47 protein-coding genes and 1 pseudogene (2 of these 48 cut by a window edge) are annotated in these 57,671 nt (G+C 52.7%); 26 read left to right on the plus strand and 22 right to left on the minus strand.

Annotated elements, in window-relative coordinates:
• From NG346_RS01270 to NG346_RS01295, 6 genes are all read right to left on the minus strand, one after another.
• On the minus strand, positions 1-784 hold the 5' portion of the coding sequence (locus NG346_RS01270; RefSeq protein WP_262288163.1) for an efflux RND transporter periplasmic adaptor subunit. 341 nt of this gene lie to the left of the window's left edge; 784 of the gene's 1,125 nt are visible here — the first part of the coding sequence; it begins with the start codon at positions 782-784; its stop codon lies off the left edge, out of view.
• Positions 785-851: 67 nt separating this feature from the next.
• Positions 852-2,096 (minus strand): ABC transporter permease, encoded by a 1,245-nt coding sequence (locus NG346_RS01275; RefSeq protein ID WP_262288164.1) that lies wholly within the window; start codon positions 2,094-2,096, stop codon positions 852-854.
• A gap of 235 nt (positions 2,097-2,331) precedes the next feature.
• The gene (locus tag NG346_RS01280; RefSeq protein WP_262288165.1) at positions 2,332-3,594 is read right to left on the minus strand and encodes an ABC transporter permease; all 1,263 of its coding nucleotides are present in this window, start codon (positions 3,592-3,594) and stop codon (positions 2,332-2,334) included.
• Between the two features lie 99 nt (positions 3,595-3,693).
• Positions 3,694-4,413, minus strand: a complete 720-nt coding sequence (locus NG346_RS01285) for an ABC transporter ATP-binding protein (RefSeq protein ID WP_262288166.1) — start codon at positions 4,411-4,413, stop codon at positions 3,694-3,696.
• 48 nt (positions 4,414-4,461) lie between these two features.
• Entirely contained in the window at positions 4,462-6,153 is a 1,692-nt protein-coding gene (locus NG346_RS01290; protein ID WP_262278997.1) for an ABC transporter ATP-binding protein, read from the minus strand.
• Between the two features lie 102 nt (positions 6,154-6,255).
• Positions 6,256-7,146 (minus strand): NAD kinase, encoded by an 891-nt coding sequence (locus NG346_RS01295; RefSeq protein WP_262278998.1) that lies wholly within the window; start codon positions 7,144-7,146, stop codon positions 6,256-6,258.
• 119 nt (positions 7,147-7,265) lie between these two features.
• On the opposite strand from NG346_RS01295, the gene NG346_RS01300 reads away from it, so the two are divergent.
• From NG346_RS01300 to recG, 3 genes are read left to right on the plus strand one after another with little or no spacing between them, the layout of a single operon-like run.
• Positions 7,266-7,835 carry a DJ-1 family glyoxalase III gene (locus tag NG346_RS01300; RefSeq protein WP_262288167.1) on the plus strand — a complete coding sequence of 190 codons (570 nt, stop codon included), beginning with the start codon at positions 7,266-7,268 and terminating at the stop codon, positions 7,833-7,835.
• Positions 7,835-8,524, plus strand: coding sequence for a 2-C-methyl-D-erythritol 4-phosphate cytidylyltransferase (locus tag NG346_RS01305; protein WP_262288168.1), 690 nt, complete (start codon positions 7,835-7,837; stop codon positions 8,522-8,524). Before NG346_RS01300 ends, NG346_RS01305 begins: the two co-directional genes overlap by 1 nt.
• Positions 8,525-8,547: 23 nt before the next feature.
• Complete coding sequence (gene recG / locus NG346_RS01310) at positions 8,548-10,683, plus strand: ATP-dependent DNA helicase RecG (protein WP_262288169.1); 2,136 nt, start codon at positions 8,548-8,550, stop codon at positions 10,681-10,683.
• A 214-nt stretch (positions 10,684-10,897) separates the two neighbouring features.
• Here recG and NG346_RS01315 read toward each other — a convergent pair whose 3' ends face one another.
• The 10 genes from NG346_RS01315 to NG346_RS01360 form a co-directional block, all read right to left on the minus strand.
• Positions 10,898-11,665, minus strand: coding sequence for a glycosyltransferase family 2 protein (locus NG346_RS01315; RefSeq protein WP_262288170.1), 768 nt, complete (start codon positions 11,663-11,665; stop codon positions 10,898-10,900).
• Positions 11,662-12,936 (minus strand): glycosyltransferase family 4 protein, encoded by a 1,275-nt coding sequence (locus tag NG346_RS01320; RefSeq protein WP_262279003.1) that lies wholly within the window; start codon positions 12,934-12,936, stop codon positions 11,662-11,664. The genes NG346_RS01315 and NG346_RS01320 overlap by 4 nt, the downstream gene beginning before the upstream one ends.
• A gap of 523 nt (positions 12,937-13,459) precedes the next feature.
• Positions 13,460-13,804: a HigA family addiction module antitoxin gene (locus NG346_RS01325; protein ID WP_154535564.1), complete on the minus strand. Its 345-nt coding sequence runs from the start codon at positions 13,802-13,804 to the stop codon at positions 13,460-13,462.
• A gap of 12 nt (positions 13,805-13,816) precedes the next feature.
• On the minus strand, positions 13,817-14,122 hold the full coding sequence (locus NG346_RS01330; RefSeq protein WP_262288171.1) for a type II toxin-antitoxin system RelE/ParE family toxin: 306 nt from the start codon (positions 14,120-14,122) through the stop codon (positions 13,817-13,819).
• A 332-nt stretch (positions 14,123-14,454) separates the two neighbouring features.
• Complete coding sequence (locus NG346_RS01335) at positions 14,455-15,414, minus strand: LuxR C-terminal-related transcriptional regulator (protein ID WP_262288172.1); 960 nt, start codon at positions 15,412-15,414, stop codon at positions 14,455-14,457.
• A 205-nt stretch (positions 15,415-15,619) separates the two neighbouring features.
• Positions 15,620-17,053 carry a calcineurin-like phosphoesterase family protein gene (locus NG346_RS01340; RefSeq protein ID WP_262279005.1) on the minus strand — a complete coding sequence of 478 codons (1,434 nt, stop codon included), beginning with the start codon at positions 17,051-17,053 and terminating at the stop codon, positions 15,620-15,622.
• A gap of 27 nt (positions 17,054-17,080) precedes the next feature.
• Positions 17,081-18,637 carry a calcineurin-like phosphoesterase family protein gene (locus tag NG346_RS01345; protein WP_262279006.1) on the minus strand — a complete coding sequence of 519 codons (1,557 nt, stop codon included), beginning with the start codon at positions 18,635-18,637 and terminating at the stop codon, positions 17,081-17,083.
• A 6-nt stretch (positions 18,638-18,643) separates the two neighbouring features.
• Positions 18,644-19,882, minus strand: coding sequence for a BACON domain-containing protein (locus NG346_RS01350; protein WP_262279007.1), 1,239 nt, complete (start codon positions 19,880-19,882; stop codon positions 18,644-18,646).
• Positions 19,879-21,663, minus strand: coding sequence for a RagB/SusD family nutrient uptake outer membrane protein (locus NG346_RS01355; RefSeq protein WP_262279008.1), 1,785 nt, complete (start codon positions 21,661-21,663; stop codon positions 19,879-19,881). Before NG346_RS01355 ends, NG346_RS01350 begins: the two co-directional genes overlap by 4 nt.
• A gap of 21 nt (positions 21,664-21,684) precedes the next feature.
• Complete coding sequence (locus NG346_RS01360; protein ID WP_262288173.1) at positions 21,685-24,993, minus strand: SusC/RagA family TonB-linked outer membrane protein; 3,309 nt, start codon at positions 24,991-24,993, stop codon at positions 21,685-21,687.
• A 264-nt stretch (positions 24,994-25,257) separates the two neighbouring features.
• On the opposite strand from NG346_RS01360, the pseudogene NG346_RS01365 reads away from it, so the two are divergent.
• The 15 genes and pseudogenes from NG346_RS01365 (at position 25,258) to NG346_RS01435 (ending at position 43,825) form a co-directional block, all read left to right on the plus strand.
• A pseudogene (locus NG346_RS01365) lies at positions 25,258-26,601 on the plus strand (hypothetical protein).
• 47 nt (positions 26,602-26,648) lie between these two features.
• Positions 26,649-27,896, plus strand: a complete 1,248-nt coding sequence (locus NG346_RS01370; RefSeq protein ID WP_262279010.1) for an imelysin family protein — start codon at positions 26,649-26,651, stop codon at positions 27,894-27,896.
• A 64-nt stretch (positions 27,897-27,960) separates the two neighbouring features.
• A complete protein-coding gene (locus NG346_RS01375; RefSeq protein ID WP_262279011.1) occupies positions 27,961-29,667 on the plus strand; it encodes a di-heme oxidoredictase family protein in 1,707 nt (568 codons plus the stop codon).
• A gap of 139 nt (positions 29,668-29,806) precedes the next feature.
• Positions 29,807-32,068, plus strand: coding sequence for a cytochrome c biogenesis protein (gene ccsA / locus NG346_RS01380; protein WP_262279012.1), 2,262 nt, complete (start codon positions 29,807-29,809; stop codon positions 32,066-32,068).
• Positions 32,069-32,204: 136 nt separating this feature from the next.
• Entirely contained in the window at positions 32,205-32,573 is a 369-nt protein-coding gene (locus tag NG346_RS01385) for a desulfoferrodoxin (protein WP_154534730.1), read from the plus strand.
• 284 nt (positions 32,574-32,857) lie between these two features.
• Positions 32,858-34,747 carry a phosphoethanolamine transferase gene (locus NG346_RS01390; RefSeq protein ID WP_262279013.1) on the plus strand — a complete coding sequence of 630 codons (1,890 nt, stop codon included), beginning with the start codon at positions 32,858-32,860 and terminating at the stop codon, positions 34,745-34,747.
• Positions 34,744-35,856, plus strand: coding sequence for an acyltransferase family protein (locus tag NG346_RS01395; RefSeq protein WP_262279014.1), 1,113 nt, complete (start codon positions 34,744-34,746; stop codon positions 35,854-35,856). The genes NG346_RS01390 and NG346_RS01395 overlap by 4 nt, the downstream gene beginning before the upstream one ends.
• 195 nt (positions 35,857-36,051) lie before the next feature.
• Complete coding sequence (locus tag NG346_RS01400) at positions 36,052-37,017, plus strand: acyltransferase family protein (protein ID WP_263010670.1); 966 nt, start codon at positions 36,052-36,054, stop codon at positions 37,015-37,017.
• 11 nt (positions 37,018-37,028) lie between these two features.
• Positions 37,029-37,928 carry a decaprenyl-phosphate phosphoribosyltransferase gene (locus tag NG346_RS01405; protein ID WP_262279015.1) on the plus strand — a complete coding sequence of 300 codons (900 nt, stop codon included), beginning with the start codon at positions 37,029-37,031 and terminating at the stop codon, positions 37,926-37,928.
• A gap of 19 nt (positions 37,929-37,947) precedes the next feature.
• A complete protein-coding gene (locus tag NG346_RS01410) occupies positions 37,948-38,547 on the plus strand; it encodes an HAD family hydrolase (RefSeq protein WP_262279016.1) in 600 nt (199 codons plus the stop codon).
• Positions 38,519-38,917 carry a GtrA family protein gene (locus tag NG346_RS01415; protein ID WP_262279017.1) on the plus strand — a complete coding sequence of 133 codons (399 nt, stop codon included), beginning with the start codon at positions 38,519-38,521 and terminating at the stop codon, positions 38,915-38,917. Before NG346_RS01410 ends, NG346_RS01415 begins: the two co-directional genes overlap by 29 nt.
• A 5-nt stretch (positions 38,918-38,922) precedes the next feature.
• A complete protein-coding gene (locus NG346_RS01420) occupies positions 38,923-40,347 on the plus strand; it encodes a DUF6080 domain-containing protein (protein ID WP_263010666.1) in 1,425 nt (474 codons plus the stop codon).
• A gap of 85 nt (positions 40,348-40,432) precedes the next feature.
• Positions 40,433-42,001 carry an ATP-binding protein gene (locus tag NG346_RS01425; protein ID WP_262279019.1) on the plus strand — a complete coding sequence of 523 codons (1,569 nt, stop codon included), beginning with the start codon at positions 40,433-40,435 and terminating at the stop codon, positions 41,999-42,001.
• A gap of 88 nt (positions 42,002-42,089) precedes the next feature.
• Positions 42,090-42,806: an IspD/TarI family cytidylyltransferase gene (locus NG346_RS01430; RefSeq protein WP_262279020.1), complete on the plus strand. Its 717-nt coding sequence runs from the start codon at positions 42,090-42,092 to the stop codon at positions 42,804-42,806.
• Entirely contained in the window at positions 42,794-43,825 is a 1,032-nt protein-coding gene (locus NG346_RS01435) for an NAD-dependent epimerase/dehydratase family protein (RefSeq protein ID WP_317620773.1), read from the plus strand. Before NG346_RS01430 ends, NG346_RS01435 begins: the two co-directional genes overlap by 13 nt.
• Before the next feature lie 476 nt (positions 43,826-44,301).
• Here NG346_RS01435 and NG346_RS01440 read toward each other — a convergent pair whose 3' ends face one another.
• Entirely contained in the window at positions 44,302-45,126 is an 825-nt protein-coding gene (locus NG346_RS01440; protein WP_262288174.1) for a LicD family protein, read from the minus strand.
• A gap of 149 nt (positions 45,127-45,275) precedes the next feature.
• Here NG346_RS01440 and NG346_RS01445 point away from each other — a divergent pair, with 149 nt between their 5' ends.
• From NG346_RS01445 to NG346_RS01460, 4 genes are all read left to right on the plus strand, one after another.
• Positions 45,276-45,878 carry a serine O-acetyltransferase gene (locus NG346_RS01445; protein WP_262288175.1) on the plus strand — a complete coding sequence of 201 codons (603 nt, stop codon included), beginning with the start codon at positions 45,276-45,278 and terminating at the stop codon, positions 45,876-45,878.
• Positions 45,879-45,910: 32 nt separating this feature from the next.
• Positions 45,911-46,915 carry a hemolysin activation protein gene (locus NG346_RS01450; protein WP_262288176.1) on the plus strand — a complete coding sequence of 335 codons (1,005 nt, stop codon included), beginning with the start codon at positions 45,911-45,913 and terminating at the stop codon, positions 46,913-46,915.
• Positions 46,916-47,013: 98 nt separating this feature from the next.
• Positions 47,014-48,174 (plus strand): ATP-binding protein, encoded by a 1,161-nt coding sequence (locus tag NG346_RS01455; protein ID WP_262288177.1) that lies wholly within the window; start codon positions 47,014-47,016, stop codon positions 48,172-48,174.
• An 18-nt stretch (positions 48,175-48,192) separates the two neighbouring features.
• A complete protein-coding gene (locus NG346_RS01460) occupies positions 48,193-49,113 on the plus strand; it encodes a beta-1,6-N-acetylglucosaminyltransferase (protein ID WP_262288178.1) in 921 nt (306 codons plus the stop codon).
• A gap of 14 nt (positions 49,114-49,127) precedes the next feature.
• Here NG346_RS01460 and NG346_RS01465 read toward each other — a convergent pair whose 3' ends face one another.
• A complete protein-coding gene (locus NG346_RS01465; protein ID WP_262288179.1) occupies positions 49,128-50,147 on the minus strand; it encodes a hypothetical protein in 1,020 nt (339 codons plus the stop codon).
• A 108-nt stretch (positions 50,148-50,255) separates the two neighbouring features.
• Between NG346_RS01465 and NG346_RS01470 the strand changes: the two genes are divergently transcribed.
• On the plus strand, positions 50,256-51,614 hold the full coding sequence (locus tag NG346_RS01470; RefSeq protein ID WP_262288180.1) for a DUF6080 domain-containing protein: 1,359 nt from the start codon (positions 50,256-50,258) through the stop codon (positions 51,612-51,614).
• Between the two features lie 53 nt (positions 51,615-51,667).
• Here NG346_RS01470 and NG346_RS01475 read toward each other — a convergent pair whose 3' ends face one another.
• From NG346_RS01475 to glf, 4 genes are all read right to left on the minus strand, one after another.
• Entirely contained in the window at positions 51,668-53,107 is a 1,440-nt protein-coding gene (locus NG346_RS01475) for a lipopolysaccharide biosynthesis protein (RefSeq protein ID WP_262288181.1), read from the minus strand.
• Positions 53,108-53,343: 236 nt separating this feature from the next.
• Entirely contained in the window at positions 53,344-53,844 is a 501-nt protein-coding gene (locus NG346_RS01485; RefSeq protein WP_262288182.1) for a DUF3990 domain-containing protein, read from the minus strand.
• Entirely contained in the window at positions 53,841-54,068 is a 228-nt protein-coding gene (locus tag NG346_RS01490) for a DUF3791 domain-containing protein (RefSeq protein WP_317620774.1), read from the minus strand. Before NG346_RS01490 ends, NG346_RS01485 begins: the two co-directional genes overlap by 4 nt.
• Positions 54,069-54,100: 32 nt before the next feature.
• On the minus strand, positions 54,101-55,228 hold the full coding sequence (gene glf / locus NG346_RS01495) for a UDP-galactopyranose mutase (RefSeq protein WP_262288183.1): 1,128 nt from the start codon (positions 55,226-55,228) through the stop codon (positions 54,101-54,103).
• 645 nt (positions 55,229-55,873) lie between these two features.
• Here glf and rplM point away from each other — a divergent pair.
• The 3 genes from rplM to rpsB form a co-directional block, all read left to right on the plus strand.
• Complete coding sequence (gene rplM, locus NG346_RS01500; RefSeq protein ID WP_154534710.1) at positions 55,874-56,335, plus strand: 50S ribosomal protein L13; 462 nt, start codon at positions 55,874-55,876, stop codon at positions 56,333-56,335.
• Between the two features lie 11 nt (positions 56,336-56,346).
• On the plus strand, positions 56,347-56,733 hold the full coding sequence (gene rpsI / locus NG346_RS01505; protein WP_154534709.1) for a 30S ribosomal protein S9: 387 nt from the start codon (positions 56,347-56,349) through the stop codon (positions 56,731-56,733).
• 132 nt (positions 56,734-56,865) lie between these two features.
• A protein-coding gene (gene rpsB, locus NG346_RS01510) for a 30S ribosomal protein S2 (protein WP_262279031.1) crosses the window boundary here: on the plus strand, positions 56,866-57,671 show its 5' portion. Its footprint extends 37 nt past the window's final position; the window shows 806 of its 843 coding nt (coding positions 1-806); its start codon is at positions 56,866-56,868; its stop codon lies off the right edge, out of view.

Below are 57,671 nucleotides of genomic sequence, written 5' to 3' on the forward strand. Positions count from 1 at the left end.
TGGCCTTGGGCGAGATATATTCCAGCGAGGCTTCGAGCTTCTCGTTCTGCAGGGCACCGATGGTGATGCGCATGGGCATGCCTGTGACGAGCTGTCCCACTTCTGTCTCGTCGACGTTGCCGCGGAAGATGAGATCGTTCATGTCGGCAACGGTGGCGATGGTCGTTCCGTCGTTGAACGTGTTGGAGAGGATGACCGTGTTGCCGACCTTCACAGGAACATCAAGGATGAGTCCGCTCACCGTGGAGCGTATCAGCGTGCTGCTCGTGCTGGCGTTCTCGGACGACACGCCGTCGCGCACCACCTCTAAGTTCTCGTTGGCGGCGCGTACCTCCTCGTCGGCCTGCTGCAAGGCTTTGCGCTTCTGATCGTATTCATCGCCGGAGACCAGTCCTTTGTTGTATAGAACTTTCATGCGGTCGTAGTCGATCTTGGCCTGCCGGGCGTTGATGGCTGCTAAGCGGATGCGTGCCTGTGCCGAGCTGAGCTGTGACTCGTCGGGGATGACTTTCACCTTGGCGATGACCTCACCGGCCTGGACGTGCTGTCCGGCTTCCTTATAGAGCTTGACGATGATGCCGGAGATCTGCGGTTTGATGTTGATCTCGTTGCGTGGCTCTATCTTGCCCGTGATGACAGTCGTCTTGCGGATGTCCTTCAGCGCGGGTGTGAACTCCTCGTAGGCCACGGGCTGCGGCTGACTCTTCATCCACAAGAATACAAAGGTGGCGATGAAGACGAGCAGGATGATGCCTGCCACGATAAACTTGCTATACTTCTTCATAATTCTATTGTAGTTATTTTCTTTTCAATTGTGCTGGAATCTTGTGTTGGCTCTTCCCCTTGGGGGGCTACTCATCTCTCATGGCATCCACCGGCTTGATGTTCATGGCGCGGGCGGCAGGTGCCAGTCCTGCCAGTACGCCGAGCACGCTGAGCAGGGCCATGGCACCGACGGCAGTCCAGAAGCTCACTTGGAAATGCGCTTGCACGATGCCGTCGGTGGTGTTGCCCATCTCCAAGAGCTGGAGAATAGCCACGGCAAAGAGGATGCCGCTCATGCCGGCCACGATGGTCAGCACGATGCTCTCGGTGATGATCTGTGAGAGCACCATGCGTGGCGTGGCACCAATGGCGCGACGGATGCCGATCTCGACGGTGCGCTCGCGAACGGTCACCATCATGATGTTTGACACTCCGATGGCTCCGGCCAGCAACGTGCCGATACCTACGAGCCATACCAGATAGTTCACACCTTTGAACAGACTGTCGACCATGCCGAAGAGCACTTCTGTGTTGAACACGGTGATGCCTTTCTCGTCTGTCGGGTCGACATGGTGTTCGCGGGCGATGATGCCGCGGATGCGGCTGCTGAGCTTGCTGAGCACCACACCGGGACGGCCTGTGAGACTGATGATGTCTACTTGGTCACCGAGGTTATAGGTTTGTTGCATGAGCGTGATGGGCAGGATGACGCTCTCCTCTGCCGAACCATTGATGTTCATATTGCCGGAACTGTAGTCCACGCCGACAACACTGTAGTAGAGCGAGTCGATGCGTACGAGCTGTCCGCAGGGATTGCCGCCGCCGGGGAAGAGCGTCTTATAGATCTTCTTGCCCAACACGCATACCTTACGGTGCTGTGCCATATCCATCGGGTTGATGTACCGGCCATAGTAGAGGCTGGGCTGCTCCACTTGGGCATAGTCGGGTTCCACACCCTTGACGCTGGCCGTACTCTTCTTGTCACCGAAGACAACCACACTGCCCCAGCGTGCCACCATCGGCGTGACCACGTCGAGTTCGGGAACCTGTGCTTTGAGTCGGTCTACGTCTTTGTAGACCATGTTCCACTGCCGTCCCTTGCGAAAACCGTCGTAGGGCTTTGTCGTCGGCTGGGCAAAGACGAGTGCCGAGTTCGTGGCAAAGCCTTCGAAGTTCTTGCTCAGCAGGTCCTTCAGCCCGTCGCCCCCGCCGATGAGGGCCACGAGCATGAACACGCCCCAGAACACGCCGAAGCCTGTCAAAAACGAACGGCTCTTGTTGCGCGTCAGCGTGTCGAGTATCTCGCGGTAGGTGTCGATGTCAAGACGCATAATAATGTATAGTGTATAATGTATAATGTATAATGTATAAATAAATGTTTGGCGGTTGGCAAGCTATCATGAGTAGTTATGAGACAACTCGTAACTCGTCATCCGTAATTCGTCATTGAATAGCTCATCATTCGTCATACGTAATTCGTCATTGAATAGCTCATCATTCGTCATACGTAATTCGTCATTGAATAGCTCATCATTCGTCATACGTAATTCGTCATTGAATAACTCATCATTCAACATTGTTCAGCGCTTCTATGGGTCGAATGCGCGCAGCTTTGCGGGCGGGAATGAGGCCGGCAAGCGTACCGGCGACAACCATGACCACCAAGGCCTCTATGCACACGTCAAAGCCTACGGTAGGGTTGAGGAACATGGTGGCTTTGAAGAGTCCGGCATCTACCTGCTCGTGTCCGATGGTAGCATCCATATATTCGTTGGCGGCAATGCCGCAGAGCATGCCGATGTAGCCGAAGAACGTGGTGATGATAATGCTCTCGATGATAATCAGGCGAAGGATAGAGGCCGGCGTGGCTCCGATCGCCTTGCGGATACCAAACTCGCGCGTGCGCTCCTTGACGGTGATGAGCATGATGTTGCTCACGCCGACAACACCCGACATCAGTGTGAACAGGCCGATGATCCACAGTGCCTTGCGGATGATGCCCATGCCCATGTTCATCTGCATGGCCTGTGTGAAGCGGTTCCAGATCCATACGGCATCCTCGTCGTCGGGGGCGGCATCGTGGTTGGCGTTGAGCGTGGCCTTGTAGCGTTTCTCAAAGGCTTCGTTATCCGCCTCGGTCTGTAAGCCATGGAACGAGAAGTTGATGTTGTCGACCTTGTCGCCCATCTGGTAGATGATGCGCAGCGTGGAGAACGGCAGGTAAGCACTGGCGTTCATGCCGGTCTGGTCGCTCTGCGTGATGCCGACCACGCGGAAGGCGAGGCTGTCCATCTTCACGTACTGACCTACAAGAGCTGCCGGGTCGTGCTCGTTGAGCTCTTTGGCCTGGTCCTCGTTGAGTACGATGACCTTGCGCTGCTGGCTGTTGTCGACGTCGTTGATAAAGCGTCCGTGGAGCATCTCTATCTTGTTGATGCGGGCATGCATGGGCGAGACACCGTCGATCTCGGTGCTGAGGTAGTTCTCGCCATAGGTGATGGTCACACCGGAGTGGCTTATCTGTGCGTCTATGCTGTCGACGTTGGCAGCAAACTTCTGTCGGGTGCTGTTGATGTCCTTGTCCTGCAACTGTATCGGCCGGCCCTCTTTCAGTCCTTTGTATTCCTTGGAGGTCGTGCCGCCTCCCACCGACATGGAGTTGTCGAGGAAGCGTCCCGAATTGCTCTCCGTGGCGTTGATAAGTCCGTTGCCGGCACCGAGCAGAAAGATGAGCATGAAGATGCCCCACGCCACGGCAAAGCCGGTCAAGGCTGTGCGCAGCTTGTTGCGTCTGACGGTTGCCCAGATTTCTTCTAAGAGGTCAATCATAAGCTGTTGAATAATGTTTTGAAGTGTCTTTTCACGTCTACTATTCTTCAGGTATTGCTTTCTTTCCTCCCCCTTGGGGGAAAAGATGGGGAAGGCTTTTTACTTCATCACTCCATTGATGCCGAACGGCGATGCGTGGTGGTCGAGGTTCTCCTCTATCTTTCCGATGAGTCCGTCTTTGATGTGTATGATCTTGTTGGTCTCGTTGGCCACGCCGCTCTCGTGTGTGACGACGACGATGGTCTTGTGCTCCTCCTCGTTGAGGCTTTTGAGCAGTTCCATCACTTCCACGCTCGTCTTGGAGTCGAGTGCGCCGGTAGGCTCGTCGGCGAGGATGACCTTCGGATTGGCGATGAGGGCGCGTGCGATGGCCACGCGCTGCTTCTGTCCGCCCGACATCTCGTTGGGATAGTGGTCAGCCCAGGGCAGCAGGTCAAGGCGCTCAAGATATTCCAATGCCATCTTATGGCGTTTGCGTCGCGACACACCTTGGTAGAAGAGTGGAAGCTCCACATTCTCTACGGCAGTCTTAAAGCCGATGAGATTAAAACTTTGGAAGATGAAGCCGATGAAGTGGTTGCGGTATTCAGCGGCGCGGCGCTCGCTGAGGTCTTTGATGAGCGTGCCATCGAGGATATATTCCCCACTGTCGTAGTTGTCGAGGATACCTAAGATGTTGAGCAACGTAGACTTTCCGGAGCCCGACGCTCCCATGATGGAGACGAACTCACCCTCCTCGATGTCGAGGCTGATGCCCTTAAGCACATGAAGCGGCTGGGCACCGAAGTAGGTCTTGTTGATATCGTGAAGATGAATCATAGTCTTTTCTAACTTTTTGTTATTCGTGAAGAAGAATCACAGTATTCTTTAATTTCTTACTATTTTCAGTGTCTGGTCGCAGTAGTCGATGACCGCCATACGGTGCGTGACGAAGATGACCGTAGTATTGCGGTCGGCGAGGATATTGTTGAGCAGTTTGCGTTCTGTCTCCGGGTCGAGGGCAGATGTAGCCTCGTCGAGCACGAGGATGCTGCTTTGGCGGAGCAGTGCGCGTGCGATGGCGATGCGCTGCGCCTGTCCTTCCGAGAGTCCTCCTCCCGCCTCGCTGCAAAGCGTGTCGAGGCTGTCGGGCAGGTCGAAGACAAAGTCCGCACAGCTTTTGTGAAGGGCTTCTTTCATCTCTTCCTCTGTTGCCGTCAGTCGTCCTAAGCGCAGGTTGTCGCGGATGGTACCGCTGAGCAGGGTGTTGCCCTGTGGCACATAGGCGAAGTTGCAGCGTGTCAGTGGAGTGAGCGCAGTCTCCTGATGGTGGTTGTTATAGATAATGGCCTTTCCCTGCTGTGGAGAGAGCAGTGCTAAGAGGATACGGATGAGTGTCGTCTTGCCGGCTCCCGTCTCGCCGAGAATGGCTGTACACGAGGCAGGTGGGAAGTCAAAGCTCAGATCATGAAGAATCTCACGGTCCTTGTCTTCGTATTGATAGTACACATGTTCGAGACGGATGCCGCAAGGTGCTTCCAGTCTTATGGGCTCTCCCGTCTCGTCGAGCGGGTCTTCCTCCAGTTCCATCAGTCGCTCGGCGGCGGTGAACACCGATACAGCCTGCGGTACGAGCTTGGTAAGGTTACGCGCCGGTCCTTGTATACGGCCGACGAGTTGCAGAAAAGCGGTCATGCCGCCAAAGGTCAGCGAGCCGCGCGACATGCGTAGGGCAGCCCAGAGAAAGGCGATGAGGTAGCCCAGGCGGAAGCCCAGCCATAGGACGATATTGCTGAAGACAGAGAATACTGTACGGCGCACGACCTTATGGCGCAGTATGCTTTGTGTCTGTTCCAAGCGCTCTGTCATGGGTGTCTCACTTTCAAGCGTCTTGATGAGCATACGGTGCTGGATGGTCTCCTGCATCAGGCTCTGCACCTTAGAGTCGGAAGAGCGTACCTCGCTGGTGAGGCGCCGCATCTGTCTGACGTAGATCTTACTCACAGCGACGAACACGGGGATGATGGCGATGGTGACGATAGCCAGCACAGCATCCATGGCGAAGAGATAGCAAAACGCGCCGATGAACATGGCAAGCACGGCGAGCGAGTCGGGAATGGTCTCGGTGAGGAAGGTCACTACATTGTTCACGTCGAACTCCAGTCGGTTGAGGACATCACCGGAGTGGAACTTCTCTTTGCCGTGCCATTGTGTGCGCAGGATGCGGTCGAGCATCCGTTGCTGCATGCGGTTCTGTGCCCTGATGCCAAGGATGTTGCTCACCCACGTGCTTGCTATGGTGAGAAGCAGTCCTGCCACCATGAGCAGTGCCATGACGATGACGGCGATGACGATGCGGTGGGGACTGCAGGCATGTCCTTGCAGGGCGGGCGTAGACACGTCGATGGCATGTTGCACGGCTCCTACTTGCGCCAGCGACACCACAACGCCGAGCAGGCCGATGACGGCATTGAGCATGGCTTGCAGCCTGTTGCCACGCCACGCCTGCCACAGCCACCGCACGATGGAGCGGGTGTCGTACTTGGACTTGGGGAGATTGAAGAGATTTCGTATTTTCATCTATGAATAACCAGAGAGGAGTGATCGTATGATATCTGTGAAGAATCAGAGAGAAACGATCGTATTTTTATAGAACAACCTTTGTGGTGAGTCGTCTGATCCTCATTGTTGCCGTTGGTCAGCCCCCCACATGAGTTTGTCGCGCAGGGTGGAGAAGTAGTGGGCATTGTGCTGCTTGACGATCTTCACCTGATAGGGTGCCTTGCGGATGACGACCTTGGTTTTGTCAGTGAGCTTTTCCGAACGTCCGTCAATGGCAATGAGGAAGTTGTGGCTGCGGCTCTCCACGTCGAGTTCTATCTCGTTGTTGTCATTGATGACGATGGGCCGGATGTTGAGACTGTGTGGTGCCACGGGCGTGATACAGAGGTTTTGCGCCGACGGCACGATGATGGGTCCGCCGTTGCTCAGGCTGTAGGCGGTGCTGCCCGTAGGCGTGGAGATGATCAGGCCGTCGGCCTGATAGGTGACGAGATACTCCCCGTCGATGCTGCATCGGACAGATATCATGGCGGCCATGTCGCGTTTGAGCAGTGCGATGTCATTAAGAGCGAAAGGACAGCCACTGAGTTGTTCGCCGACCGCCTCGGCCTGGATGACAGAGTGCTCCTCTATCTTGTAAGTGTCATTGTATATTTCTTCGAAGGCCATGCTCACCTCGCTGGGCAGCACGTCGGCGAGGAAGCCCAGCCTGCCCATGTTTACGCCAAGCATAGGAATGCCTTTCGCGCCGACACGGCTGGCCGCATTGAGGAAGGTGCCGTCGCCGCCGAGCGAGACAGCGAAGTCTGCCGTGAAGTCCTCACCGTCGAAGACGTCCGTATGCCAGATGTCAAGATGCTGGTCACGGACCAGAAATTCATAGTAGGGACGGTCGATGAGTACCTCCGCGTCATGGGCTTTGAGGATGTCGGTGATATGCTGTATGGCCACCGACTTCCGCGCTTGGAATGCATTGCCGAAGAGGGCAAAGCGTAAATGCTTCTGTGGCATATCTGTTTGTTTTTTGCTTTCTTTATCATGTATTGTTCGTCTGTATGACGAACTTTTTGTATATTTGCATTTGATTCAGTTACAAAAATACGATTATTTATTGAAAAAGGACAATAATCATGGCAAAAGTTTATGAATTTCTTGCCAATGGCTTTGAAGAGATAGAAGCCTTGGCACCTGTTGACATCCTTCGTCGGGGTGGTGTGGAGGTGCATACGGTGAGTGTGACGGGTTCTGAATTTGTGGAGTCGTCGCACGGCATCACCATCAAGGCTGATCTGTTGTTCACCCGTCCGGAGGACTATCGCGACGCTGACCTGCTGATGATTCCAGGCGGCATGCCTGGTTCCACCAACCTCAATGCCCATGAAGGCGTACGCCAGGCGATGCTGTGGCAATACAACAGTGGTAAGCGTGTGGCTGCTATCTGTGCGGCACCGATGGTGCTCGGCGGCATTGGCATCCTCAACGGGAAAAAGGCTACCTGCTCACCGGGTTTCCAGAAATATCTCACTGGCGCCACCTATACGGCAGAGCTCTATCAGGAGGATGGCAACATCATCACGGGTGAGGGACCGGCCGCAACGTTGCCTTACGCTTATCGCATCCTCAGCTATTTCATCGGTGGGGAGAAGACGCGCGAGTTGCAAAAGAAGATGCAGTATGCTCACCTGATGGAGGCTAAGTGATGGCAGAACAGGACTATGTGATCATCGTCGCCGGCGGCAAGGGTACACGCATGGGCAGTGACGTGCCCAAACAGTTTCTGCCCGTCGGCGGCCGTCCCGTGCTCATGCGCACGCTGGAGCGTTTTCATGACTATGACCCGTTGTTGCGTCTCATCCTTGTCTTGCCCAAGGAACAGCAAAGTTATTGGCGGTCGCTGTGTGAGCAATATGCCTTTGACATTCCTCATCAGGTGGCCGACGGTGGTGCTACGCGCTTCGAGAGTTCGCGCAACGGACTGGCTCTAGTGCCTGACGACGCGTGTGGCGTAGTGGCCATCCACGATGGCGTGCGTCCGTTTGTTGCCAAGGAAGTCATCGACCGTTGTTTCGAGGCTGCCCGTGAGGACTATGCGGCGATTCCTGTGTACGCTGTCACCGACACGCTGCGCTATGTCGACGAGCAGGGGGGTGGCCGCAATGTGCGCAGGTCGGACTATCGCGTGGTGCAGACGCCGCAGGTCTTCGACATCACGCTGGCCAAGCAGGCGTTTAAACAGCCTTATCAGGAGAACTTCACCGACGATGCTTCGGTCATCGAGGCCATGGGCTGTCAGGTGGCAATGGTAGAAGGCAATCGTGAGAACATCAAGCTCACCACGCCCTTTGACCTCGCTGTCGCTGAGGCGCTCATCCAGCAACAGCTCGGGTAACGTTATATATATAATAAGGTGGTATGACAGACATACTGAGTCAGGACATCATGTATTTGCCAGGGGTGGGGCCTCATCGCAAGGACCTGCTCGACAGTCAGCTCCATATCAAGACATGGGGCGACCTGCTGGGCTATTACCCTTACAAATACGTAGACCGCACGAAGTTCTATCGCATCGCGGAGTTCCAGTCGCCCTTGCTCTTCGACAACGTGGCGAGCGCAGGATCGTTGCCTTTCGTGCAGATCAAGGGGCGGATACTCAGCTATGACACTTACACCGATCCGGGACAGAAGCGTCGTGTGGTGGCACACTTCTCCGATGGCAGTGGCGTTGTCGATTTAGTATGGTTCCACGGCTTGCGCTATGTCACGCAGACCTATAAGATCGGACAGGAGTATATCGTCTTTGGGCGCCCCACGATCTTCCAACAGCGATGGCAGTTTGCCCATCCCGACATGGAAAAAGTCGGTGAGAGCAATGTCACGGAGATGGGCATGCAACCTTATTATATGACTACGGAGAAGATGAAGGACCGGGGTATGACATCACGCTCGTTGGAGAAGATGACCAAGGCACTTGTCACCCGTATCCCTCAAGGTGCGATTCCCGAGACGCTGCTGCCCGAGCAGATCAGCCGCCTTCACCTCATCGGACGCGAGGACGCGTTGCGCAAGATCCACTATCCGCAGTCGATGGACGACGTGCAGCGTGCGCAGATGCGGCTGAAGTTTGAAGAGCTCTTCTACGTGCAGCTCAACATTCTGCGCTATACCTCGGAGCGGCGCAAGAAATATCAGGGCTATGTTTTTAAGCGCATCGGCCCGCTCTTCAACGACTTCTATCGCGACAACCTGCCCTTTGAGCTTACCGGCGCACAGAAACGTGTCATGCACGAGATCCGTGCCGACCTCTGCTCAGGCCGTCAGATGAACCGGCTGTTGCAAGGTGACGTAGGCTCGGGCAAGACCCTTGTGGCGCTCATGGCTATGCTCATCGCACTGGACAATGGTTTTCAGGCGTGTATCATGGCACCCACGGAGATTCTGGCAGAACAGCATCTGGCTACGATCCGCGAGTTCTTGAAGGACATGCCCGTGCGCGTGGAACTACTCACCGGCATCGTCAAGGGCAAGAGACGCAAGGAAGTGCTTGGTGGACTGCTCGACGGGAGCGTCAACATCCTCGTGGGTACGCATGCGATCATCGAGGACACCGTGCAGTTCCATCGTCTTGGGCTTGCCGTCGTCGATGAGCAGCACCGCTTCGGCGTGGCGCAGCGTGCGAAGCTGTGGGGCAAGAGCGACAACCCGCCGCATATCCTTGTGATGACTGCCACGCCGATACCGCGTACGCTGGCCATGACGCTCTACGGTGATCTCGACGTGAGTGTGATCAATGAGTTGCCGCCGGGACGCAAGCCGATCGTCACCATTCATAAATATGACAACCAGATGACGAGCCTCTATCAGGGTATCCGTCAGCAGATCCACCAAGGCCGACAGGTGTATATCGTCTTCCCGCTGATAGAAGAGAGCGAGAAGATGGACTTGAAAAACTTGGAAGATGGGTTCAAGGCGCTGTGCGACGTGTTTCCGGAGTTCCGTCTGAGCAAGGTGCACGGACGCATGAAACCGGTGGAAAAGGAAGCGGAGATGCAGAAATTTCTCAAGGGCGAAACACAAATATTAGTAGCCACCACGGTGATAGAGGTAGGGGTCAACGTGCCCAATGCCTCGGTGATGGTGATCCTCGATGCCCAGCGTTTCGGTCTTTCTCAGCTCCATCAGCTGCGCGGACGTGTGGGACGTGGTGCCAAACAGAGCTATTGTATCCTTGTGACGAACTATAAACTGTCGGAAGAGACGCGCAAGCGCATCGACATCATGTGCGACACCAACGATGGCTTCCGCATTGCTGAGGCTGATCTAAAGTTGCGCGGGCCCGGCGACTTGGAGGGCACACAGCAGAGTGGCATCGCCTTTGACCTGAAGATTGCGGACATCGCGCGAGACGGACAACTCGTACAGCTGTCACGCGATGAGGCTCAGAAGGTCATCGATGCTGACCCGGAATGCAACCTTCCCGCCAATAGTCTTCTGTGGAATCATCTGCGGGAACTGAGGAAGACGAATATCAACTGGTCGGAGATATCATAAGAAAAGTGGCCTCGCCCCATGCCCCTCTCCAACAGCCTCCCCCCCTCTCCAAGAGGAGAGGGGAGTAAAATGATGGATAAACAATTCCAACACGCGACCGGACCAATATGATAGAGGCCAAATGGGGTGACATGTGGGACGGACTTTATGCCCGTCCTAACCCAGCACTTCATACTCAACCCCATATAGCTTATGAGTAGAGAAGAGTTGCCCTTTATCTCCTTCTCACCACAAACCACAGGTGCATGAACAGCGTGGTGATGAGACCATAGTGGCGGGCCATGACATGGAAGCGCTCGATGAGCGAGGCACGGTGGTTCTTGTTTGTCATGCCCCCGTCGAGGTAGTTTGCCACCACCTCGTTGACACGCACAAGCATGAGATGGCGGCGCTGAGTCTCACGCATCACACGGATGCACCAGTCCACATCGGCCGAGAAGCGATAGCGCAGGTCATAGGGATTGTTCTTCGCAATGTCGGCCCGGGCATAGAACGCCTGATGGCAGACAAGCATACCCCGGCAGAACGAGCGCCACGACAGACGAGCGGGCGGTTGCAGACGGCGGTGCGCAACGAAGCGGCGCTCGCTGTCCACGATGTCGGTAAAGCCGTAGAGCACGCCCGGCAACGGTTCGCCGGGCTTCACACAGTCCGCCACATGCTGCAGCGTGTCGGCCGACGGGAAAGCGTCGCCGGCATTGAGAAAGACGATATAGTCGCCCGTGGCCAACGCCAGCCCCTTGTTCATCGCGTCGTAGAGGCCACGGTCGGGCTCGCTCTGTATGCATACCACATGAGGGCTACCCTGCTGCTCGGTCTGTCGCCGGTAGTCCTCAGCCATCGCCACGGTGCTGTCGGTCGACTTGCCGTCGATGATCCAGTGCTCCACGTTGGCGTAGTTCTGTGCCAGCACGCTGTCGAGCGTGGACTGCAACACGGGAGCCGCATTATACGTAATGGTGACAACGGTAAACCTGATCATATTCTGAATGTTCTTTGCGCGATGGCGTTACTGTAAACCTCTATATATTTCACGGCGACACTCTGCTGGCTGTAGTTGCGCTCCACCTTGTTCACAGCCTCACGGCTGAGCTGCTGATGGTCAGCCTCGTGGAGCGTCCAGTAGACGCCTGCCGCGAGATCGTCGGCCGAACGGTACTTGGCCACATAGCCATTCTTCTGGTGATCGATCATCTCGGGGATGCCGCCCACGTTGAAGCCTACGCACGGCACACCGCAGGCCAGCGCTTCCATGATGGTGTTGGGCAGGTTATCGCTCAACGACGGAATAACGAAGACATCCGCAGCCTGATAAGCCTGCACGATAGCCCGCGTGTTGTTGACATAGCCCAGGGGGTAGACAGGCAACTGGAACTGCTCTGCGATCTCGTCGGCATGTCCTCCCATGACCACCACGCCCCACTGCTCTTTGAGTTCAGGGTGGTCAGCGGCGAGTTTGTTGCAAGCCTCAACCATATAGTCCATGCCTTTGATCGTCTGGGTGACGCGCTGTGAGACAAAGAGGATCAGCTTCTTGTCGAGTGGCAGATGCATGCCCAGCCGAGCCTGACGCTGGTCGCCGGGACGGAACACCCGCGTATCGATGGGATTGGGAATGGCCGTGATGTCCTGTCCCACAAGCAGTCGGCTGCGACGGGCCTCGCCGGCAAGCCACCGGCTGCACGCCACGAACTTGATAGCGTGCTTGCCAAGGATTTTTGCCTTACGCTCCCATACCTTATAAGACAAGTCGTGCTTACCGCCACCACCGGGCAGGAGGCGGCAATGCTGGCAGTGCGTCGTGAAGTTGTGACACGTCAGCGCGTAGTGGCAGATAGCCGTCGCGGGCCACATATCGTGCATGGTCCATACCACCGGCTTGCCATCTTCCAGAATCGTGTTGATATCTTTCAGAGAGAGCATCCCCTGGTTGATCCATGCCAGATGTATCACATCCGCCTCTTTATATTCGGGCAGAGAGGTGATGTCGGTGCCAGAGTTGGCAGTATCAATCTCGAAGAGGTGGTCACGCTTGAAGTGGAGACGCCAGAAGATGCACCAACGCTCCCACAGAAAGTGAAGGCGGTGACGACCCGGATGGGGCAGGCCCACCACCGTGATATTGTCGGTCTGCTTGTCGGCCACAAGCATCTTAGCCTTCACCCCGTTGTTGTTGAGTGCCTCCATGAGCCGGTTGGCAGCCACAGCGGCTCCTCCGGTCTTTTCACTGGTGTTGACAATGAGTACACGCATAGTCTTATTCTTTATTACTAAGACAAAGTTACGAAAAGAATGCCCAACGACCAACGATTCTGCGATATTTTATTATGTGTACGCAAACACCCATTGATTTACATCAATAAAAGGCTTTTTCCTATTTAATTATAACGGAAAATGTTGTGAGAATAAGAAAATCACAGTACCTTTGCACACGTCAAAAGGTTAATAGATTGTTTAGGTTAGTAGTAATAGATTTAGGTTTTTAGTTATTAGGTTTAAGGTAGATTTGATAGATTGTTTAACGGATGATAACGGAGACCGTGAGGTCGACGTTTGATTTGAAAAGGATTTTTAGTTAAACATAGGCTATACGCTGGAGCTCGTTGAGAGTTTCAGCGTATTTTTTTTGAAGACCCTCCCCTCCCTAAAAAGGAGGGAGAAAGCAACGAACCAGTTTTACCTAAATAACATTGAGATTCCGCAACTTCTTCCCACAAAGGTAGCCCCCTAACTTTTAATGCGTAACTTCCTTTATAGTTGGTATTGGTTCCATCCGTTAAAGTACTGCGGCAACTCTCCTGATATTCTCAAGCTTTGACAGGAACCCTTTGTCCCGTTTTGCCATCTGCTTTGAATACTGCGTCTGCATGTTAATCCAGAAGTCTGCATCAATGCCCAATGCAGCTTCAAGCATCATGGCGTATTCAACGCTTATGTCACGTTTGCCGTTGATAATGTCGTTGAGAACAGAATAGGACATACCCATTTTTTTAGCAAGCTGACGCTGCGACATTCCTCTATCTTCAAGTTCATCCCGGATAACTTCTCCAGGATGAGTTGGCTCAAAAGGATCCACGTTGTTAGCTATCATATTGTCTTTAACTCCGTCTATGTGTATCATAATAACATCCTCCTATTTATAATGACTACTTAATTCCGTTATATTGCAGATAGTGGAAATATCTTCTTCATTCTGCTTAGTCTCCTCAAATTCTATACGGTACTGGTTATTGACCCTTACTGATGAAAGGCCTTCTTTGTCACCATGCAATTTCTCATAATGTAGTGAACCTATTTGGGTAAGTGTCAGGACGTGTTTCGCACTCTTCATTATATCAACAACCTTCTTGTACTTCTTTACGATTTGGGGTTGATACCAGTGCTTCATATCCGTTGCCTTACCATTCTCATACAAGTTCTGCAGGAATTCCTTTTTCAAAAGTGACAATCATAGCGTCCGTATATCATTTGTTTGCAAAGATAATAACTATTTTCAATATTCGTAAGTTTGCGGCCGGTTATTCTATTTCAGCACAAAATTTTGCCATGCCGGGCGTAGCGGAAAAGGCAGGAAGTGGCACTGACAAAATCATAAAAGAATGGAAAGAGGCTAACTGAAGAAACTCTTTCCAGGCACACTTACTCATCTTAAGCAAAAGTACAAAGCCTTAGATAAAAGACTCAGAAAATTCATGCTTGGGACTTGGGTATAGCATTTTCTCTTCCCCATCTTAGGGGGAAGAGGCTGGGAGAAGAGGGTCTGGAGCCCCCCTACTTTTGCATTGTTTGATCTATGCTCACCAACTTGTTGACAATGGCATAGATGGTCAGACCCGCTGGTGAATGTATTTGCAGTTTCTTGGCGATATTGCGTCGGTGGGTGATGACCGTGTTGGTGGAGATGCACAGATGGTCGGCTATCTCCTTGTTGGACATTCCCTGCACCAGCGCCACGATGACATCACGCTCACGCTGGCTCAGCGGGTCGTTCTCACCCTCGTGTTTCACCATGCCGGGGATGGCGCTGAGCTCCACACTCTGTTGCTTCCGCTGGTTTTCGAGATGCCGGATGACAGGAATGAAGATGTCGTTCTCCACATTGCAGTGGAGATGGAGCCACTCCTCATTATTATATATATCGTAGAGTGTGGCCATGAGTTTGTTGTTGTGGGGTCCGTCGGCAGGCAGATACTTGATGATGATGTTCTTGAGTTCCCTCAGCTTCGTGTCAAGTTGATTGTGGTGCTTGGAATAAGTGTCGATGTCATAGTTGTCAGACGTCTCACCGTCGAGCAACTTCTGCACGTAAGGGAAGACATGCTTCTCCTCGTAGCGCATGTGCACCGTCACGCCATGGGCGTATTCATCATACAGTTTGAGGATGAGGCGTGCGAGATTGTCCTTTTCGTCGAGCGCATCGGCGAGCTCACGGCGAATCAACGGCAGTTGGAAGTCGAGATAGTAATCGTGGCTGGCGCGCAGATATTTGAGCAGCGTAGGAATGGAGATTTTGTCCACACCGAGCTTATCTTCGTAACCATTGACCGTGTAGTTGATGACCGTCAGGAAGGTAAAGGTGTCCACTCCCTGCTCCTTGCACACCTCATCAACCGTCTTGTCGCCGAAGCCGAGGTAGATGCCAAAGGAGTTCATTGCCTGCAGGATATTATAGTTGTCACGGATGACCGATATCATCTTGTCGCCCGCCTCATACATCTTCACGTTTTTCATTGCCTTAGCTGATTCTTGTTCACTGTATGCAAAATTACACATTTTCTTTCAGTCACGCAATACCTAAAAATAGGGATGACAACAAAAGTTCGTTGCCACCCCCGTTAGCATTGAGAGATTTGCCAAAGGCTGATTACCGCCTTTAGCCCCCGATACGTGTCTGTGTGTATTCTCGTCTGTGTATATCCGCAACGATGCAGATTCGCTACAGCTTTATCTCCTGCTTATATTTTTCGCCGAAGCGGTTGGTAAACGTTACGGTCACGCTCTTGGCCTTCTTTCCCGGCTTGCATCGGAAGAGATGCCCGGTGGGCTGCTCGCCGGCATCGCGGTAGAGCGCGTTCTCCATGCGTATATACATCTCGTCGGTGGCTGTGAACTGTTCCATCGTCCCCTTGTCGACACCATCCTCCTGCCAGGTCACCGTGCACGCCGGATCATAGTCCCAGACGTTGGCCACAAGATGCTGACGATCGCGACGGAAGGTGCCCGGCACGTAGAGCCGCATCTGTGTAGTCACGGGTTCACCCGTCGGCTTGAAGTGCCAGCGCACGTCGTCACCGTTGACATCAACGATGAGATAGCCGTTGGGCGCACCGCACACTCCCACGCTGCCTGCCCACCAAGCGCCACACGCCGCCGTGATGTTGTGCTGATAGAGATGATCGTTGACCACGATATTCTGGAAATAATGGGTATGCCCGCAGAAGACATGCACGCGATAGTCCTTCAACACCTGCTTCAGTTCGGCTGCATTGCGGATGTTGCCGTCGCCCTGTACTGTGTTCCATGCGGCAGCATGCATGTTGAGGAACACGGTAGAGCCCTTCGGCACATAGCTCAGATCCTTTTCCAACCAGGCCAACTGCCCGTCGGTGATGGCCTCGATATATTTCTTATGACCTACATAATTGATGTTTTTCAATGTCACGACATGTATCTTTCCGATGTTGAACGAGTAGTCGGTAGGACCAAAAAAGCGGAAATAGTTCTGCTCGGCATAAACGGGCGTGCCCAGCCGCATGTTGTGCAAATCCTGATAGCGCTTGTCGAGATCGTGGTTGCCGATGGTCTGGAACATCATCAACCCCAGGTTCTGACACGAGGCAGCGTACGTAGGGAAGAGGTTAGGCGTGTCGAAGACCAGGTCGCCGAGCGTCATGCCGATGATCTCGCCCCGGCTCTTCAGCGAATCTACGGTGTGAGTGAGATCCTTGAGCGTCTCGTTTTTCCATCGTCCCACCTCTTTCTCATTGCGCATCTGCGGGTCGCTGATGGCAATATAGGTAAAGCGGTCAGCTCCTTTCTTGCGCTTGCGGAGTACGAAATCGTTGTTGTTACCGCTCTTTACTGCCTTTGCCATGGGAATATAGAACCGAGCCAGACCATGGTCGTTGTTGAGTTCATAGTCGGCGGGAGTGGAGATGGCGACAAACTTGCTCAAACAGGTGTCGCTGGTCAGCGTCCACCGTCCTTGTTCGTCGGTGGTGGTGAAGTGAAGTCCGTCGTTGACCACGACATGCGCGATACCTTTACCGGCAGGCGTTTTCACCTCACCTTTCAATACGAAAGAGGTTTGCTGCGCCATGGCAGAGAGCGTCATGGCAGAAAGGAGAAATAGAGTTGTTATCTTTTTCATTGTGCTTTGGAATTCTTGTTGATGAAGTTATTTAGCCGCTGCGCTGCCATAGCTCTCGGCCTCAGCGAGAGAGGTGGTAAACGCCTCTTGCGTGTAGGTGTTGCCATACTCGTCTACAGCTTCCACCTTGACCTTGGCCTTAGGGTTCTTGAGTTTGTAGACGAAGTCGTGATAGCAGGTGACTCCATAGTTCTTCTCATCGCGGTTGAGCACGCCAAGATGGAGTCCCACAGCCCAGGCGTCCTGCTTGAAGTAGCTCAGCGCAGAGGTCATCTCACCACTATACTTCCCATTTTCATAGACGCTCACATGCCATTGCGGGTCATAGTTGAACACGTTGGCTACGACATAGTCGGAAGGGAGCCCATAGGAATAGGTACCGTATTGTCCGCCAAAGAAGGCGTTGCCATGGAAGAGACGTATCTGGAACGACTTGTCGTAGCGCGTGGGCTTGTAATACTGGTTGATGATCTTGTTGCCTTGAATCTCATAGACAGCGTAGCCATTGGGCGTGCCGTCGGTACAGATGACCGAGTGCCACCAGGCTCCGCACGCTGTGCCGTGGATGCGCTCCTCAGTCTGGATGGGCTCCTTGACCTGATAGTTTTGCAAGTAGTGGGTATGTCCGCACATGAGCTTCACATTGGGGTAGTCCTTGAGCAGGCTGAGCATAGCCGCGCGGCCCGGTGCATTGCTGTCGCGCAAAGGGATGTGGTAGTAGACGATCACCAATCTGTCTTTGGGGACGCTCTGCAGGTCGGCCTTCATCCAGGCGATCTGATCATCAGAGATGCCGGTGGCGTAGTCCTCACTGTTGCTGAACACCACATCATCGAGACAGATGAAATGCACCTGTCCACGGTTGAACGAGTAGTTGAGCGGCCCGAACGCCCGCTCGTAGTTGTCGGTGGTTCTGGGCGTCGTGACGTCGGTCTGCCTCACCTTGTCGTGGTTGCCGATGGTAGAGAAGAACGGCGTGTCGGTAGAGGAGAGCACAGAACGCATCGAGCACATCATGTCTGGCTTGTCGTTGACAATGTCTCCCAAGGCAATGCCACACGTAGGCAGGTTCAGACTGGCAACGGTCTGCTGCAAGTCGGTCAGCGTCTCGTCCTTGAAGCGGGCCAGCTGACTATTGTTGGTCACCTGTGGATCGCCCATGGCGATGAGTGCGAAATGACTCACCGACGAGGTTTGCCTTGTGAGCGTGAAGTCATACTCCTTTGCTGTGTTCAGTTTCTGAAAGAACTGCGTGGGGCGCGCCTTGCAGTCCGACGGCGTAGCGTAGAACACATAGCGGGCTCCTTCATGGCGCTTCATCTGGTAAAAGCCACGGCTGTCGGTCTGTACGCAACTATAGCCATCGCTGACGGTGACACCCGTGCAAGGCTTTCCGCTGTCGTCGAGAAGCAGTCCGTAAAGGTCATTGCCGGCGTCGGGCTGAGGTACGGCTGGCGTGGATGTTGTCTTTCCACCGTTGTCCCCTCCCCCACTTTCTGAGGAAGAAGAGCAGGAACAGATGAAGAATATGCCTATGGTCATGGCGACCACAAAGTTGATAATCTCAAAAACTTGTCTTCTCATATCGCTTTATTTACCTTCAGAAATAACCACATCGTCCAAGCAGAAGCGTTTGTTGCCCTTCGTGCTGAACGCGATCTTTGTGTTCTTCGTCACGCCGGTCACCGTGAACGCAATGTCTTCCCAGGTGCATCCCGTCTTCTTGCCGGCATGCTGATAGGCGTAGGCCTCCATCGAAGGCGTGCCGCCACCGAGGACTTGAATGGTCAGCGTACCGCCAGACTCACTGAGATACTGTGCCACACGACAGGTCACCCTGACTGTCGTCACGCCATCGGACAAGCGGCTCAGCGCCGGAGTGATGATCGTACCGACGAGTTTTGCCGTTCCAATCTTCACGTAACCCGGATGCTCATAGATGCGTGCTCCCTCCCAGCCCTCGAAGCCGCGCAACCGTCGATAGCTCTCCGACATGGTGAGGATAAGGTCGTTGCTGCCGTCAGCAGAAGCCTTGCAGGAAGCAACAGCGACGCTGGGGTCGACAACCTTACCGCCGTCGCCCGCCATGAAGCCGCCCATGACGCCCGGCTGATAGTTGATGACGTCACCACCCCAAACCATTTGGTCGAAATGCTGTTCCAGGAGCACCTGCGAGAGCACAGAGGTCTGAACGACAACGGGACTGACATCGGCCGCATCAGCAGACACCTTGATGAGTACCGGCCCGGCGGACTTCGGGGCACCGATGACGGGTAACAGTATCGTACCCGTCTCGCCACCGAGCGTCACCGTGGTGTCGTTGACAACAAGGCCTTCGGCCCCTGCGCCCGACAAAGCGGTGTGCAACTTCAGCGTCATACCCCGATAGCCATAAGAGTAAGGCAACACGACACAGAGGTCAGCACGCTTGCCCATCTGCAAGGAACCCGAGAACTTGGCATTGCCAAAGGTGAAAGGAGCGCCCTCGTCCTGGCGGCAGTAGACGGTCAGGTCGCGTCCCGCTGCATGAAGCACAAAGGAGTCGAGACGCTCGGCACCGGTGTTGCGTGCCGAGATCACCTGTATCTTTTGGCGAGTAGCGCCGTCGCCCGTTCCGTTCGTCTTGTCGAACGACAGCCACGACGATTGTGTGGTCACCGACCAGTCGCCGTCGGTGCACACCGTGAAGTCACGCTCACCGGCCGCATAACTGAAATGGAGCTGTGAGTCGGAGCGAAGCACAAAGTTGCTGTCGTCGGAATTGCATGAGGAAAGAGCTTCTACTCCCATCAGGAGCAAGAGAGCAGCTATGAAGAATGATGCTTTCATTTCCATCCGTAGTTTTGTTTGAGATTAGGATTCTTGACCAGTGCGGCACGTGGTATGGGGTGGAGATATTTCTTGTCGCTCCAGTCGTTTTCGTTCTTGATATAGAGTCTTCCGTCCTTGAAAGAGTAGTAAGGCGACTTAGCGAGATTGATGTAATAGATACCGGAAACCGTCGAGGCGGGTTTGCCGTCGCAGACCTCCAGGTCTTTCACACCGTCGCCGTTGGTGTCATAGGCTTTGTTTTTCTCACCGATGTAGATGCTGTTCCACTCTCCGGCGAGCATCTCGCCCTCACCCCATCGCATCAGGTCGTCGTAGCGCAGGCCCTCTCCTTCAAAGAAAAGCTCAATGGCACGCTCACGTCTAATCTCCAACAGCCACTTATCCGAGCATTTTCCAAGATAGTATTTCACCAGATAGGGGTCAGCCACAGTGGGCGCGTCGCCATTGACACCGGCCCGCTCACGCAGTGGGCGGATGGTATTGTCCCATACCTTGCCGTCCATCTCACCAAGCTCAGCCTTAGCCTCAGCCTCGTTGAGCAGGATCTCGGCATACCGGAAAATGGGGATAGCGTTGCTACAGCGGCTGGTCTGCTCATAATAGGTGTCGTCCATGTTGAACTTAATGACTTGATAGCCAGTCATCGTCACCGACCAAGTAGCATTGTAGCGCTGCACAGTGCCATTGATGTTTTTCTTGTAAGAGGGTGTAATGACGCTTTGTTGCAGTCGGCAGTCGCGGTTAGTGCAGTTTTCCACAAAGGTCTTCTTGTCGTAGCCGGGCAGGTCGGTAAACCGGCTGCCGTCGCGGTTGAGGTAAGTGTTGACGAAGTCCTGCGTGGGTGACCAACGGCGCGTGTCGTTGCCGGCAGAGTTGAACTTCTGCGTGACGTTGTGCGTGGCAACCAGCTCACTGCTGTATTCCCGCGCCATGATCACCTCCTTGTCCAATGGTTTTTCTGACTGGAACAGACTGCGGTAGTCGGTTTCGGGATGTCCCGTGTTGACAATTCCGTACACGCCTGAGCCCATCAGTGCTTCCGAGGCTTTGACGCATTCGCCGAGCCATCGCCGTGAGCTATTGGTCTCTTTCCACGGTTCATTGGTAGATGGATTGACGGTGTGGTATTTGCGATAGGTGCCCTCGAAGAGACAGACGCGCGACTTCAGTGCCAAGGCGGTATAGGCCGACACCGGCAGCGTCTTGTCTGCTTTGAGGTGAGCGGCGGCAAAGTCGAGGTCAGCCAGCACGCTGTCCATGACGAGCTCGCGGTCGTCGCGGGTCTTATAGAGCTGCACGCTGTCGGCAGCGTCGATGGTGTGGCTGTACCAAGGCACGTTGCCATAGGTCTTCACCTTGTCGAAATAGAACCAGGCACGCCAGAAGCGGGCAATGCCACGATAGTGGTTGAGAGTGGCGGCATCAGCGCTGCCACTGGCCTTTGCGATGTTTTCCAGGAAATAGTTGCAGCGGAAGAGATTGGTCCACGCGCCGTAGGTCCATCCCGACATCTTGTCCACGTCGAAATCTTTTTGCAGCAGCGAGCTGGTCGTGCTCGTAGCCAGATAGTCACACGTGCCGCTGCCACTGCTGGTGAGATCCTCAGCACTGGGTATCATGTCGACGTAGAGACCATTGGCATAAAGCTCCAGCTCCTCAGCATTGGCGAAAAACTCGCGCGAGTCGATGTTGTTGAGCGGTTCCTTGTCGAGCAGGTCGCTGCACGCCGAAAAGGTCATTGCGGCAAGAGCGAGCCCGCATATCATCTTTCTATTCATTGTTTGCTATTTTTAGTTCAATCAGAATGTTACGTTCAGTCCAAAGGACACAGACTTCATCATCGGGTAGCTGTATCCGTCACCGGCCTCTCCCACCGGGCTCCATCCGTCGGGATCACCGGAGTTGATGACCTCGGGATCGAAGTTCTTGGCGTGTTTGTGGAGTGGCGTAAAGGTGAGCAGGTTCTCACCGGCGACGTAGATCATGAGCTTATGCAGTCCCAGCGGCTTGATGAGACTGACCGGGAAAGAGTAGCTCAGGTTGATGGTCTTCAGTCTGAGATAGGCGGCGCTCTGCAGATACTTGTCGTTGGGCTGCGTCAGCGTGCCCTTTCCGACCTCAGCGATATAGGAGCGCAGTCGTGGCCAATAGGCTCCGGAATTGGTGATATTGCCGTCGGCATCAACACCGGCCTGGGTGTTACTGTTTTGCCACGGCAGATCGAAGCCATAGGCACGGCCATACATGCCCCAGAAGAGCGACGACTCGGCATGAGGATACCAGTCGCGCTTGCCCACACCTTGCCAGAAGGTGGAGAGGCCGATGCCCTTCCAGTCAGCTCCCAACGAGAAACTATAGCAATAGCGGGGCGCGGTGTTGCCGATCTTCACCAGGTCGCCGTGGTTCTCAAGCGTGCCGTTGCCGTTGTCGATCTTCTTATCTCCGTTGACATCCTTAAACTTCAGATCACCGGCCTCCCACACCGTTCCGCCACCATTGTAGTTGGTGAACCAGCTCTGCGAAGGCGACTTGGCAACATCGTCTTTGCTCTGGAAGAATCCGTCAACATGGAAGCCCCACAGTTCGCCGACCTCCATACCTTTATAATAATGTGCGGTGTTATTGGTAGGCAGTGTGTTGGTTGTAGCTGTGTACTTGGTGATATAGCTGCGGCTGTCCCACAGGGCGGCTTTGGCAAAATACTGCAGGGGACTTCCGGCCAGCGTCACCTGGTCGCGCCAGCTCACGCTGAGCTCCCATCCGTTGGTCTTCATGTCGGCATTGTTGCCCTTGGGTGCACTGTTGCCATAGACGGCGGGCAGCTCGTCACCGACGACATACATGTCGGTGGTGTTTTTGCGATAGAGGTCAAAACAGAGCTTGAAGCGATTGCGGAAAAGGTCGAGATCAAGGCCAAGATCATAGGTGGTCACCTTTTCCCACGTCAGACTCTTGGGAACGGGTGCGGGCGCATTAGTGTAGGTGATGAATTTTCCGTCCTTGACCACACTGCTCTTTTTGATCGACATCGTGGAGAGATACTGGTAAGGGCTGACAAGTCCGTTACCAGCCTCACCGACAGAAGCCTTGACCTTGAGGTTGTTGAGCCACGAGTCGCGCAGCGCTTTCATCCACGGTTCTTCGCTCACCCGCCAGCCGACAGAACCGGAAGGAAAGAAGCCCCACTGCTGACTTGACGGAAACTTGCTGCTGCCGTCGTAGCGTCCACTGGCCTCAGCGAGGTAACGGCCTTTGTAGTTGTAGTTCAAACGATAGAAGAATCCGACAAACGCCCAGTCGTAGCTGCCGTTGTCCTGAATGTAATAGTTGTCACCATCGAGAAGATTGAAGTTGGGCTTGTCCTTGACGAGCAGTCCTTGCCGCATGACACGTGTAGAGCGGTTTTTCTCGCTCTCGAGGTTCCAGCCTCCCATGATCTTCACCTTATGGTCGGCACTGAGACGGGGCGTGAAAGTCAGCGTGGCATTGGCCGACATATATTCTGTGTCGTAGAAGCGCGACTCGAGATAGCTGAAGTTTTGGTGCTGTACAGAAGCCGACGGCGAGATGTAGCCCGTGTAGAGGTTGCCGACTTGATCGCGGTGGTTGGCAGTATAGCTATAAGTAAAGTCGGCCTTACCCTGCAGCACATCCTTAATGAAGTCGGCAGTCAGCCCGGCAGTGTTCTTCACCGTGAGTTTCTTCAGTTCGCGCCATGACGTACCCTCGTACATTCCGGTGTATCCTGTGTAGACAGCGGCCTCGGTCCACGTGCCGTCGAGGTTGCGCAAAGTGGCAACGGGGAAGCCCTGGGTCTCGATCTGACGCTGGATAGGGATGATCGTAGAGAGGTCGGTAGGACTGTAGGAGTACATCACGGCAGGCTCGTGATAGATGCGGCGCCACAACTCGATATTATCGCTCACAGTCAGCCAACTGTTGAGTCGCAGCGTGCCCTTGGCGCGGAGGTTGAAGCGTTGGAATTTCTCGTCTCCTATTTTATATATACCACTCGTGCCGTAGTATCCGCCGGAGAGAAGATAGGTAGCCCGGTTGGAACCACCCGAGAGACTGAGATTGTGTTGCGTGGCGGCATGACTGTTTTTATAGGTCTCGGCAAACCAATCGGTATTGCCGAAGTAGTCGTAATAGCCGTTGGCATTGATGCGGATCTTCTCAAGCGTAGGATCGGCATCGCGACGCTGCAGTTCGCTGTACCAGTCGTCCCAGCTGACGATGAACTTATTGAAGCGGTTGTTGATAGTGCTGGGCTCCTTGCCTTTATAGTTGACGTAGGCATTGTAGAAATCGGTGGTCCACTGTAGTCCGTTGGTCACCATTTCGGGTTTGACGGTGCGTGAGAGTATGGATACATTGCCGCTATATTGGATGGTAGGACGGCCCACCTTGGCTTTCTTGGTGGTGATGAGGATCACGCCAAAAGCGCCGCGAGCACCATAGATAGCCGTCGAGGACGCATCCTTGAGCACGCTGATGCTCTCCACATCGTCGGGGTTGACAGCATTGAGATCACCCTCCACGCCATCGACAAGCACAAGGGCGCCACCGCCGGCTCCGATGGAGTTGACATTGCCACGAATGCGAATGGTACCCGTGCGGATGGGCTTGCCATCGGCCATGGTGATGGTCAGACCGGGCACCTGTCCTTGCAGACTACGCGTGATATTGGGATTGCTGCGGTTCTCCAGCACGTCACCGCTGACCGACGACACGGCGCCGATGATGTCGCGCTTCTTTTGCACGCCATAACCGACGACGACCAGCTCGTCGAGGTTGTGCACATCGTCTTTCAGCTTCACGTCGAGCTGACTGCCATTGACCTGATGGTGCTGTTCCTGAAAGCCGAGATAGGAGAAGCGAAGCTCGTGTCCATTCTCCGTGTCAATGGCATACTGTCCTTTCTCGTCGGTGACAACACCCTGTCCGGAAGTCTTGTCATAAACGCTCACACCGACCAGAGGAGCACCCGACTGGCTCTTTACCGTGCCACGGAGCACATCGGCGGACGCAGCAGAGGGCAGTCCAGCCAACAACACAAACAGCAGCAACGGATTCATCTTTTTACCTTCTTTAAATCGCATTTTCATCTTTTTGTTGAATGACACTGCAAAGTTAGGTCACAAATATTAAGGATTTGTTAACAGCAAATGGCATTGGGACTACAACCGTGTGAAGAATGTGTTTCATCGTAAACACGGGAGTTACAGACAAAGCACAGCCTACCAACATCCCCAATAATGAGGATGCTACGACCATTTGTCGATTTCACGAATTTTAGGTATTGTCAACATTCCCTATACTCCGTAACTTTGCAGCCGTAAAAAAGAAGTAAATATCAACAGTAACACACGATGGAAAAGAAGATCTCAACAAGCCTGCTGTCTTTGGCGCTCGCTTTTGCAGCCCTGCCCATACAGGCTCAGGTCAGTGCCGCAGACTCGGTGATGGCTCACGCCGGCGGTCACCGTCTGAGCGTAGGCGGATACGGCGAGGCTGCCTACAGCCGCAATTTCTACAGCGACAACGTCTACCGCTATTCTCGCGTAAGCCAGTACAGACATGACCCGAGCCACGGACGTTTCGACATTCCCCACGCTGTCATCTATTTGGGCTACGATTTTGGCAAAGGATGGACGATGGGCTCGGAGATAGAGTTTGAGCATACCGGCACCGGCTCGTCGGTAGAACAGGAATATGAGGAGAGCGGTGAATGGGAAACCGATACGGAAAAAGGCGGTGAGGTGGAACTGGAACAGTTCTGGCTGCAAAAGAGTTTTGCTCGATGGGCCAACATCCGTGCCGGACACATCGTCGTGCCCGTGGGACTACTCAACGCCCACCACGAGCCGCTCAACTTCTTCACCGTCTATCGCCCGCAAGGCGAATACACCATTCTGCCCTCGACATGGCACGACACGGGCGTGAGTTTCTGGGGACGCGCAGGGAAGTTCCGCTATGAGGCTCAACTGCTTGCCGGACTCGACGGCTTCAAGTTCAGCCGCGACGGATGAATCAATGCCGGTGCGGGAAGCCCATTTGAATATAAGGTGGCCAACAAATACGGCTTTGCAGCCCGCCTCGACTACTACGCCATAGACGGTCTGCGACTGGGACTGAGTGGATACTACGGACAGTCGATGCACAATACTTTTCCCCACGACATGGAGGGTGACAACTACAACACCCAGGGAGAGAAGTTAGGCACGAAGACTTACGACAACATCAAAGGTAGCGTGTATTTCGGTTCTTTCGACTTTACCTTTCATAAATATAACTGGATCGTACGCGGCCAAGCTGACTACGGCTATCTGAGCGACGCCAAGACGCTGAGCACCGTGAAGATCAACCGCACGTCGAACAATGCCCCCTACGACAAAAGCTATGTGGGAAAGAATGCCGTAGCCATCGGCGTGGAAGCCGGCTACGACATCTTCTCACAGATTCAGAAACTGCACGCCGACCAGCAAAAGTTCTATCTCTTTGGCCGATACGACTACTACAACTCGTATATTCCGGCCAAAGGTGAGCCCTCCTATGAATATACAAAGAAGCAGGCCGTGACCTTCGGCTTCAACTATTACCCCATCAAGCAAATTGCCATCAAGGCTGACTACTCCTACCGCTTCCTCAAAAGCCAGTACAACAACGAACCAAGCTTGAACATAGGTATCGCCTACGAGGCTTTCTTCCTGTAAAGAAGTACGGGATATGTAACGAAAACATAACTAACAAAGACATAACAATGAGAAAATTTACCAAGTATGCGCTGCTCTTCGCGGCAGCTCTCCTTACTACAGCCGGACTGTCATCGTGCAGTGACGACAACAACGACAATGGCGATACAGCCGGGCTCACCAACGCACAGAAAGAGATGAAAGCCATCGGTGAGCAGTACATCGCCAACACTGTGAACAGCACCTACAAATATCTCGCCGAGGAGACGGCAACCCTCTACACCCAGCTCGACAACGACCTAACAAAGTTCCGCGCCGGTACGCTCACCCAGAGCGACATCGACCAGACTTGCGAGACCTTCAAGAAAGCACGCTCGTACTACGAGAGCAGTGAGGCCTTCCTCTTCGGCGCCGCTACAGACTTCGGCATCGACCCGCATATCGACACCTGGCCGCTCAACGTGAGCAAACTTGCCACCACACTGAAGAACAAAGATCAGGTGAAGCAGATGGAGGAGGACAACGACGTCACCGTGCTCGGTGAAACACAGTTAGGCTTCCACGGCATCGAGTTTGTGCTCTTCCGCAATGGTGCCAACCGCACTGTCGACGCACTGAAGGCCAACGAGACTGACAATGAATTCACAAAGATCAATGCCGATGTCACCGGTGAAGAGGAACTGGTCTTCGCTAAGGTCGTCGCCCTTGACCTGCGCGACAAATGCTGGCAGATGGAAGTGGCGTGGAACGAAAACGCGCCCAAGGAACACAAGGATCGCATGGAGGAACTCGAATACGCAACAACCGTCAACGGCGGCGACTATTCCTATGGTCAGAACTTCCTTGCAGCAGGCAACGCCGGAAGTACTTACCGCACATGGCAAGCAGCCATGAACGCCATCATCATCGCTGGATGTGAGAACATCTGCGACGAGGTCGCCAACACAAAGATCGGCAATCCTTACTCTGGCGAGGACGAGAACTATATCGAGTCGCCTTACAGCGAGCGCTCGTTCTATGACTTCCAGGACAACATCCGCTCTATTGAGAACAGTCTCTACGGTGGGCGTTCCGACGACAACAGCCGCGACAACAGCAAGTCGCTCATTCAGTTTATGAAGAATCACAACTATGAGGGACTTGCACAACTTGAGAGCGACTTGAAGGCCTCGATTGCGGCTTTGGATGACTGCAAGACGCTGAAGGGCGGCTTCGTCAACAACATCCACAACGAAAAGGTGGGCGTTGCTCAGAAGGCTATACAAGCACTCGACGCCGACCTCACCAAAGCCGGTGAGTGGATGTCGAAGCAATAACGCGTAAGCTCTTTCCTCCCCAAAAGGCGGGAGGAAAGAGAAAAATCAAATCACTTTCATGACAATGAACTACTGTACGAATAAATCTCTCTTAATCCTTGCAGGACTGATGGCCATGGGACTTTCTGCCTGTAAGGACAATGACCCAGATGTCAGCGTTCAGGGCAATGTGGAAGACGCTGAATATGTTGGAAAGTCTGTAGGCAACTTCTCTGCCGACGAATGGTATCCGGGTGGTAAACTCGGCACCACCAGTAACGTCACCGCCGGTTGCTACGAAGACGAAACGCCCGCGGTGGTAGACAACGAAAAACTGGAGCTGGCCTTCAAACTCGGTGAGGCTGTCTTTGAACGTAACTTCACCGACAACACAGCTCCCTTCAAAGGACTCGGACCAGCTTACCTGCGATCGTCGTGCATTGACTGTCACCCAGGCTACGGACACGGCAAGCGGCAGACCTCTTACCCATCGACTTACGGCAACGGCTACCTCTTAGCTATTTACCATCCCAAATCTGAGGGCAGCAACGACGGTGCCTATATCTCTGAGGTCACGGGCATGCCGCAGACCCTCGCCAATGCACCCTTCCTGCCACCTGTCGATGGCAGTCAGATAAGAATAGAGTGGAAGCACGTCACCGCCATGGAGTCAGGACTGCCAATGAAGTTTCCCGACGGCGAAACCTACGACCTTATCTATCCTGAGGTAACGATTCCTGAGAGTGCCTTCAACACCGACCCGAAGCCTACCAACTATGCTGTCAGACTGGAGTCGACCATTGGCGTCATCGGTACAGGCCTCATCGATGCCATTCCACAAGACTCTATCATCGCACAATATAAGAAAGAAGCTGCTGTCGGCGTGGAACTGAACCCAAGCTTTTGGGACAAAGGAGCCAACGACATGGCAGCCAGTGCCTGGTATAAGTTCACTGTTCCCGGCACCGACTCTAAAGGACAGCCTGTCGAGAAAATGCTCAAGCGCTTCACCTATGCCCTCACCCGTGCATCTCTGCAGGACGGCCCCGGTGCCAACGCCGTGTGGAATATCACCAACGTGATGCGTTCCGACCGTCCTTATCTCTACACCACCAATGCCTGGGCCAAAGCTATGTCGGAAAACGAAAGCGTGCTGAAGGCGATCATGGCCGACCCGACTTCACCCTATTATGGTGACGGCTCACGCGACAGCGTACAGCACATGGTCTACAACCTACTGCGACCCGGCACCAACCAGTTCGACAATCCCTGGCATAAGTTCCAGGCAGAGATGAGCGACGACCAGTTCTACAACTTCATGGTATGGCACCGCGGACTCTCCATTCCCCGTGCCCGCGATCTCAACGATACCGACGTACAGCGTGGCAAGGAGCTCTTCATCAGCATGGGGTGCGCCCACTGTCACCGTCCTCAGTGGACTACCGGCGATGACAACTACTGGAGTCCTAACAACATCAGCCTGAAGCCGCTACCCAAATATCCTCATCAGAAGATATATCCTTATTCTGACTTCGTACAGCACAAGCTGTGCATGAAGAACGACATCCATGGCAGCTGGTGCCGCACCACACCACTGTGGGGACGCGGACTCTCGCTGGCCAACACAGGTGCTGAAGACCGGTTGCACGACTGCCGTGCACGTAACGAGGTGGAGGCCATCATGTGGCACGCCTATAGCAAGAACAGCCAGGCTTACTTCGCTGCGGCGAAGTTTTATCAGCTCAGCAAGAAAGACCGCGACTGTGTCGTGAAATTCTTACGAGCAATATAACATCATGTTTTTCGTCATGCGGTCAGGGCAAGGAGTCGGGAGACCCTGAGTCGTGCCGCATGACTTCTCTTTTCCGAAACACATGATGCCCAACACAATATTAATACTATCATCGTCGTTTTAACTCATTATCAATAACATGGTGTTTATCAAGAAAGCTCTTCTCTCCCTTTACGTGCTTCTTATCAGTGTAATGGCGGCAGCCACCATCGTAGAGCATTGCACCAGCACGCCGTTTGTCAATGAACACATCTATGGCGCATGGTGGTTCACGCTGCTATGGGCTCTGTTAGCAGCAGGCGGAACCACGTATTTCGTTAAGCGGCACGTAAGGAAATGGAACATCTTGTTGCTCCACCTCTCACTCCTTATTATATTGTTAGGTGCCTTGCTCACTCATATCACCTCGTTCAGCGGTACGATCCATCTGCGGCAAGGCGAAGCGGTAGACAGCTATCGCGAGATGGTGTCGATGACTGAGAGCAAGAGTCAACCTCTTCCCTTTGTCGTCCGACTCGATCGCTTCGACGTAATCAACCATTCTGGCACCACAGCTGCCTCAGACTACATCACCCACTTCTCTATCGCCGACGGCAAGACCGTTACCCATGCCCAAGTGTCGATGAACAAGATCTTTGTCTACCACGGCGTCCGTTTTTACCAAGCCAGCTACGACACCGACAACCTCGGCTCTATACTCAGCATCAGCAGCGACCGCTGGGGTATCCCCACCACCTACACGGGCTACGGTCTGCTCTTTTTCTCATTGCTCTGGTTGCTCATAGACCCCAAGGGCACGTTCCGCCGCAGTATCCGACAGCTATCCCATTTGGATGACACCATTAATAGAAGCAAGGATAATACATCGCAAGCAAGGCGCAGTTCGGTTCTTACCCAGATTATATTCATTCTGCTGACGCTTGTCCCCTCCATCAGCCACGCACAGACCAGCGTGCCTCGTGAGACCGCCGACCGCTTTGGCAAGCTGCTTATGGAATACAACGACCGCATCTGTCCCGCAGAGACCTACGCGCTCGACTTCGTGCAGAAAATTCATGGCAGCCGCAGCTACAAGAACTACACCGCTGAGCAGGTGCTGTTGGGCTGGACTTTCTATCCCGAGGACTGGTCGGGCGAGCCGTTCATTCACATCAAAAGCAGCGAGATGCGCCAACAATTGGGCATCGGAAAATACGCCAGCATGAACGCTTTCTTCCGCAATGGAGAATACATTTTAGGACAACCTGCCTACGACTACGCCCACGGCACCAACAAAGATGCCTTCCACAAAGCCTGCGCCGACATCGACGGCAAACTGCAAATGATGATGACACTGCGTCAGGGCACCCCATTCACGCTCTATCCCTACACCTTCTCCCATCAACGCACACTGTGGTTCTCACCCTTTGAGCGCTTCCCCAAAGAGATGCCACGAAAGGATGCCGACTTCATCGGGCGTTCCTTTGCCACGCTCTTCGTCGTTGCCCGGCGCGGCGACTTCGCCACCGTCAACAGCACGCTGGACGCCATCGCCGAGTATCAGCAACACAACGGCGGCAACAGCCTGCCCTCAAAGTCAAGACTCACTGCTGAGAAAATCTACAACCGGCTGCCCTACACCACGATTCTTTTCATTCTCAACCTCACGTTGGGGATGCTGACCTTAGGCTTTATGGCACGACGCTCCACCAAAGCGACGCGCCCCCTTCGTGTTCTGCTCCTATTATCGTTCTTACTGTTGACCTTCGTGCTTGCTCTCCGTTGGATCATATCAGGCACCATCCCCTTGGGCAATGGCTATGAGACGACACTCGCCGTGGCATGGATGGCACAGCTCTTCGTGCTTATCTTTGCTTCTACGCAGTCTGCCGGCCACAATGGCTTGACCTTGCTGATGTGCGCCTTTGGCTTTCTCATCTCGGGCTTCTTCCTGCTTGTAAGCCATATCAGCCTCATGGAACCGGCCATCGGCCCACTGATGCCCGTGCTCAACTCTCCACTGCTGAGCATCCACGTGAGTTTCATGATGATGAGCTACGCCTTTCTCTCCATCACCTTCTTCTGCGGACTTGCCGCACTGATACGTCCCCGCACGGCAGAAGCCTTGCAGGTGATCAGCCGCGTGTTTCTCTATCCCGCCATCGTCACCTTAGGCATTGGCATCTTCCTTGGTGCCATCTGGGCCAATGTCAGCTGGGGCTGCTATTGGAGTTGGGATCCGAAAGAGACGTGGGCGCTCATCACTTTCATGCTCTATGCCATCGCCCTGCACACACAAAGCCTGCCACGACTGGCTCGTCCGCGCGCGTACCATATATATATGGTGTTCTGCTTCCTGAGCATCCTGATGACGTACTTCGGTGTGAACTATCTGCTCAGTGGCATGCACAGCTATGCATGAGGCTTTCTCTTATCACTTTTAGCCAAAATATCCTAAAACACGCACCGCCACAGCCCGATAATTTGCTTCTTCCAAAAAAGAATGTTATCTTTGTGAATGATATAAAGTCAAACAACATTTAACACAACAAAACATTATGGCAAAAAGAAACGAAGTATATAAGTGCGCAGAGTGCGGCAACATCGTAGAGGTTATCGTCCCCACCGACAAGGACGTATGCGGATTCAAGCAGCTCAAGGAGAACACTACCGACGCTGCCACAGAGAAGCACGTGCCCGTCGTAGAGAAGATTGAAGGCGGATACCGCGTCACCGTAGGTGAGGTGGAGCACCCCATGACCGAGGCTCACTACATCCAGTTCATCGAGCTTATCACCGACAACAATGAGGTGTTGCGCAAATACCTCACTCCGAGTGACAAGCCGGTGGCTGAGTTCAAGACCGACGCCAAGAACGTCTATGCCCGTGAGTATTGCAACCTCCACGGACTGTGGCGCTCTAAGTAAGCGTAAAGACTACGGCAGTGGCATGCATCAGCAGCCCCTCTGCCCATTCTATAGAAAGAAAGCCAGACTACTTCATCCGTGGTCTGGCTTTTTTATTAAGCATTGAGTATTCCACGTCCAACCTGTTCAACAGTCATCACTCAACATTCGACATTCCGTTCATTCAACACACCGTTAATTCATCATTCATCATTCAACATTCAACATTCAAAAATTGGTTATATGGCGGAAAATGCTTAATTTTGCAAGGTTAAAGTGATTCACAACTCATAGGTATCTATTATATGACCCGTTTACACCGTATAGCACAGTTTCTCTTGAAGCCTATTACACGCAATGGTGTATTTTTCTTCATGATGTACGCTCTTGGCATTGTCACCGCTCTGATAGCGCCATCGAGTGACCGTGTGGACTTCAACAGCGACCATTTTCTTTACGACAATCTCTTTCTCGAGTTGTTTCTCGACACCTATCTCGCCTGCGTGGTGCTGGCCCTTCTGCCCCACAAGGTACGTGTGTGGGTGCGCCGCCTGCTCTATGTAGTCCTCTACACCACCACCATGGCCGATGTCTACTGCTATTGGAAGTTCAGCTCCACGCTCAATCCGGCCATGCTCCTTTTGGTTGCAGAGACCGACAGCCGCGAAGCCGGTGAGTTTCTGAGCTCCTATCTCACCCCCGATGTGCTCTTCTCGCCGGTAGGCTGGATCGTGTTGCTCATCATGATCCATGCCCTCATTGCCTTGCGTCACCGGTGGTGCCGACTGTTCACCGAGCGCCAGCATCTGCTCTTTGAAGCATGGAAAGACCGTACCCGTCAGCGTTGGCAGCACGTGCCCGTGACGCTGATCAGTGGTATCGCCGTAGTTGCTCTGCTCATCACCAGCGCCATCACCAGCTGGCACAACAAGGTGGAGATGACTCGCATGATGACCGCTCCGACCATCGGCACCATAGAGCACAAGCTCACCGCTGCCGACCACGCACAGTTCTACTTGCCCATCTACCGTCTGGCTTTCAGCATATACAGCAACCACCTTGCTTCGATGCAAGTAGAGAAGTGCATTGCCGCCGCCAAGAATGCCAAGGTAGACTCGTGCAGTTACACCTCGCCAACCATCGTGCTCATCATTGGTGAGAGCTACAGCAAGGCGCACGATGCCCAATACGACTATTTTCTCAACACCACCCCTCGGCAGAAAAAGCTGGAGCGGACGGGGCTTCTCACCAAGTTCACCGATGTGGTGAGTTGTTGGAACCTGACCAGCTTTGTCTTTAAGAACGTCTTCTCCACCCACGTCGTGGGCGAGAAAGGCGAGTGGTGTGACTATCCCCTTTTCCCTGAACTCTTCCGCAAGGCCGGCTACCACGTCACCTTCCTGACCAACCAGTTCCTGCCACGTGCCAAGGAAGCCGTGTACGACTTCTCCGGCGGTTTCTTCCTCAACGATCCCACGCTGAGCGAGGCACAGTTCGACACCCGCAACAGCCAGCTCTACCGCTACGACGCCGGACTGCTGAGCGACTACGACAGTAAGGTGAAGGACGGACAGATCACCATCGACCGTGTGCGCCCCGGACATGAGACTCACCACAATCTGATCATCTTCCATCTCATCGGGCAGCACGTAAGCTATCGCCAGCGCTGTCCCGACAACCAGCGCGTGTTCACTCCCGACGACTACAAAGAGCACCGGCCTGAACTCGGACCGGGACGCCGACAGATGATTGCCGACTACGACAACGCCGTCCACTACAACGACTCCATCGTCACAGCTATCGTCAAGCGCTTCTCCAAGCGCAACGCCATTGTCATCTACATGCCCGACCACGGCGAGGAATGCTACGAGCCAGGCCGCAACATTGTCTGCCGCAACCACAGTGCCGAAGTAGACTGGCCATTGGCGCACTATGAATTTGAGGTACCCTTCTGGATCTATTGCTCGCGCAGCTATGCCAAACTGCATCCCGCCGTCTTCCAAGCCATCAAGGCGGCTCGCCGCAAACCGTTTATGACCGACGCTCTGCCCCACATGCTGCTCTGGCTCGCCGGCATTTCCACCAAGGACTATCACGCACAATACAACCTGCTGTCGCCCGAGTATGACGCCTCGCGACCGAGAATACTCAAGAACAAGGCTGACTACGACAAGTTAAGACCCAAAGAAAAATGAACGCAGAATTATTAACCCGTACGGAATGCAACGTGATGCGCGGACTGGCTATTCTGGGCATCTTCCTGCATAACTACTGTCACTGGCTCAGTCCGGTGGTGAAGGAGAACGAATATCAATACTTCCAGCACAATGTCGACTGGCTGCTGCAAGTCTGTGCCCGCCCCGACGCTCTGCTGCCGATGCACCTCATTTCGTTCTTCGGGCACTATGGTGTGCCCGTCTTCCTCTTCCTCAGTGCCTTCGGCCTGGAAAGGAAATACGGCAACACCAAACCCGGACCGCGCCTGGAACCAAAGGTCAATACAGGAGGCTTCATCCGTTATCACTTCCTGAAACTGTTCAAGATGATGATAGTCGGCTTCGTTTGCTTCACCATTGTCGACGCCATCACGCCGGGCAGCTGGCACTACACCGTGGTGCAGATTCTCACGCAATTAGGTATGGTCAACAACTTCCTTGCCCATCCCGACGACAACATCTGGCCGGGACCCTACTGGTTCTTCGGTCTGATGCTCCAGCTCTACCTTGTCTATCGTCTGTTGCTCTACCGCCACCATTGGGGTTGGACAGCAGGACTGATGGCTGTATGTCTCGGCATACAAATGGTGATGGGTCCTGAGAGTGAAGCCATCAACTATTATCGCTACAACTTCATGGGCGGCATGCTGCCCTTTGGTCTCGGCATTCTCTTTGCCCGCTATGGCGAGCGCATCATGCTGGTGCGCATGAACTTCGGCGGCGCGCTGATGAGCTGGGTGGTCTGCTCCTTCTTCATCGTGTCGATGAGTGCCAACTACTACGCTTGGGCTTTCGTTCCTGCAATGGTGTGCTACGCCACTGTCTACTTCGTGAAGGCCCTTTCGCTGCTGCCTATCCAGCGTCTGCGCGACACACTTTGGTACATCTTCTCTTGGCTGGGTTCCATCTCTGCGGCCCTCTTCGTCATCCATCCCGTGCTGCGCAAAGTGTTTATCCCCATCTCGCGCCACGGTGATTACTACACGGGTCTGCTGCTCTATGTCATCACTTCGCTGGGCGTTGCCTGGCTGCTGAAAGAAGTGATGAAGAAGATTCCAAGCCCAAAAGAAGCGAAGATTAAGAGTTAAGAGATAGGAGTCTGAAGTGAGAAGATTGGATTCTGAAGTGAGAAGATCGAGGCTTGGAGTTAGATGAATCAACTCTTCACTCAACATTCAACACTCAACATTTAATAAGTCAACACTCAACATTCATCATTCAACATTGTGAAACGTATTCCCGATATAGAGCTTGCTAACATCAGCCGCTTCCGTGGAGAGCTGATGGGAGCTGCCATGCTGTTTATCATGCTGTTCCATGTGGACCTTGCCCGTTCCGACGCATTCTTTGGTCTTCGGCGCATGGGCAACATCGGTGTGGACATGTTTCTTTTCCTCAGCGGTATAGGCCTGTGGTTCTCGTGGGCCAAGAATCCGTCTGTCAAGCGTTTCTATTTCCGGCGTTTCGTGCGCATCTATCCAGCCTGGCTCATCATCGCGGCACTGTTCTATCTGCCAAAGTTCCATGGCGGCTCAGCTTGGTCGTGGATCGATCTCATCGGTGAGCTGGGCTTCAACTGGGAGTTCTGGCTCCGCGACGAGTTAAACTTCTGGTACATTCCCGCCATTATGATGCTCTATCTCTTCGCCCCACCCTACATGGAGTTGATCCGTCGTCACCCCATCTATCGTTGGTTGCCCGTGGTGATGGTGATGTGGTGCATCCTGGTGCAGTGGGTGACGCCTATCAATCACGTAGTAGGGCACCTTGAAATCTTCTGGAGTCGCGTGCCCATCTTCTTCATTGGCATCAACATGGGCGAGATGGTACGACGCAAGCAGACCGTCGACGGACAAGGCATCTGGATGGTCTTCCTGATGTTTGTCATGGCTCTTGCCTCCAGCATCTTCCTGGAGCAGGAGAAGCACGGACAGTTTCCACTGTTTATCGAGCGCATGCTCTACATCCCGCTCACCGTCACAGCCATCCTCATCCTCAACCGCGTCTTCCGCCGGTTGCCTGCCAAGGTGAACGGTTGTTTCCGTTTCGTGGGTGGACTGAGTTTGGAATGCTATCTCATCCATCAGCATTTTGTGCTGGCCTACATCCCCAAGACACTCTCCTATTGGCCGACCTTCCTGCTCTGTCTGGTCATCACCCTGCCCTTGGCATGGGTGCTGCAAAAGGTGACGCAAGTGATCCAGAATGCAGTAGAGAAACGCTTTCAAAGAACACCAACAGAAAAATAAAAGAAATACACATGCACTATACCAGCCTACTTAAGCTCATCCGTCCGGCTCAATGGATGAAAAACGCCTTCGTGTTCTGCCCCGTGATGTTTGGCGGAAAACTCTTCGAGGCCCAGCCCCTACTGTCGACACTGATCACCTTCATGGCTTTCAGCTTCGTGGCATCGAGCATCTATTGCTACAACGACATCTGTGACCTTGCTGACGACATCCGTCACCCAGAGAAATGTCACCGCCCCATTGCCTCCGGTGCAGTCACGGTGGCACAAGCCTACGGCCTGATGTTCCTGCTGTTCCTCATGTCGATGGGTAGCTGTGCTCTCCTACTTACCGTGGGAAGCGACATGGAGAGCAATGCCATAAGCGTGGGCAGCGTCATCCTCTTCTATTGGCTGATGAACCTCGGCTACTGTGCCAAGCTGAAGCAGTATGCAGTCATCGACGTGTGCGTGGTGGCCTTCGGCTTTGTACTGCGCCTGTTTGCCGGTGGCTTTGCAACGGGCATCGTGCTGAGCAAATGGATCGTGCTGATGACCTTCCTGCTGACGCTGTTCATGAGTCTTGCCAAGCGCCGCGACGATGTGTTGCGCATGGAGCAGACTGGACAGCCGCCACGCAAGAACACCATCCACTACAACATGACGTTTATCAACCAGAGCATCACCATCACAGCCGCCGTGACCTTGGTATGCTACATCATGTACACCGTAAGTCCCGAGGTCATCGCCGCCTTCCACAACGACTATCTCTATCTCACCTCCATCTTCGTGCTGGTAGGTATCCTGCGCTATCTGCAGATAGCCGTAGTGGAAAAGAAGAGCGGCAATCCCACAAAGATCATCCTCCACGACCGCTTTATCCAACTCGATGTCCTGGCATGGTTTGTCGCATTCCTCGTGATCATCTATTGAGTATTAAAAGAGACCAACTATGCAAGTGTTTCTCTTCGACTTCGACGGCACGCTGACCACACGCGACACGCTGCTTGCCTTTATCCGCTACGTCCACGGCACGTGGCGTATGACATGTGGTTTTCTGCGCTACCTGCCTCAGCTGGTGCTGATGAAGTGCCATCTCTATCCCAATTGGAAAGCGAAGCAAAAGATCTTCACCCACTTTTTCGCCGGTATGCCACTGGACACCTTCAACGACTATTGCCGCCGCTTTGCCGCTGACAATCCGGAGCTTCTCCGTCCCCAGGGGCTCGCCACTCTTAGCCACGCCCTTGACAAGGGCGCACAGGTGATGGTGGTCAGCGCAAGCATCGACAACTGGGTGGCTCCTTTCTTCCGTCATTACCAGAGCAGTCACCGTCTCTCCATCGTAGGCACCCGGATAGAAGTCATCGACGGCAAGGTCACCGGCCGCTTCCTCACTCCCAACTGCTATGGTCCCGAAAAGGTGCGCCGTGTGCAGGAAATGCTGAGCGAGCCGCGCGACCATTACCGTATCACCGCCTACGGCGACAGCCGTGGTGACAAAGAAATGTTGCAATATGCCGATGAAAAACATTACAAGCCATTTAGATAAAGACAAACAAGAGAAGCTGGGCGAGGTACTGCGCTTCGGCATCGTCGGCGGCGTGGCCACGCTTATACAGTATGGTGTGTATCTGCTCCTGCTCCAAGGGACGAGTGCGGGCGTAGCCAACACCGTGGGCTACGCGGTAAGTTTCTGTTTCAACTTCTACGCCAGCACCCACTTCACCTTTCATGTCAAGGCCAACGTGAAGCATGGTGCCGGCTTCGCGCTGAGCCACGTGGTCAACTATTTGCTGCAGATGGCCATGCTCGCGCTGTTCATCTGGTTGGGCGTACCGAAGCGGTGGGCGCCCATACCGATGTTCTGCGTCTGCGTGCCTGTCAACTTTCTGCTGGTCCGGTTCTTTCTTAAACGATAATTGTCATGGCTGTGAACAAGAAAGAAATCATTCGTCGCGCGCTGGTCCTGGCTTATGTCACCCTGCTCAACGCGCTGGTCATCGTCCGCTACTGGCATCAGTTCAGCTATCTCAACGACAACTACCGCAGGCTGGTGCTGAACACCTTCCATATCTCCGGCTTCGATCCGCTGAGCTATATCGTCATCGACCGTTGGAGCACCGCCTACAACATCTACCGCCATCCGTTGCTGGCTTTCTTCATGTGGTTGCCCTCGCAGCTCAATGCCGCTGTGGAGTGGCTCACAGGGCGCAACGCCGCTCCGCTCATCATGGGTTGCATACTCGTAGCCTGCGCCTACTACACCTATATATATATGGTGCGTCTGCTCCATCGTGTAGTAGGCATCGGCGAAGGCGACGCCTGGTTGCTGACCACCTTCCTGTTCTCTTTCGCCTACGTGATGGTGACCCTCAGCGCTCCCGACCACTTCTGCCTGTCGATGTTCATGCTCACGCTGGTGCTCTATCTCTCCGGCATGAAGATGAAGGAAGGCAAGCTCATGCCCCGTTGGCAGTCGGTCCTGCTGTTCTTTCTCACTGCCGGCATCTCGCTCAACAACGGCATCAAGGTGTTCCTGGCCAACCTCTTCGTCAGTGGCAAGCGTTTCTGGCGTCCTGCCAACCTGCTGCTGACCGTTGTCCTGCCTGCCGCTCTCATCTGGGGCTTTGCCCGATGGGAATGGTACACCTATGAGCGACCTAACTTCATTGCGCGTCAGGAGGCCAAAGTGAAGAAACACGACAAACTCATTGCCAAGACCTATCAGCAGGTTGCTGACACCATGCACACCACCGACACGGCTCTCATCCGCCGCACAGCCCTTGCCATCGTAGCCCGACAAGACTCTGTCAAAGCCGCCAAGAGCAGCCGTCTCGCCATACATGCCCATGAGGGCAAGCCCATCGCCAACGGAGAGTTCTCGCAGTGGACCGACATCAGCACGCCACGCGGATGGAGTCTGATAGAAAACATTCTGGGCGAGCCCATCCAACTGCACAACGACCATCTGCTCGAAGACGTGCTGCGCAACCGCCCCGTCATCGTGCACTATCGCTTTGCCTTCAACTACATCGTGGAAGCCCTCATCTTCTTGCTCTTTCTTCTCGGCGTGTGGGCCGGCCGTCGTAGCCGCTTTCTCTGGCTCGCCCTCTCGTTTCTTGGCTTCGACCTGCTCATCCACGTGGTGCTGGGCTTCGGTCTCAACGAGGCTTACATCATGAGCGCGCATTGGCTCATCGTCGTGCCCATAGCAGTAGCGTACCTATTGAAAGATGCCGCGCACTCTACCAAAGAGTGGATAAGATTAACTCCTCGTCTGCTTATTGGAGTTCTTACGCTCTACCTCCTTATTTACAATGGAACGCTTTATGTCGGTTATCTGTATTGATTCTGAAATTGTCGACAGCCATTTTTCTTGGAGAATTATTTGCCGTTGCCGTTTATTTTATTAACTTTGCGGAAAAGGAAAAACTATGATACGTTATCCGATAGGAATACAGACCTTCAGTGAGATCCGCAAGAGAAACTACCTCTATGTAGACAAGACACAGTATGTCTACGAAATGGCAAACGACGTGAAATACGTCTTTTTGTCCCGCCCGCGCCGCTTTGGAAAGTCTTTGCTCGTCAGCACGCTCGATGCCTATTTCAGAGGAAAGAAAGAGCTGTTCAGCGGACTGGACATTGAAACGCTGGAACAGGACTGGACCGAATATCCCGTTCTACACTTCGACCTGAGCGATATCAAACTGGGAACGACCGAGCAATTTGACATCAGCATCAATGCCACACTCTCTTCCATGGAGGAGAGCTATGGAGTCACGACATCCACTGACCGAGACATAAGTACAAGGTTCAGGCTATTGGTTGAGAACATCTATAAGAAAACGGGGAAGCAAGTAGTCGTGCTGATTGATGAGTACGACTCACCATTGCTCACCGTACTTCATATTCCGGACCGTTTAGATGCCATGCGCACAGCCTTGCAGTCTTTTTTTTCTCCATTAAAGAAACTGGATCCGTATCTTCGGTTTGTCTTCATTACCGGCATCACGAAGTTTTCACAGCTGAGCATTTTTTCCCAACTCAACAACCTGAGCAACATCACGATGCTGCCGCAATATTCTACTATTGTAGGATTCACCCAAGAAGAGATAGAAAAGAATTTCAAAGACGGCATACAAAGTATCGCAGAGTCTAACCAAATCACTTACCAGGAAGCCCTGTCGAAACTCAAGGTTCTCTACGACGGTTACCATTTCTCCCGCAACTCCGAGGGCGTCTACAACCCATTCAGTGTCCTGCGTGCCATGAATACGAAGCAATTAGATAACTTCTGGTTCGAGACCGGCACACCGTCCTATCTGATAAAAATGCTTCAGTCTTACGACACGTTTATCCCAGAACTGGAAGAGTGCAAAGCTTTCTCGTCAGACTTCGACGCACCTACAGAAGCCATGGTCAGTGCACTTCCGCTGCTGTATCAAAGCGGTTACTTGACCATTAAGGACTACAATCCCTACAGTATGGAATACACTCTTGGATTTCCAAATACTGAGGTAAAGGTAGGACTGCTGCATTCGCTTATTCCTTATTATGTAAGCAAAGAAAATACAAAAGCCAGTAGTGCCTTAGGCAGTATGTGGCTGGCTCTGATGCATGACGATCTTGACGGAATGCTCCGTATAGCACGCAGTTTCTTCGCCTCCATCCCTTATCAAGAAGGAACCCTAAAGGATATGAAAACATCAGAGGGGCATTATACGGCCATGCTCTATGTGATGTTCTCGCTATTCAGTAACTTCTGCTATTCGCAAGTGAGAACAGCAGAAGGCAGAATGGATATACTGCTGAAGACTCCAACCACAGTCTACATAATGGAACTGAAGATGGACGGCTCTGTTGACGATGCTCTTACTCAGATAGACGACAAGGGTTATCTCATTCCTTACGAATCAGACGGTCGTCGCCTGGTGAAGGTTGGTATCAATTTCAGCAGTAAGGAACGTACCATCAAAGAGTGGAAGATAGCGAAAGGATAAAAGCCGATAATCAAAACAAGACCGGCAAAGCCTTGTCAACTTCAGATATTTGTATTATCTTTGCCGTAAAGAAAACAGACGCCACTATATGAACTATGCACTCATCATCGCCGGCGGGTCCGGCAACCGCATGGGACAGGACATTCCCAAGCAGTTCATGCACGTAGACAACTGCCCGATCATCATCCACACGATGAAGGCGTTTCAACAGCATCCCGACATCCACGGCATCGCCGTGGTGTGCCTCGCAGGATGGGAAACGGTGTTGCAGTCCTACGCCAACCAGTTCAACATCACCAAGCTGAAGTGGATCTTCCCCGGCGGAAAGAACGGGCAGGAGTCGATCCACAACGGCATCTATGGTCTCCGCGAGGCCGGATGCAAGGACGACGACCTGGTGCTGGTGCACGACGCCGTGCGTCCGCTGCTCTCACAAGACATCATTTCGAGCAACATCGCCATCTGCCAGAAATACGGCTACGCCATCACCGGCATCAAATGCCGCGAGGCCATCCTCGAAAGCGACGACGGTTTCACCACCTCCACGAGCATTCCACGCGACAAACTCATCCGCACGCAGACACCACAGACCTTCCGTCTGGGCAACCTCATCCAAGCCCATGAGGAGGCAAAAGCCAAAGGCATCACCAACTCGGTGGCTTCGTGCACGCTGATGGCAGAACTCGGCGGACGCGAGATGCACATCGTGCCGGGATCGGAAAAGAACATCAAGATCACGACCGTAGAGGACTTGGAAATCCTCAAGGCCCTGATGAAGGTACAACCGGAGACATGGCTGAAATGACACCTTACCAAGAAGACATCAGGCAACTCTATGCCCAAGGACTCAACCTCGACGCGCTGCAAGGACACTCCCTGCTCGTGGCGGGAGCCACGGGACTCGTCGGTGCCTGTGTGGTAGACATCGCTATGGCTGATCCTCACCGCAATCTTCGGGTCTTCGCCGCCGGACGCAACCGCCGTAGGGCCGAGAAGCGCTTTGCCGCCTACGCCAATGACCCTCGCTTCTCGTTCGTGGAGATGGACGTCACACAGCCTGTCATGGACGAAAAACCATACGACTATATCATCGACGCGGCCAGCAACGCCAGCCCAAACTTCTTCAAGCAGCAACCCGTAGAGGTTATCAAGGCCAACATCGACGGCGTGGCCAACCTGCTGGACTATGGTCGCCAGCACAGCCTGCGCAAGATGGTCTATGTCTCGTCGGGCGAGATCTATGGCGAGGGCGACGGTCGCGCTTTCACCGAGACCAGCAGCGGCTATGTCGACTGCGCCACGCCACGCGCCTGCTATCCCTCGTCGAAACGGGCCGCCGAGACGCTCTGCATCGCCTACGCCACGGAGTATGGCACGCCGGTGACCATTGCCCGCCTGTGCCACACCTACGGTCCGGGATTTACCGAGTCGGACAACCGCGTCTTCGCACAGTTCTTCCGTAATGTGCTCCGCGGCGAGGATATCGTGCTGAAAAGCCGCGGCGAGCAATACCGCAGCTGGCTCTATGTCGTAGACAGTGCCCATGCCCTCCTCCACTTGCTGCTTCACGGCGAGAGCGCACAAGCCTACAATGTGGCCGACGCCAAGGGCAACATCACCATCCGACAGCTCGCTGAGCAGGTGGCCGCGTGGGCCAAGCGCCAAGTGGTCTTCGACATACCCGCCACAGCCGACCAAGGCAACACCACGCCCGTGACACGCGCTACCTTCGACACATCAAAGATAGAGCACACGGGATGGAAGCCACTCTTCGACATCTCCACGGGACTGAGCCACTCGCTGGAGACGCTGAAAAGCCAATAATAGCACGACACGCCGTCAGGACAAGTAGCCAAGAAAGAACTAAGTTGTTAGGTTTTGTGACATTTTTCCGCCTCTGAGAATGCGTTCTTTGCCAGCAAACAGTACTTTGGTGGCGATTTCGCGAATTTTGAGCGCTTTTAGCAAAGTGCTGATTACCAACAAGTTAATAAAACTACCATATTTTGCTCATTATAAAAACGGTGGTTTGACCAAAAATTCTCTAGAGAATTTTTGGTCAAACCACCGTTTTCATCACCTCAGAAAGGCTTTTTCATCGAGTAAAATAACCTTTTTGAGGACGACAACATCGGTTTTTGATCGTTTCGTCTCGCTTTTTTGGATGAAACAACTCTCTTTTATCTCTTTTTGCCCTCGTTTTTCTCTCTAGAATGAAAGCTTAGGCAGACAGACTTTTGTCGGCTTTTCTTATCAGCAAAAGGAGTATTTTTCCAATCTTATCTATTCTTTTCCGTCAGTTACTTCTCGCCCTCATGAACCTTCAAATCGGGGATGATGAGGATCGCATGGAAGTGGCGCTTCTCCACGGGCGGGATGGTCATATAGTCCTTGTAGATGTTTTTGAGATACTGATCGGGATCGTTCGGAGCCGGGAACTCCGTGTCCTCGAAGCGTATCTTGCCCAAGGGCAGCACGGTGGATCGGTCGTGGGTGATGCCATAGCCGTTCATCGACGGGATGTCGGCGTAGCGTGTTGACTTACAGAACAGCATGAGCACACGCCACAGAGCCGTATAGAGCAACTTCTTGCCTCCGAACCAGAAAAACTCAGCCACGGCGCGCAGCGAATAGCGATGGGAGTGGTTGAGAATCGCCATGCTCTTGGTGATGCCGATGCTCAACCGTTTGATCCACGCTTTCGGTGCATTGGGATGGCGGTCGAAGGGGAAGATGTCGACATAGATGCCCTTCTCATAGTCGTCGATGAAGTTGTCGACTTTCTCGATATAGAGCGAGTTGAGGTCACGCACCTTCACGTTTTGCGCCCTCACCTGCGGATTGGTTTCCCTCGACTGTATCATCAGGTTCTGAGGCAGATAGGCCTGTCCCTCCTTGACAAAGCGGCGGAGATCCTGCACGTCCATGGCGATGTCGATGTCGTCGTCCCATGGGATAAATCCACCGTGGCGCACGGCACCCAACAGCGTACCGCCATCGAGCCAATAGCTGATGCCCATCTTCCGGCAAGCCTTGTCGATGTCTTTGAGAATCTCCAGCTGTTTCAGCTGGCAGGCCCGCAAATTGGGCTGGTTATACTTATAGAGTTGCTCTTTGTAGTCCATGTCTTCCTTTTTGATTACAAAGGTACTGCAAACGAGTGGAAAGCCCAAATAAAATGGAATGAAAATAAATTATGGGAAAAAGCAAAGGATATTGAAAAAGAAAATGTATCTTTGCAATACATACATTACTACAAGCGTAAAGAAGAAACATGGCCACAACCGACAAGATAAATTCCCGAGCTATGCTCAAAGAGTTTCTCAGAGCTGACTCAAAAAACTATCAGAAACAGCTGCATCTGCTCAGCCGATGGAAAGAGCGCATCGCCACCAACCCCATGTCAGACCAGCACTGCATCTGGCAATACATCGTGGCGCTCCGTCATCTGGAATACTACAAGAATGCGCCACAACGTGGCTGGTACCTCATCGGCCATGTCTATTGGGCTTGGCGATTGCGGCGGCTGAGCTATAAAACCGGCTTTCAGATCCCACCCAACACCTGTGGCAAGGGCTTGACGATATGGCACTGGGGATCCATTGTCATAAATCCGAAAACACATATCGGCGAGAACTGCACTCTCTACCCGGGCGTGCTCATCGGGCACAAGACACCGGAGGAAGGAAAAAGCGCCACCATCGGCAACAACGTCTTTATCGCGGCCGGTACGAAAATCATTGGCGACGTGACCATCGGCGACAACGTGACCATCGGCGTAAACACCGTCATCGTCAAAGATGTGCCCAGCAATGTCGTCATCGCCGGGAATCCCTACAAGATCATCCGGCGGTTGGACGGCGAAAACAACAGATAACCTGACTGACCACAATACAACCATCATCCTCTATGCAAGCTTATAAAACCGATGTGGCGGTGCTGATGCTCTTCTTCAACCGCCCCGATAAATTCCAACAAGTGTTTGAGCAAGTGCGCCAGGCACGCCCCCGCCATCTCTTTCTCTATCAGGATGGCCCACGAGGCGAGCGCGACATGCCGGGCATTATGGCCTGCCGCAAGATAGCTGAAAACATCGACTGGGAGTGCGACGTGCGGCGCCACTACTGCGAGAAAAACCAAGGCTGCGACCCGTCGGGATACCTCTCGCAGCGATGGGCGTTCTCAATGGCCGACAAGTGTATTGTAATTGAAGACGACGTTGTGCCCTCACAGTCGTTTTTCCCTTTCTGCAAAGAGATGCTTGACCGTTATGAACACGATGAGAGAATTACGATGATTGCAGGCTTTAACACCGATGAAGTGTCAGAAGATGTCTCGGCCGATTACTTCTTCACTTCCGTATTCTCTATCTGGGGATGGGCATCGTGGCGACGTGTCGTGGCACAATGGGACAGTGGTTATTCTTTTTTGGATGACCGGGAGACAGTACAACGATTGCGAGACCTCATTCGGCAACGAAATTATAGAAAGAGCTTGTTGCCTATGTTTTTTTCACATAAGAAATCGGGAAAGCCGTATTTCGAGAGTATCTTTGCTGCCAGCATGATGCTCAACAACGGGCTCGCCATCATGCCCAAGCGCAACCTCATCAACAACATCGGCCTCACCGCCGACTCCACGCACTACTCCGCCAGCGAGAAAACGACGCCACACGGACTGCGCAAGATCTTTACGATGAAACGCTTTGAGCTCCAATTCCCACTGAAACATCCGCGATATGTCATCGACAACGTAGCATATAAGGAGCGATTCTACCGCCGCAGTGCTTGGGGACACCCTTGGATAAAAGTGGGACGCTCGTTGGAGGAGCTCTTCCTCAACCTGCGCTATGGCAACTTCCGCGTCATCGGTAAAGCCATTACCAACCGATTGCAGAAGGCCATAGGACGATGATAGGCCTCTTCGGCACGACGTGGAAAACCATGTCGCTTTTGCTTGTTTATATCAAAGATTTGTCTTATATTTGCAGGTAGTTACCATTCCACAAAGCTATGACAAAATATCCCATAGGCATTCAGACCTTCTCAAATATCAGAGAAGAGCAGTACATGTATGTTGACAAGACACAATATGTGTATGAACTTGCCAACACCAAGAAGTACATCTTTCTCTCGCGTCCACGCCGCTTTGGAAAGTCACTGCTCGCAAGCACGTTTCATGCTTATTTCAGTGGACGGAAAGAGCTGTTCTACGGACTGGCTGCCGAGCACATGGAAAAAGAATGGAAGAAATACCCGGTACTGCACTTCAGCCTTTCAACGGCCAAGAGAGGTACTGTGGAGGACTTGGATAGCGTCATCGCTATGCAGCTAAAATGGGCAGAACAGCAATATGGAATAGGAAACGACAGCCGCGATGTCACCGCACGTTTATCCTCCTTGGTCATGCGACTCTACGAAAAGTTGCATCAGCCGGTCGTCATCCTCATCGACGAATACGACGCGCCACTACTCACTGTCTTGCACGACAAAGAGCGGTTGGGGGCTATTCGCACTGAGTTGCAGTCGTTCTATTCTCCTTTGAAAGACCTCGACCCCTACCTCCGCTTCGTGTTTATCACTGGCATCAGCAAACTTTCAATGCTAACGACATTTGGACCGCTTAACAACTTCTTCGATATTTCTATGCTGCAAAAATACGCTACTCTTTGTGGCTTCACACAGCAAGAGTTAGAATCAAATTTCCAAGAAGGCATCAATAGTTTAGCCGAAAGATTAAAGACTACGAAGGAAGACATTCTTCACAAGTTAGATATATTCTATGGTGGCTATCGCTTTGCAGCCTATTCGACAAAAGTCTATAATCCATTCTATTTACTCTCTGCTATGAACAAGCAGCAGGTTGACAATAACTTTTTAGCTGCATGCGCCCCTGACCTCCTTGGTAAAATGAAAGAGGAAATCCATACCGATCCCATTAAAATTGACGGTAGTAATATTTTCGCACAGGATATCATGGCCACCATCGACAATACATGCTCTATTGTACCGCAGCTTTATCAAAGCGGTTATATTACTATAAAAGACTACGATCAACGTTCACAATGTTATACATTGGGGATTCCCAACGAACAGGTGAAGGTGGGCATCAACTTCTCCACTAAGGAGAGGACGATCACGGAATGGAAAACTGAATCAAAAAATAAGCAATAAACATACGATTATCACACTATGGCAAAACTGGCATTCCTTATTTCTGCACATAAAGATCCTATTCACTTGAAGCGGCTGATCGACAGTCTGCCGGAAAGCTCAGAGTTCTTTATTCACATCGACGCCAAAAGCGACATAAGGCTGTTCACCGAAGCTATTGACCAGCCCAACGCCCACTTCATCGAGCACCGCGTCAACGTCTGCTGGGGAAGTATCAATGAAGTAGAGTATCAAATGGAACTGATACGCGCCGCACTCGCCGCCGGCTCCTTCGACTACCTCATTACGCTCAGCGGCATGGACTATCCCGTGTGGAGCAACAGCAGGATCATGGAGTTCTTCGACAAGGCCAATGGCAAGATCTTCCTGCAAGGCATCTCCATGCTCCACCAAGGTAAGCTATCGCAACAATACGCTAAGCTGCGCTTCTTCAGCGATAAGCCGTGGGCCAACGGCACGCTGCTCAGCAAAGCACGCAACGGACTGCGCGAGGCTGTGTCGGCACTCGGCGTGCGCAAAACACTGACCATACACTGCCCCGACAAGGAATATACGCTCTACAAAGGAGCTGCCTGGTGGGCCATCACACCCGATCTGGCTCTCGACGTGCTCAACCAGTGGGACAACAATGAGCATCTCGTGGGATACTTCAAGACGAGTTTCTGCCCAGCGGAAACCTTCGCGCAGACCGTAGCCTTCAACTCGCCGAAATACGCTGACCGCTGTATGCTGGCACAAGGACGCTACAAAAGCCTGACAGTGCTGACGCCACTGACCTTCATCGACTACAGCACCAACATCAAAATCCTCGATGAGTTTGACTTCGACCGCATCACCAAGTCGGGAAAGATGTTTTGCCGAAAAGTCGTCACCGGTGAGAGCGACCTGCTCATGACGCTGATCGACGACGCAAGAAAAGAGCCGGGAACGGAAGCGTAAACTGCCGACGACTGTCAGTCGCTCAGCCGGGCCTTGAGCATCTCGCCATTGCGAAGCTTGCTGCCCATCTCACGGCAATGGGCTATGTAGTCGCGGTGCTCGGCCTCGGTGACGGCGGCGATGCGCTCTGGCAACTCTTCGAGACTGTCAACGACAAGGCCTAAGTGATTTTCCTTCACCCAGTCGGCCACTGCGGACTGACTCCACACGATAACGGGCAGTCCGGCAGCAATATACAAGGAGAGCTTGTGAGGAAGGTTATAGCGCAGGTAGTCACCGAGCACACCACTGCACGTGGTGATGCTGTCGCCGTCCCATACGAGTCCCCAACCACCATGGATGGTGCCGGTGTGGTCACCCTGGAACACACCATAATATTTAATATGTGGATAGGACGAAAAATCAATGTCGCTCTTCAAGCCATAGAGATTGAACGTCAAACCGCTGAAAGGATGACGGCACAAGGCGGGAAGGAACTCCGACTTCCTGAGATTTCCCGCAAAGACAATCTCGTTGTGTCTGGCAACAATGTCGTCGACGGGCAAGAAATCATCCTCGGAATAGTAGTCGAAGATATGAAGCAACACGATGGGAGTCTTCACGCCGTGGTCGATCAACCACTGACGCATCGGCTCGGTATGGGCGATGATGAGGTCGGCAGAGTTGAAGATACCAATGTCCTGACTGGGATCCCGGTGATAGCGCAGCGACTGTACATCGTGGATGATGAGGACGATGCGGTTGCGGAAAAGATGAAGCAGACGCGCCACAATGGGGAAACCGTTGCGAGCCGAAGTGGGATACTGATAGTAAAACTCGTTGTGTCCGCCCCGCCGGACCAGCATCTTCACGTGGAGCCACAGTCCTTGCAGGTTAGGAAGCAACGGCAACTTATAGTTCTTGCAGACGAGATCTTCCACAGGAAAGCCCAAGCGCTCGAATGTCTTATTGTTGTCTTGGCGTGCCTTGCCCAAAGCCACCTTGTTGGCCATGGTGCCTAAATAAAGCGTATAGTTGACGATAATCTTACTCATCGTGTGTGACGGTTAATTCTTGGATATATGTTTATGCGTACAAAAATACGACATTATTTCGACTTACGTCGCCTTTGGAACGAAAAGTTTTTGTAATTTTGCACCTTTATGAAGAATCCCTTTAATATCTTTGCCTTGCGCAATAAGCCCGAACGATGGCTTGCCCTGGTCTCAGTCCTCGTTTTCGGCGCACTCAACGCCCTGCTCGTCTATGCTCATTGGGGACGGTTCACCATGGCACGCCATGGTCACGTAGGAGCATGGTGGCTGTACAACAACCAGCTGCACTTCTCCGGCTACGATCCCTACGCCTACATGATGCTGACGCAGTACACTGCTTACTACGAGATCAACCGTCATCCAATCTACACGTTCTTCTTTTGGCCACTATATCAGCTCAACCACTGGATCATGGTGACCTTTGATTTCAACGCTGCTCCTATTATAATAGGTGTGCTGATCACGGTACTCTCTACCTACACGGCCCTGTTTACCTACCGCACACTCAAGGAGGTGATGGGCTTAGGAGTGAAGGACAGCCTATGGCTCACAGCCCTGTTCTTCTCCTTCGCCTCGGTACTCACGGCAGCCATGTCGCCCGATCACTTCATCATCTCAGCGTTTCTGCTCACGCTCACGCTCTATGTCTTCGGCAAATGTCTGCGTGACAACAAGCCCGTAGAATGGTGGAAAGGAGCCGTTCTCTATCTGCTCACAGCTGGCGTGACGCTCACCAACGGCGTGAAGACGCTGCTCGGCGGACTCTTCGTCGACGGGAAGAAGACATTTCAATGGAAGAATATCTTACTCGCTTTCTGTTTGCCTACGCTGCTGCTCGTGGCCGGGGCCACCGCACAATATTATGAGCTGGCTCTGCCGCGCGCGCAGAAATCGGCCATCATCGTGGCAAAGACAAGAGCAAAAGACCCTACTCTGGCGAAAAAAGATTCCATCAACAAGATTCTAAACAAGAAGATTTCAGGTGAACAACTCAGCAACAAGCCTTTCCTGAAATACATCAGTGTGTCGGCCCACCGCACTTATGGCATCGTAGAGGGGATCTTCGGAGAGTCCATTCAGCTGCATCGCGACTATCTCCTCGGCGACATCTACCTCGGACGGCCCGCCATCGTGCATTATCGCTCATGGTTCAACTACGTCGTCAACGCACTGGTCGCTATCCTTTTCTTTGCCGGCGTCATTGTGGGACGCAAGCGACGCATCATACAAATGTTGTTGTCGTGGTGGGCAGTGGATCTGCTGATACACATCGTCCTGGGCTTCGGCTGCAACGAAGTGTACATCAACGGCGCCCACTGGATGTTCTTCATTCCCGTGGCAATCGCTTGCCTCTATACTGATCTCAAAGACAAATGGCTACAAACGGTTAAGAACACGACCATGCTACTCACGGTCTATCTCTTTGCCTACAACGGTACGCTGATAGTAGAATATCTCTTGCACTAAGCACAACAGGCGCTGACGGCACACTACCCGTCAGCGCTTTTTCTTAAATCCCGTCAACGCTTTTTCTTAAATATAAAGTTGACACACTCCTGTAAGATCTTCACACGCGCCACACGCATGACGGCGTAGTAGAGCAATACGGCGATGATGATACGGGAGAACAGCAGAAGCCACAGATTACTGATGGCACTTGTGAGAAGATGAGTGGCCACCATCACGCCTAAAGCTGCCAGCGCAAAGGGCATGGTGTCCTTGAGAAACTGCCACAAGGAATAGCCCACCATACGGTTGACAAAGAAATGCCAGACAAACAGCCACACGATGTTGACCAGGACATAAGCGATGACCATCGTGCGAATGCCATAAGGATAGAGCAACAGCATCAAACCGATCTCTACTATTCCCAGTGAAGCTGTAATCCAAAAATAAAGTCCTGAGCGCCCTTCACTGATGACAAGACTGGAAAGCAACGACACCAACGGGAAGGTAGCTCCACTGATGACAAGCAGCTGAAGCAGTTCGGCTGAGGGCAACCACTTGGCTGTGATGGCCAAAACGATGAACTCGCGAGCCACAAGACCGAAGCCCAGCAACAACGGGAAAGCGATGAACGAGGTGAAACGCATCAGCTTGCGCAAGGCCTGTAACTGACGTCCCTGGTTGCTACGAAGGTCTACAAGCACTGGCTGAGCCACTTGGTTGACCATGCCCTGCACAAGATTGAAGCACTTCGAATCCCATTGATAGGCTTGGTTATAGTTGCCGGTATCGTGAGCGGAAAAGTAGTGACCAAGAAGAATGTTCAACACATTATTATTAATCTGTGTGACGATGGTCGTAGCAAGTATCTTGCACGAGAACTTAAACATGCGCATGGCAGGACGATAATCGATATGCAGCGTGGGATGCCAGGCCGAGTAGTGCCACGCCATAGCGGAACTCACGGCCACAAAGACCAGACTCTGTGTGGCCAAAGCCCAATAGCCGAAGCCAAGAAAAGCCAGCACAGCTCCCACGACGCTCGACGTCACCACGGCGATGATGCCACTCTTGGTCTGAAGCTTGGCCTGAAAGTTCTTAAAGAGATAGGCATAGGGAGCTGTGGCAAATGAACCAAACACAAAGCTCAGAAACACGTAGCGCGACAATGGCACCAAGGCAGGAGTGTGATAGAAGTCGGCGATAAGCGGTGCACAAAAGAAGAGAATGACATACATCGTCGTGCTCGCCGTCACATTGAACCAAAACACGGAGTTATAGTCCTCGTCGGTAGGATGGTCGAGATTGGTCAAGGCAGCACCGAATCCACTGTTTTGTATGGCATTGGCGATTTGAGAAAAGATTGTGATCATCGCTATCATACCATAGTCCGACGGCGACAGCAGACGGCCAAGTATGATACCAAACACCAATCCCACCACCTGCTGCACAAAGTTGTTCATGCCGCCCCAAAAGAGTCCTTTAGCTGTTTTCTCCTTTAATGTCTCTGCCATAGAATGCTGTTTTTACGATGAAGCAATCAATAAATCATGCTTCCATCTCTTTGCAAAAATCCTCAAAGATATATTGATCACTCATCAGCTGGAGACCTGTCTCAGGATTATTAAGTAGCTCGAAGGTATGGGATCTGTAAAACAAATCCATTGCCTTCTCCACAGGAATACCAAGTTGATCTTTTATTAGTATTATTATTCTGGCAATCTTACGCCATAACACTTGATCACGCATCTTACTCTATTTTAAATGCATCCGTAAATTTAAGATACTGTTCTACAATATTCTGAGAGTTAATACACATTTGGTGTGTCGGCTTCGCGAAACGCAAAAGTCCAAGAGCTTGCTCTATAGTAATACGACCAGCGAAATAATCTTCTACCGTATCGATTACTTGGTCATTTGCGATACCTCCTTCTATCACATCAAATCCTTTCCATGGCTGTTGACCTTTCCTGCTTGCCACAATAAAGTTAAGCCATTGTTCATCATAAGCATTTAAGACCAGATGTCGAGGAGCGTTAGCTTTGGTTTTAAGCCAAGTCTCGATGTCGAATTCGTAAGCACTGCCATAGGCGCTATTAGCATTTCTGATAGTTCTTACTCTGCGGGCCCATTTTTCTGCTTGGTCCTTTAGCTTGGTCACGTAAAAGCCGGGGCCGAAATCCAATGACCTTCGATCAACATAGACAAGTGGTTCTTGCACCACTACGTATGACCCATGGTATAATCTCATGATTCTCTGCTCTTTAATGCTTCTGTAATATTCCAAACTACACCCTCTATACTTTCAGCGTGCAAAGTGTCATAGCAGTCGAATAACAGTTCTTTTACCAAGTTATACTTCTTAAGTCTAAGATAGATGTCCGAAGGAGCCGTATGCACTGCTTTTGCTGTGGCTCCTATTGCTAACACCGCGAAATGAACTTTGTCGTAATTATTATTAGCTTCCAACATCATCGTTTCTTTTACTTTCTACTTCTGTAGCCCGTTTACTCGCTAAACATCTTCATCACCTTCTCGATGACCGGCGCCATGTCGTAGTACTTATATTCGGCCAGTCGACCACCGAAGATAACATTCTCTTCCTGGGCGGCTAATTGACGGTAAGCTTCGGCGAGTCGGTTGTTCTTCTCGTCGTTGACAGGATAATAGGGTTCCATGCCGGGTTTCCACTCAGTGCTGTACTCGCGGCTGATGACCGTTTTGGGATTGTCGTAGACAGCCTGTCCGAAACTCTCAAAGTGCTTGTGCTCGATGATACGGGTGTAGGGCACGCTGGCTTCGGTGTAGTTCACCACCGCATTGCCCTGGTGATTGGCTTCATTGAGCACCTCCGTCTCGAAGCGCACCGTACGGAAATCCAGATGTCCAAGTTTATAGTCGTAGAAACGGTCAAGCTCGCCTGTGAACACAATCTTTGCCGCCAATCCTTCCCAATGGGCACGATCGTCGAAGAAGTCTACACTCGTCTTGGTCTCTACACCGTCCAAAAGAGAGTTGATGAGTTGATTGTAGCCTCCGATAGGAATGCCCTGATAGGTATCATTGAAATAGTTGTTGTCAAAGACAAGCCGTACGGGCAGGCGCTTGATGATAAACGCCGGGAGATCAGTACACTTCCGTCCCCACTGCTTCTCGGTATAGCCTTTGATGAGCCGCTCATAGATGTCGCGTCCGATCAGCGTCAAGGCTTGCTCTTCAAGGTTGCGCGGCTCGGTGACGCCGTCAGCCCTCATCTTCTCTACCGCCTCTTGCCTCTGGCTCTCGATCTTCGCCGTGGCCTCGGCTGGTGTCGTCACGCCCCACATCTGATAGAACGTATTCATATTGAACGGCAGATTATAGAGCTTGCCCTGATAGTTGGCTACGGGAGAGTTGGTGTAACGGTTGAACTCCACCAAGGAATTGACGAACTGCCACACCTGCTTATTAGAGGTGTGAAAGATATGAGCGCCGTACTGATGCACATTGATGCCTTCAATGTTTTCACAATAGACGTTGCCGCCAAGCTGAGGACGCTTGTCTATGACCAGACAACGCTTGCCCTGCTTATGAGCAAAATATGCGAACGTGGCACCGAAAAGGCCGGAGCCGACTATGAGATAATCGTAAGCCATGAATTATAGGAAAATTAATTATATGTATAACGCTCGATACATACGCTATATATCTTTATTAGGATTAGGGAATTCACCCCCATATAATATGGTATCTTTGTCTGAGAGCTTGATCTTTAGCAATATTCTTCTTCTCGTTCTCGTTGAAATTACCAGAGAGACAACGAGCCAATGCCTCCCTCACTTCTTTTACGAACTTACCTTTTACAGGCGTTCTTGTTGACACAAAGCCTATCATAATCAAAGTGTTTATTGTTTAATGCAAAGTTAATCTTTTATTCCATATCTTCCAAACGTTTTCGGGAGAATAATCCATCAGCAACCATTGAAGCGCAAAAACCGTAGTTAATAATCAATAAACATGTTAATAATCAATAAACAGAAGCAGAAAAGAACGCTCCACAGACAAGCGTCTCAAATAAAAGTGGTAACTTTGCAAACTGATTGTGGGAGTGCATCTTAGAACTTCCGCAGCCGTGAGGTGTTAATAGTCTGTCTCATTTGGCCGAGACACGACGGTTAGTGAATCTTCATCGGCATCAGAGATAATGCTGTGGATGGTCTCTTTTAGACTGGAGGCGCCGCGAGGTCTCTGTTATCACAAAGTGTAATCATAAGTTTTTTAGTAGTAATTCAATTTTTAAAATGGACACTTTAAGTTACAAGACTATTTCCGCCAACAAGGAAACAGCAAAGAAAGAGTGGGTCGTTGTCGACGCCACTGACCAGATTGTGGGTCGTCTGTGCTCCAAGGTCGCCAAGCTGCTCCGCGGAAAGTACAAACCCAACTTCACTCCGCACGTAGACTGCGGTGACAACGTCATCATCATCAACGCTGCCAAAGTCGTCTTCTCCGGCAAGAAGGAGACCGACAAGGTCTACACACGCTATACTGGCTATCCAGGCGGTCAGCGCTTCAACACACCCGAAGAGCTGCGCAAGCGCAAGGACGGCATCGACAAGATGATCCGCCACGCTGTCAAAGGTATGCTGCCCAAGGGTCCCCTGGGTCGCTCTCTGATGGACAACCTCTATGTTTTCGATGGCGCAGAGCACAACAAAGAGGCTCAGCAGCCTAAGACTATCGACATTAACCAGTATAAATAATAAGGAGTAAGATGGAAGTTATTAACGCAATCGGTCGCCGTAAGAGCGCTGTAGCTCGTGTTTACCTCTCTGAGGGTACCGGCAAGATCACTATCAACAAGAAAGACATCAAGGATTTCTTCCCATCGGCCATCCTGCAGTACGTGGTTAAGCAGCCGCTGCAGCTTCTCGAAGCCGCTGAGAAATACGACATCAAAGCCAACCTCGACGGTGGTGGCTTCACAGGCCAGAGCCAGGCTCTCCGCCTCGCCATCGCTCGCGCACTGGTGAAAATCAACGCTGAAGACAAGAAGGCTCTCAAGGACGCTGGCTTCCTCACACGTGACAGCCGTGCCGTTGAGCGTAAGAAACCGGGTCAGCCAAAGGCTCGTCGTCACTTCCAGTTCAGCAAGCGTTAATCTGCTGCTGGCTGTTAGCGCATAGTTTAGCATCTAAACGGTGCAGACTCCGGACTTGGATTACTGCACCGTTGATTCTGAACAACATCAAGAATTAAAAAGAAAGTAAACAATTAAAAAGACAAAGACACTATGTCAAGAACATCATTTGACCAGTTACTTCAGGCTGGCTGCCATTTCGGCCACCTCAAACGCAAGTGGAATCCAGCTATGGCTCCTTACATCTTCATGGAGCGCAATGGCATTCACATCATCGACCTCAACAAGACTGTAGCCAAGATCGACGAGGCTGCTGAGGCACTCAAGGCTATTGCCAAGAGCGGCAAGAAGATCCTGTTCGTCGCTACTAAAAAACAAGCTAAGGACATCGTAGCTGAAAAGGCTGCCTCTGTCAACATGCCTTACGTCATCGAGCGTTGGCCGGGCGGTATGCTCACCAACTTCCCGACTATCCGCAAGGCCGTGAAGAAAATGACGAACATCGACAAGATGATGAACGACGGTACGTTCTCTAACCTCTCTAAGCGTGAGATTCTGCAGATCAACCGTCAGCGCGCCAAGCTGGAGAAGAACCTCGGTTCTATCGCCGACCTGACTCGTCTGCCGTCTGCCCTCTTCGTCATCGACGTGATGAAGGAGCACATTGCTGTCAAGGAGGCTAACCGTCTGGGCATCCCCGTGTTCGCAATGGTTGACACCAACTCCGATCCTCGCAGCATCGACTACGTAATCCCTGCCAACGACGATGCTAAGGACTCTATCGAGGTAGTGCTCGATGCTGTCTGCGGTGCTATCGCTGAAGGTCTTGAGGAGCGCAAGGTCGAGAAGGCTGACGAGAAGGCTTCTGCTGAGCAGGCCGAAGAGGCTGCTGAGGGCAAGCGTCACAGCCGTCGTCCCGCACGCCGCGAGGAGGCTGCAACAGAGGCTCCCGCTGCCAA

The sequence above is a fragment of the Hallella absiana genome (genome assembly GCF_025457485.1).
Classification (GTDB): Bacteria; Bacteroidota; Bacteroidia; order Bacteroidales; family Bacteroidaceae; genus Prevotella; species Prevotella absiana.

Excerpts from the sequence above, each read along its gene's own strand:
- NG346_RS01275 (WP_262288164.1), bottom strand. The coding sequence starts at position 2,096 with ATGCGTCTTGACATCGACACCTACCGCGAGATACTCGACACGCTGACG.
- NG346_RS01280 (WP_262288165.1), bottom strand. The coding sequence starts at position 3,594 with ATGATTGACCTCTTAGAAGAAATCTGGGCAACCGTCAGACGCAACAAG.
- NG346_RS01285 (WP_262288166.1), bottom strand. The coding sequence starts at position 4,413 with ATGATTCATCTTCACGATATCAACAAGACCTACTTCGGTGCCCAGCCG.
- NG346_RS01290 (WP_262278997.1), bottom strand. The coding sequence starts at position 6,153 with ATGAAAATACGAAATCTCTTCAATCTCCCCAAGTCCAAGTACGACACC.
- NG346_RS01295 (WP_262278998.1), bottom strand. The coding sequence starts at position 7,146 with ATGCCACAGAAGCATTTACGCTTTGCCCTCTTCGGCAATGCATTCCAA.
- NG346_RS01300 (WP_262288167.1), top strand. The coding sequence starts at position 7,266 with ATGGCAAAAGTTTATGAATTTCTTGCCAATGGCTTTGAAGAGATAGAA.
- NG346_RS01305 (WP_262288168.1), top strand. The coding sequence starts at position 7,835 with ATGGCAGAACAGGACTATGTGATCATCGTCGCCGGCGGCAAGGGTACA.
- recG (WP_262288169.1), top strand. The coding sequence starts at position 8,548 with ATGACAGACATACTGAGTCAGGACATCATGTATTTGCCAGGGGTGGGG.
- NG346_RS01315 (WP_262288170.1), bottom strand. The coding sequence starts at position 11,665 with ATGATCAGGTTTACCGTTGTCACCATTACGTATAATGCGGCTCCCGTG.
- NG346_RS01320 (WP_262279003.1), bottom strand. The coding sequence starts at position 12,936 with ATGCGTGTACTCATTGTCAACACCAGTGAAAAGACCGGAGGAGCCGCT.
- NG346_RS01325 (WP_154535564.1), bottom strand. The coding sequence starts at position 13,804 with ATGATACACATAGACGGAGTTAAAGACAATATGATAGCTAACAACGTG.
- NG346_RS01335 (WP_262288172.1), bottom strand. The coding sequence starts at position 15,414 with ATGAAAAACGTGAAGATGTATGAGGCGGGCGACAAGATGATATCGGTC.
- NG346_RS01340 (WP_262279005.1), bottom strand. The coding sequence starts at position 17,053 with ATGAAAAAGATAACAACTCTATTTCTCCTTTCTGCCATGACGCTCTCT.
- NG346_RS01345 (WP_262279006.1), bottom strand. The coding sequence starts at position 18,637 with ATGAGAAGACAAGTTTTTGAGATTATCAACTTTGTGGTCGCCATGACC.
- NG346_RS01350 (WP_262279007.1), bottom strand. The coding sequence starts at position 19,882 with ATGAAAGCATCATTCTTCATAGCTGCTCTCTTGCTCCTGATGGGAGTA.
- NG346_RS01355 (WP_262279008.1), bottom strand. The coding sequence starts at position 21,663 with ATGAATAGAAAGATGATATGCGGGCTCGCTCTTGCCGCAATGACCTTT.
- NG346_RS01360 (WP_262288173.1), bottom strand. The coding sequence starts at position 24,993 with ATGAAAATGCGATTTAAAGAAGGTAAAAAGATGAATCCGTTGCTGCTG.
- NG346_RS01370 (WP_262279010.1), top strand. The coding sequence starts at position 26,649 with ATGAGAAAATTTACCAAGTATGCGCTGCTCTTCGCGGCAGCTCTCCTT.
- NG346_RS01375 (WP_262279011.1), top strand. The coding sequence starts at position 27,961 with ATGAACTACTGTACGAATAAATCTCTCTTAATCCTTGCAGGACTGATG.
- ccsA (WP_262279012.1), top strand. The coding sequence starts at position 29,807 with ATGGTGTTTATCAAGAAAGCTCTTCTCTCCCTTTACGTGCTTCTTATC.
- NG346_RS01385 (WP_154534730.1), top strand. The coding sequence starts at position 32,205 with ATGGCAAAAAGAAACGAAGTATATAAGTGCGCAGAGTGCGGCAACATC.
- NG346_RS01390 (WP_262279013.1), top strand. The coding sequence starts at position 32,858 with ATGACCCGTTTACACCGTATAGCACAGTTTCTCTTGAAGCCTATTACA.
- NG346_RS01395 (WP_262279014.1), top strand. The coding sequence starts at position 34,744 with ATGAACGCAGAATTATTAACCCGTACGGAATGCAACGTGATGCGCGGA.
- NG346_RS01400 (WP_263010670.1), top strand. The coding sequence starts at position 36,052 with ATGGGAGCTGCCATGCTGTTTATCATGCTGTTCCATGTGGACCTTGCC.
- NG346_RS01405 (WP_262279015.1), top strand. The coding sequence starts at position 37,029 with ATGCACTATACCAGCCTACTTAAGCTCATCCGTCCGGCTCAATGGATG.
- NG346_RS01410 (WP_262279016.1), top strand. The coding sequence starts at position 37,948 with ATGCAAGTGTTTCTCTTCGACTTCGACGGCACGCTGACCACACGCGAC.
- NG346_RS01415 (WP_262279017.1), top strand. The coding sequence starts at position 38,519 with ATGAAAAACATTACAAGCCATTTAGATAAAGACAAACAAGAGAAGCTG.
- NG346_RS01420 (WP_263010666.1), top strand. The coding sequence starts at position 38,923 with ATGGCTGTGAACAAGAAAGAAATCATTCGTCGCGCGCTGGTCCTGGCT.
- NG346_RS01425 (WP_262279019.1), top strand. The coding sequence starts at position 40,433 with ATGATACGTTATCCGATAGGAATACAGACCTTCAGTGAGATCCGCAAG.
- NG346_RS01430 (WP_262279020.1), top strand. The coding sequence starts at position 42,090 with ATGAACTATGCACTCATCATCGCCGGCGGGTCCGGCAACCGCATGGGA.
- NG346_RS01435 (WP_317620773.1), top strand. The coding sequence starts at position 42,794 with ATGGCTGAAATGACACCTTACCAAGAAGACATCAGGCAACTCTATGCC.
- NG346_RS01440 (WP_262288174.1), bottom strand. The coding sequence starts at position 45,126 with ATGGACTACAAAGAGCAACTCTATAAGTATAACCAGCCCAATTTGCGG.
- NG346_RS01445 (WP_262288175.1), top strand. The coding sequence starts at position 45,276 with ATGGCCACAACCGACAAGATAAATTCCCGAGCTATGCTCAAAGAGTTT.
- NG346_RS01450 (WP_262288176.1), top strand. The coding sequence starts at position 45,911 with ATGCAAGCTTATAAAACCGATGTGGCGGTGCTGATGCTCTTCTTCAAC.
- NG346_RS01455 (WP_262288177.1), top strand. The coding sequence starts at position 47,014 with ATGACAAAATATCCCATAGGCATTCAGACCTTCTCAAATATCAGAGAA.
- NG346_RS01460 (WP_262288178.1), top strand. The coding sequence starts at position 48,193 with ATGGCAAAACTGGCATTCCTTATTTCTGCACATAAAGATCCTATTCAC.
- NG346_RS01465 (WP_262288179.1), bottom strand. The coding sequence starts at position 50,147 with ATGAGTAAGATTATCGTCAACTATACGCTTTATTTAGGCACCATGGCC.
- NG346_RS01470 (WP_262288180.1), top strand. The coding sequence starts at position 50,256 with ATGAAGAATCCCTTTAATATCTTTGCCTTGCGCAATAAGCCCGAACGA.
- NG346_RS01475 (WP_262288181.1), bottom strand. The coding sequence starts at position 53,107 with ATGGCAGAGACATTAAAGGAGAAAACAGCTAAAGGACTCTTTTGGGGC.
- NG346_RS01485 (WP_262288182.1), bottom strand. The coding sequence starts at position 53,844 with ATGAGATTATACCATGGGTCATACGTAGTGGTGCAAGAACCACTTGTC.
- NG346_RS01490 (WP_317620774.1), bottom strand. The coding sequence starts at position 54,068 with ATGATGTTGGAAGCTAATAATAATTACGACAAAGTTCATTTCGCGGTG.
- glf (WP_262288183.1), bottom strand. The coding sequence starts at position 55,228 with ATGGCTTACGATTATCTCATAGTCGGCTCCGGCCTTTTCGGTGCCACG.
- rplM (WP_154534710.1), top strand. The coding sequence starts at position 55,874 with ATGGACACTTTAAGTTACAAGACTATTTCCGCCAACAAGGAAACAGCA.
- rpsI (WP_154534709.1), top strand. The coding sequence starts at position 56,347 with ATGGAAGTTATTAACGCAATCGGTCGCCGTAAGAGCGCTGTAGCTCGT.